The organism is Variovorax robiniae (genome assembly GCF_037889955.1).
Taxonomy (GTDB): Bacteria; Pseudomonadota; Gammaproteobacteria; order Burkholderiales; family Burkholderiaceae_C; genus Variovorax; species Variovorax robiniae.
Genome location: NZ_JBBKZS010000001.1, coordinates 856,827 through 912,441 on the forward strand (window position 1 = coordinate 856,827; position 55,615 = coordinate 912,441).

The 55,615-nt window shown below is 66.6% G+C and carries 57 protein-coding genes (2 of these 57 only partly in view); 29 read left to right on the top strand and 28 right to left on the bottom strand.

The features are described 5' to 3' along the window. On the top strand, nt 1-187 hold the 3' portion of the coding sequence (locus WKW79_RS03720) for a YkvA family protein (RefSeq protein ID WP_340333739.1). It extends 206 nt beyond the left edge of the window; 187 of the gene's 393 nt are visible here — the last part of the coding sequence; the start codon falls outside the window, past its left edge; the stop codon is at nt 185-187. Nucleotides 188-221: 34 nt separating this feature from the next. On the opposite strand, the gene WKW79_RS03725 is transcribed toward WKW79_RS03720, so the two are convergent. Then, a complete protein-coding gene (locus WKW79_RS03725; RefSeq protein ID WP_340333740.1) occupies nt 222-611 on the bottom strand; it encodes a 4a-hydroxytetrahydrobiopterin dehydratase in 390 nt (129 codons plus the stop codon). Between the two features lie 109 nt (nt 612-720). On the opposite strand from WKW79_RS03725, the gene WKW79_RS03730 reads away from it, so the two are divergent. Then, nucleotides 721-1,524, top strand: a complete 804-nt coding sequence (locus WKW79_RS03730; protein ID WP_340333741.1) for a pentapeptide repeat-containing protein — start codon at nt 721-723, stop codon at nt 1,522-1,524. A gap of 2 nt (nt 1,525-1,526) precedes the next feature. On the opposite strand, the gene WKW79_RS03735 is transcribed toward WKW79_RS03730, so the two are convergent. The 4 genes from WKW79_RS03735 to WKW79_RS03750 all read right to left on the bottom strand — a co-directional run bounded on the left by WKW79_RS03735 (nt 1,527) and on the right by WKW79_RS03750 (nt 4,112). Continuing rightward, entirely contained in the window at nt 1,527-1,955 is a 429-nt protein-coding gene (locus tag WKW79_RS03735) for a c-type cytochrome (protein WP_340333742.1), read from the bottom strand. Between the two features lie 60 nt (nt 1,956-2,015). After that, complete coding sequence (locus WKW79_RS03740; protein WP_340333743.1) at nt 2,016-2,453, bottom strand: hypothetical protein; 438 nt, start codon at nt 2,451-2,453, stop codon at nt 2,016-2,018. A 151-nt stretch (nt 2,454-2,604) separates the two neighbouring features. Then, nucleotides 2,605-3,240 (bottom strand): response regulator, encoded by a 636-nt coding sequence (locus WKW79_RS03745; RefSeq protein WP_340333744.1) that lies wholly within the window; start codon nt 3,238-3,240, stop codon nt 2,605-2,607. Then, nucleotides 3,237-4,112 carry a sensor histidine kinase gene (locus tag WKW79_RS03750; protein WP_340333745.1) on the bottom strand — a complete coding sequence of 292 codons (876 nt, stop codon included), beginning with the start codon at nt 4,110-4,112 and terminating at the stop codon, nt 3,237-3,239. The genes WKW79_RS03745 and WKW79_RS03750 overlap by 4 nt, the downstream gene beginning before the upstream one ends. 246 nt (nt 4,113-4,358) lie before the next feature. On the opposite strand from WKW79_RS03750, the gene WKW79_RS03755 reads away from it, so the two are divergent. Beyond that, entirely contained in the window at nt 4,359-6,335 is a 1,977-nt protein-coding gene (locus WKW79_RS03755) for a S9 family peptidase (RefSeq protein WP_340333746.1), read from the top strand. On the opposite strand, the gene WKW79_RS03760 is transcribed toward WKW79_RS03755, so the two are convergent. Genes WKW79_RS03760 through WKW79_RS03810 form a run of 11 tightly spaced genes read right to left on the bottom strand, consistent with a single transcriptional unit; the run spans nt 6,269 to nt 16,513 of the window. After that, nucleotides 6,269-7,285, bottom strand: a complete 1,017-nt coding sequence (locus tag WKW79_RS03760; protein WP_340333747.1) for a vWA domain-containing protein — start codon at nt 7,283-7,285, stop codon at nt 6,269-6,271. The two genes, WKW79_RS03755 and WKW79_RS03760, sit on opposite strands and share 67 nt — an antisense overlap. Further along, on the bottom strand, nt 7,282-7,830 hold the full coding sequence (locus WKW79_RS03765) for a hypothetical protein (protein ID WP_340333748.1): 549 nt from the start codon (nt 7,828-7,830) through the stop codon (nt 7,282-7,284). The genes WKW79_RS03760 and WKW79_RS03765 overlap by 4 nt, the downstream gene beginning before the upstream one ends. Next, nucleotides 7,821-8,852 (bottom strand): vWA domain-containing protein, encoded by a 1,032-nt coding sequence (locus WKW79_RS03770; protein ID WP_340333749.1) that lies wholly within the window; start codon nt 8,850-8,852, stop codon nt 7,821-7,823. The genes WKW79_RS03765 and WKW79_RS03770 overlap by 10 nt, the downstream gene beginning before the upstream one ends. A gap of 37 nt (nt 8,853-8,889) precedes the next feature. Continuing rightward, nucleotides 8,890-9,828 carry a hypothetical protein gene (locus WKW79_RS03775; protein ID WP_340333750.1) on the bottom strand — a complete coding sequence of 313 codons (939 nt, stop codon included), beginning with the start codon at nt 9,826-9,828 and terminating at the stop codon, nt 8,890-8,892. Nucleotides 9,829-9,836: 8 nt separating this feature from the next. Continuing rightward, complete coding sequence (locus WKW79_RS03780) at nt 9,837-10,694, bottom strand: DUF58 domain-containing protein (RefSeq protein WP_340333751.1); 858 nt, start codon at nt 10,692-10,694, stop codon at nt 9,837-9,839. Between the two features lie 12 nt (nt 10,695-10,706). Next, nucleotides 10,707-11,729, bottom strand: coding sequence for an AAA family ATPase (locus tag WKW79_RS03785; RefSeq protein ID WP_340333752.1), 1,023 nt, complete (start codon nt 11,727-11,729; stop codon nt 10,707-10,709). 27 nt (nt 11,730-11,756) lie between these two features. Next, nucleotides 11,757-12,749, bottom strand: coding sequence for a Bug family tripartite tricarboxylate transporter substrate binding protein (locus WKW79_RS03790; RefSeq protein ID WP_340333753.1), 993 nt, complete (start codon nt 12,747-12,749; stop codon nt 11,757-11,759). Next, the gene (locus tag WKW79_RS03795; RefSeq protein ID WP_340333754.1) at nt 12,746-13,609 is read right to left on the bottom strand and encodes an ABC transporter permease; all 864 of its coding nucleotides are present in this window, start codon (nt 13,607-13,609) and stop codon (nt 12,746-12,748) included. The genes WKW79_RS03790 and WKW79_RS03795 overlap by 4 nt, the downstream gene beginning before the upstream one ends. Beyond that, nucleotides 13,606-14,781, bottom strand: coding sequence for a type 1 periplasmic-binding domain-containing protein (locus WKW79_RS03800; RefSeq protein WP_340333755.1), 1,176 nt, complete (start codon nt 14,779-14,781; stop codon nt 13,606-13,608). The genes WKW79_RS03795 and WKW79_RS03800 overlap by 4 nt, the downstream gene beginning before the upstream one ends. Nucleotides 14,782-14,786: 5 nt before the next feature. After that, nucleotides 14,787-15,776, bottom strand: a complete 990-nt coding sequence (locus tag WKW79_RS03805; RefSeq protein ID WP_422823795.1) for a PQQ-dependent catabolism-associated beta-propeller protein — start codon at nt 15,774-15,776, stop codon at nt 14,787-14,789. After that, on the bottom strand, nt 15,773-16,513 hold the full coding sequence (locus tag WKW79_RS03810; protein ID WP_340333756.1) for an ABC transporter ATP-binding protein: 741 nt from the start codon (nt 16,511-16,513) through the stop codon (nt 15,773-15,775). Before WKW79_RS03810 ends, WKW79_RS03805 begins: the two co-directional genes overlap by 4 nt. Nucleotides 16,514-17,106: 593 nt before the next feature. On the opposite strand from WKW79_RS03810, the gene xoxF reads away from it, so the two are divergent. From xoxF to WKW79_RS03855, 9 genes are all read left to right on the top strand, one after another. Then, a complete protein-coding gene (xoxF, locus tag WKW79_RS03815; RefSeq protein ID WP_340333757.1) occupies nt 17,107-18,927 on the top strand; it encodes a PQQ-dependent ethylene glycol dehydrogenase XoxF in 1,821 nt (606 codons plus the stop codon). Between the two features lie 172 nt (nt 18,928-19,099). Then, complete coding sequence (locus WKW79_RS03820) at nt 19,100-19,462, top strand: c-type cytochrome (RefSeq protein WP_340333852.1); 363 nt, start codon at nt 19,100-19,102, stop codon at nt 19,460-19,462. Then, on the top strand, nt 19,459-20,313 hold the full coding sequence (locus WKW79_RS03825) for a substrate-binding domain-containing protein (RefSeq protein WP_340333758.1): 855 nt from the start codon (nt 19,459-19,461) through the stop codon (nt 20,311-20,313). The genes WKW79_RS03820 and WKW79_RS03825 overlap by 4 nt, the downstream gene beginning before the upstream one ends. An 18-nt stretch (nt 20,314-20,331) precedes the next feature. Further along, entirely contained in the window at nt 20,332-21,015 is a 684-nt protein-coding gene (locus tag WKW79_RS03830; protein ID WP_340333759.1) for a hypothetical protein, read from the top strand. A gap of 18 nt (nt 21,016-21,033) precedes the next feature. Beyond that, on the top strand, nt 21,034-21,414 hold the full coding sequence (locus tag WKW79_RS03835) for a hypothetical protein (RefSeq protein WP_340333760.1): 381 nt from the start codon (nt 21,034-21,036) through the stop codon (nt 21,412-21,414). Between the two features lie 34 nt (nt 21,415-21,448). Then, nucleotides 21,449-22,438, top strand: a complete 990-nt coding sequence (locus WKW79_RS03840) for a quinoprotein relay system zinc metallohydrolase 2 (protein WP_340333761.1) — start codon at nt 21,449-21,451, stop codon at nt 22,436-22,438. Continuing rightward, on the top strand, nt 22,435-23,301 hold the full coding sequence (locus WKW79_RS03845) for a quinoprotein dehydrogenase-associated SoxYZ-like carrier (protein ID WP_340333762.1): 867 nt from the start codon (nt 22,435-22,437) through the stop codon (nt 23,299-23,301). The genes WKW79_RS03840 and WKW79_RS03845 overlap by 4 nt, the downstream gene beginning before the upstream one ends. Nucleotides 23,302-23,470: 169 nt before the next feature. Beyond that, a complete protein-coding gene (locus WKW79_RS03850; RefSeq protein ID WP_340333763.1) occupies nt 23,471-24,346 on the top strand; it encodes an MBL fold metallo-hydrolase in 876 nt (291 codons plus the stop codon). A 36-nt stretch (nt 24,347-24,382) separates the two neighbouring features. Next, entirely contained in the window at nt 24,383-24,805 is a 423-nt protein-coding gene (locus WKW79_RS03855) for a hypothetical protein (protein ID WP_340333764.1), read from the top strand. Nucleotides 24,806-24,847: 42 nt separating this feature from the next. Here the strand turns inward: WKW79_RS03855 and WKW79_RS03860 are convergent, their stop codons facing one another. Then, nucleotides 24,848-25,309, bottom strand: coding sequence for a hypothetical protein (locus tag WKW79_RS03860; RefSeq protein ID WP_340333765.1), 462 nt, complete (start codon nt 25,307-25,309; stop codon nt 24,848-24,850). Between the two features lie 316 nt (nt 25,310-25,625). Between WKW79_RS03860 and WKW79_RS03865 the strand changes: the two genes are divergently transcribed. Continuing rightward, a complete protein-coding gene (locus WKW79_RS03865; protein ID WP_340333766.1) occupies nt 25,626-27,212 on the top strand; it encodes an NHL repeat-containing protein in 1,587 nt (528 codons plus the stop codon). A gap of 61 nt (nt 27,213-27,273) precedes the next feature. On the opposite strand, the gene WKW79_RS03870 is transcribed toward WKW79_RS03865, so the two are convergent. The 6 genes from WKW79_RS03870 to pqqA all read right to left on the bottom strand — a co-directional run bounded on the left by WKW79_RS03870 (nt 27,274) and on the right by pqqA (nt 31,115). After that, nucleotides 27,274-27,786 (bottom strand): DUF3016 domain-containing protein, encoded by a 513-nt coding sequence (locus WKW79_RS03870; RefSeq protein ID WP_340333767.1) that lies wholly within the window; start codon nt 27,784-27,786, stop codon nt 27,274-27,276. 76 nt (nt 27,787-27,862) lie between these two features. After that, complete coding sequence (gene pqqE / locus WKW79_RS03875; RefSeq protein WP_340333768.1) at nt 27,863-28,993, bottom strand: pyrroloquinoline quinone biosynthesis protein PqqE; 1,131 nt, start codon at nt 28,991-28,993, stop codon at nt 27,863-27,865. Beyond that, entirely contained in the window at nt 28,984-29,259 is a 276-nt protein-coding gene (pqqD, locus tag WKW79_RS03880) for a pyrroloquinoline quinone biosynthesis peptide chaperone PqqD (RefSeq protein ID WP_340333769.1), read from the bottom strand. Before pqqD ends, pqqE begins: the two co-directional genes overlap by 10 nt. Further along, nucleotides 29,256-29,999, bottom strand: a complete 744-nt coding sequence (pqqC, locus tag WKW79_RS03885; protein ID WP_340333770.1) for a pyrroloquinoline-quinone synthase PqqC — start codon at nt 29,997-29,999, stop codon at nt 29,256-29,258. The genes pqqD and pqqC overlap by 4 nt, the downstream gene beginning before the upstream one ends. 42 nt (nt 30,000-30,041) lie before the next feature. Then, nucleotides 30,042-30,962 carry a pyrroloquinoline quinone biosynthesis protein PqqB gene (pqqB, locus tag WKW79_RS03890; protein WP_340333771.1) on the bottom strand — a complete coding sequence of 307 codons (921 nt, stop codon included), beginning with the start codon at nt 30,960-30,962 and terminating at the stop codon, nt 30,042-30,044. Between the two features lie 78 nt (nt 30,963-31,040). Beyond that, complete coding sequence (pqqA, locus tag WKW79_RS03895; protein ID WP_340333853.1) at nt 31,041-31,115, bottom strand: pyrroloquinoline quinone precursor peptide PqqA; 75 nt, start codon at nt 31,113-31,115, stop codon at nt 31,041-31,043. Nucleotides 31,116-31,502: 387 nt separating this feature from the next. Here pqqA and WKW79_RS03900 point away from each other — a divergent pair, with 387 nt between their 5' ends. Beyond that, nucleotides 31,503-32,861 (top strand): HAMP domain-containing protein, encoded by a 1,359-nt coding sequence (locus WKW79_RS03900; protein ID WP_340333772.1) that lies wholly within the window; start codon nt 31,503-31,505, stop codon nt 32,859-32,861. Further along, complete coding sequence (locus tag WKW79_RS03905) at nt 32,858-33,487, top strand: response regulator (protein ID WP_340333773.1); 630 nt, start codon at nt 32,858-32,860, stop codon at nt 33,485-33,487. The genes WKW79_RS03900 and WKW79_RS03905 overlap by 4 nt, the downstream gene beginning before the upstream one ends. On the opposite strand, the gene WKW79_RS03910 is transcribed toward WKW79_RS03905, so the two are convergent. Continuing rightward, the gene (locus WKW79_RS03910; RefSeq protein WP_340333774.1) at nt 33,484-34,470 is read right to left on the bottom strand and encodes a LysR substrate-binding domain-containing protein; all 987 of its coding nucleotides are present in this window, start codon (nt 34,468-34,470) and stop codon (nt 33,484-33,486) included. The genes WKW79_RS03905 and WKW79_RS03910 overlap by 4 nt on opposite strands. A gap of 100 nt (nt 34,471-34,570) precedes the next feature. Here WKW79_RS03910 and WKW79_RS03915 point away from each other — a divergent pair, with 100 nt between their 5' ends. The 4 genes from WKW79_RS03915 to yddG all read left to right on the top strand — a co-directional run bounded on the left by WKW79_RS03915 (nt 34,571) and on the right by yddG (nt 39,254). Then, nucleotides 34,571-35,890: an NAD(P)/FAD-dependent oxidoreductase gene (locus WKW79_RS03915; RefSeq protein WP_340333775.1), complete on the top strand. Its 1,320-nt coding sequence runs from the start codon at nt 34,571-34,573 to the stop codon at nt 35,888-35,890. Nucleotides 35,891-35,992: 102 nt separating this feature from the next. Continuing rightward, the gene (locus WKW79_RS03920; protein WP_340333776.1) at nt 35,993-37,321 is read left to right on the top strand and encodes an MFS transporter; all 1,329 of its coding nucleotides are present in this window, start codon (nt 35,993-35,995) and stop codon (nt 37,319-37,321) included. A 77-nt stretch (nt 37,322-37,398) separates the two neighbouring features. Beyond that, nucleotides 37,399-38,331, top strand: a complete 933-nt coding sequence (locus tag WKW79_RS03925; protein WP_340333777.1) for a dihydrodipicolinate synthase family protein — start codon at nt 37,399-37,401, stop codon at nt 38,329-38,331. Then, nucleotides 38,328-39,254, top strand: coding sequence for an aromatic amino acid DMT transporter YddG (gene yddG, locus WKW79_RS03930; protein WP_340333778.1), 927 nt, complete (start codon nt 38,328-38,330; stop codon nt 39,252-39,254). Before WKW79_RS03925 ends, yddG begins: the two co-directional genes overlap by 4 nt. On the opposite strand, the gene WKW79_RS03935 is transcribed toward yddG, so the two are convergent. Continuing rightward, nucleotides 39,223-40,005, bottom strand: coding sequence for an HAD family hydrolase (locus tag WKW79_RS03935; RefSeq protein ID WP_340333779.1), 783 nt, complete (start codon nt 40,003-40,005; stop codon nt 39,223-39,225). The two genes, yddG and WKW79_RS03935, sit on opposite strands and share 32 nt — an antisense overlap. After that, nucleotides 40,002-42,035 (bottom strand): sigma-54-dependent Fis family transcriptional regulator, encoded by a 2,034-nt coding sequence (locus WKW79_RS03940; protein ID WP_340333780.1) that lies wholly within the window; start codon nt 42,033-42,035, stop codon nt 40,002-40,004. The genes WKW79_RS03935 and WKW79_RS03940 overlap by 4 nt, the downstream gene beginning before the upstream one ends. Before the next feature lie 339 nt (nt 42,036-42,374). On the opposite strand from WKW79_RS03940, the gene WKW79_RS03945 reads away from it, so the two are divergent. The 7 genes from WKW79_RS03945 (at nt 42,375) to paoC (ending at nt 51,610) form a co-directional block, all read left to right on the top strand. After that, nucleotides 42,375-42,878: a dihydroneopterin aldolase gene (locus tag WKW79_RS03945; protein WP_340333781.1), complete on the top strand. Its 504-nt coding sequence runs from the start codon at nt 42,375-42,377 to the stop codon at nt 42,876-42,878. A gap of 206 nt (nt 42,879-43,084) precedes the next feature. Beyond that, the gene (locus WKW79_RS03950; RefSeq protein WP_340333782.1) at nt 43,085-44,107 is read left to right on the top strand and encodes an AraC family transcriptional regulator; all 1,023 of its coding nucleotides are present in this window, start codon (nt 43,085-43,087) and stop codon (nt 44,105-44,107) included. Between the two features lie 228 nt (nt 44,108-44,335). Then, the gene (locus tag WKW79_RS03955; protein ID WP_340333783.1) at nt 44,336-46,063 is read left to right on the top strand and encodes an arylsulfatase; all 1,728 of its coding nucleotides are present in this window, start codon (nt 44,336-44,338) and stop codon (nt 46,061-46,063) included. A 43-nt stretch (nt 46,064-46,106) separates the two neighbouring features. Further along, nucleotides 46,107-47,543, top strand: a complete 1,437-nt coding sequence (locus tag WKW79_RS03960; protein ID WP_340333784.1) for a coniferyl aldehyde dehydrogenase — start codon at nt 46,107-46,109, stop codon at nt 47,541-47,543. Nucleotides 47,544-47,816: 273 nt separating this feature from the next. Beyond that, complete coding sequence (gene paoA, locus WKW79_RS03965; protein ID WP_340333785.1) at nt 47,817-48,461, top strand: aldehyde dehydrogenase iron-sulfur subunit PaoA; 645 nt, start codon at nt 47,817-47,819, stop codon at nt 48,459-48,461. Then, nucleotides 48,458-49,408, top strand: coding sequence for an FAD binding domain-containing protein (locus tag WKW79_RS03970; protein WP_340333786.1), 951 nt, complete (start codon nt 48,458-48,460; stop codon nt 49,406-49,408). Before paoA ends, WKW79_RS03970 begins: the two co-directional genes overlap by 4 nt. 3 nt (nt 49,409-49,411) lie before the next feature. Beyond that, a complete protein-coding gene (paoC, locus tag WKW79_RS03975; RefSeq protein ID WP_340333787.1) occupies nt 49,412-51,610 on the top strand; it encodes an aldehyde oxidoreductase molybdenum-binding subunit PaoC in 2,199 nt (732 codons plus the stop codon). 2 nt (nt 51,611-51,612) lie between these two features. Here paoC and WKW79_RS03980 read toward each other — a convergent pair whose 3' ends face one another. Further along, nucleotides 51,613-52,485, bottom strand: a complete 873-nt coding sequence (locus tag WKW79_RS03980; protein WP_340333788.1) for an exostosin domain-containing protein — start codon at nt 52,483-52,485, stop codon at nt 51,613-51,615. Between the two features lie 154 nt (nt 52,486-52,639). Further along, nucleotides 52,640-53,344: a response regulator gene (locus WKW79_RS03985; RefSeq protein ID WP_422823799.1), complete on the bottom strand. Its 705-nt coding sequence runs from the start codon at nt 53,342-53,344 to the stop codon at nt 52,640-52,642. On the opposite strand from WKW79_RS03985, the gene WKW79_RS03990 reads away from it, so the two are divergent. The 3 genes in view from WKW79_RS03990 to WKW79_RS04000 are tightly spaced (each overlapping or abutting the next) and all read left to right on the top strand, a layout consistent with a single transcriptional unit that may run on beyond the window. Further along, nucleotides 53,315-54,358 (top strand): SAM-dependent methyltransferase, encoded by a 1,044-nt coding sequence (locus WKW79_RS03990; protein WP_422823800.1) that lies wholly within the window; start codon nt 53,315-53,317, stop codon nt 54,356-54,358. The genes WKW79_RS03985 and WKW79_RS03990 overlap by 30 nt on opposite strands. Next, entirely contained in the window at nt 54,355-54,954 is a 600-nt protein-coding gene (locus WKW79_RS03995; RefSeq protein ID WP_340333791.1) for a DUF2878 domain-containing protein, read from the top strand. The genes WKW79_RS03990 and WKW79_RS03995 overlap by 4 nt, the downstream gene beginning before the upstream one ends. After that, a protein-coding gene (locus tag WKW79_RS04000) for a DUF1295 domain-containing protein (protein WP_340333792.1) crosses the window boundary here: on the top strand, nt 54,947-55,615 show its 5' portion. Its footprint extends 129 nt past the window's final position; the window shows 669 of its 798 coding nt (coding positions 1-669); its start codon is at nt 54,947-54,949; its stop codon lies beyond the right edge, outside the window. The genes WKW79_RS03995 and WKW79_RS04000 overlap by 8 nt, the downstream gene beginning before the upstream one ends.

Here is a 55,615-nt window from a genome sequence, read left to right on the forward strand (position 1 = left end):
CGGCCTGATCTGGCTGGCGATCAAGCTCCTGCCGGCGGACGTCCTCGCGGAATGCCGCACGCAGGCGGACGACTGGATGGCCACGCGAGGCGCGAAGCCTCGCAGCTGGGTTGGTGCGGGTCTGGTCATCGCCGTGTGGCTGGGCCTGACCGCGGCGGCCTGGTTCTGGCTCACGGAGCGCCCGTAGCTGTTCCAGGTGTCACGCAAACGGTACGGCCGGATCAGTCGTACTTGATGTATTTGAACCGTGGGTCATCCGGCGTGCCTTCCAGCACCGCGTCTTGCACGGCTCCCGGCTGCCACATCACCACCTCCTCGATCTTCTTCGCCAGTTCGAAGTCCTTCTCGGTGATGCCCTTGGCCGCGTGGTTCATGAGCTTGACCGTCACGAAGGCGTAGGAGACGGTCAGGTCCGGATGGTGCCAGGCGGCTTCGGCCAGGTGGCCGACCGTGTTGACCACCATCAGTGTGCCCTTCCAGCCGCTGGTCTTGAACTTGCGTCGGATCCAGCCGTCCTCCAGATACCATTTCGGCAGTTCCTCGGCGAGCCTTGCGGTGATCTCCTCGGGCGTGAACACTTCGGATGCGGTTTTCTTGCGCCATTGGGTCATCTCGGTCTCCTTCTTCAAATTGCGAAGTGGTGATGGTCGATCCTATGGCGGCGCAGGGTCGCGGGGTGGATGCCTCGTGGATAGCCGCGACAACGAGAGGAGTAGCCGAATGATCCGTGCCCGATTCGTCGCGATCCCGAGCTTGGCTTCGATGGTCATCGCGCTGTTGCTCACCACCGCCGCCACGGGCGCCGCTTCCGCCGAGATGTCACTCGACCAGGTCAACGCCCTGCTCAAGGCCGCCTCGCCCGCCAAGCCGGCCGACCTGGCCGGCAAGGACCTGTCGGACCTGGACCTGAGCAAGCTGGACTTCCGCCAGGCCCACCTGCGCGGCACCAGCTTCTTCGGCAGCAAGCTGGTGCTGGCGGACTTTCGCGGCGCCAACCTGGAGGGCGCCAACCTCAACGGCGCCTGGCTGATGGGCACCGACTTCAGCGGCGCCAACCTCACGAAGGCCAGCCTGCTGTCGGTCGTGATCCTCGGTGGCGAGGTCAAGAAGATGCCGGTCTTCAAGGGCGCCAACATGACCGGCGTGAAGATGATCGCGGACCTGCCCGGCGCCGACCTTTCCGGCGCCAACCTCAGCAACGCGATGGTCGGCGTCAACATCAAGAACCAGGGCATGGGCCAGATGCGGACCGACCTGAACGGTGCGAACCTGGCGGGCGCGAACCTCGCGGGTTCGGACTTCAATCGCTCCGTGATGAACTTCAGCAACCTGCGCGGCGGCAACCTGCGCGGCGTCAGTTTCTACCTGGTAAGGCTGGCGGGCGCCGACCTCACCGGCGCGGATGTCACTGGCGCTGACTTCACCGAAGCGGACCTGGACGGGACGATCTTCAAGGACGCGAAGGGCTTCGACCAGGCCAAGGGCATCGACCGCGCCAGCAATCGCGACAAGCTTATCCGCTGAACTCAGCCTTGGGCTTGCGTGCCGCGGCCAGCAGGCCGGTCATTCGGGGCGATCGAGCCATTGGCCCGGGCCGCAAAGTAGCGATAGATGCCTTCGATGTTCGCGTCGACGAGCGGATTGCCGCGATAGGCGGGCATGCCGCGCGGGCCATTGCCATCCAGCACTGTGCGAACGAAGGACGCGTGGCCCTGCGTGCGGGCGAACTCGACGATGGAAGGCGCCGACAGGCCTTCGTAGCCCTGGCCATGGCAGCGTTCGCATTGCAGGGTGCGCAAGGCCTGCCATGCGCTGGCGATGACCGGGTCGTCAATCCCGGTGGGCGGCGCAGCCGCATGGCCGAGATTGTCCGGCGTGCCGAGTTCGCCCGACAGCGCCAGGAAGAGCGGCGCCGCATAACGGGCCATCTGACCCGCCCGCAAGCTCTTCGCCATTTGCACGCCGCGCCACATCGCATCGCTCCGGGTGCCCTGCCGTCATCACGCATGAAATCGCTAACGCCCGTCGTTGGCAATCTGCCCGACGAACTTCCAGCCCTGGTCGAAGTTGTACATGAAGGTGTAGCCGGTCGGGCCGTCGATGAACACCGTCAAGGGCCGCGCCGTCGCGGGTTGCTCCTCGGGCGGCACCGGGGGCGACTTCATGGCCGTCTTCATCATCTGGAGCATGCCGTCGCCTCGCGTGGTCTTCGCGACCGAAGCCCAGCCTCGATGGAGGCGCCAACCCGCATCGGCCGAGAACACGAGCGTCGAGGGATCGCCCGTCGGGCCGCGCAGCAGCAAGGTCAGCGGTGCTGCGCCTTGGGTAGAGCCCTGCGGCGGCGTGTAGCTGGATTGGGCCAGCGCCATGACGGCGGCGCCAGACAGCGCGAGTGCGGCGACGGCGGCGGCGGGCGCGCGCCAGAAAGAACGGGAAGAGAAAGAAGGCTTCATCATCGGCTCCTGCGATCGGTTGCAAGGGTCCGATGCGGCGATGGCTTCGAACCTGTGCAAATGGTAGGCAGCGAGACTTTCTTTCGATGTGGCCCTGTGCACACGAAAAATGTGCGGTAGTGTTTTCATCCCTCCAATGAGGGAGGCGCGTTCAGGCGTGCTCTGCGGGGATGAGTCCGTGCCGCAGCGCCAGGTGCGCCATCGCCGCCGTGGTGTGCACGCCCAGCTTGTCCTTCAGCAGGCTCTGCAGGTTGGACACCGTCTTCGGGCTCAGGTGAAGCGTGTTGGCGCAGTTGGCCACCGACTCGCCACGCGACAGCAGCCGGAACAGTTCGAATTCACGTTGCGTCAGCGAATCGAAGGCCTGCGATTCGCCCGCGCCGTTGCGCAGCCGCTCGGCCAGCGCCGGGCTCAGGTAGCGGCGCCCGTCGCGCACGCAGTGGACCGCTTCGATGAGGCATTCGGGCGGGCTGCTCTTGGAGACGAAGCCCAGCGCGCCGAGTTCCAGCGCGCGATGCACCAGCGTGTTGGTGTCGTGCATGCTGAAGACCAGCGTGCGTGCGCGGGGGTCGCGTTCGCGGAGTCGCCGGACCAGGTCGAGGCCGCTGCTGCCGGGCATCGACAGGTCGGTGATCGTGATCTCCGGCGCATGCAAGACGAACTGCGCACAGGCCTCGTCGACGCTGGCCGCCTGCGCCACCACCTGCATGTCGCCGTCCTGTTCCAGCAGGTGGCGGTAGCCGGCGCGCACCACCGGATGGTCGTCGACCAGCAGCAGCCGGATCACGCGGCCTCCCTGTGAAGTTCGGGGACCAGCGGCAGTTGCATGTGGATGCGGGTGCCGGCGCCCGGCGCGCTGTCGGCCACCAGCCGCCCGCCCAGCGCCGCGGCACGCTCGGTCGCGCCGAGCAGGCCGTAGCCGCTCTCCGGCGACGCGGCGGTGAAGCCGCGGCCATCGTCCTCCACGCACAGGCTCAGGCTGTCGGATGTGACCGCCAGCTCGATGTTCACGCGCGTGGCATGCGCATGCCGCACGACATTGGCCAGGGCTTCCTGCGTCACGCGATAGACCGTGGTGTCGACGGCCTCGCTGTGTTGGCACAGATTGCCCCGCGAATGGAACAGGCACGGCACGCCGCTGCGCGTGGTCCAGGCTTCGCACAGCGACTGCATCGCCGCGACCAGGCCCAACTGGTCCAGTTCCGCCGGCCTCAGGCGCCGCACCAGTCGCCGCACGCCTTCCTGCAGCGACTCGGCCGAGGCGGCAGCGCGCCGCGCGGCCTCGCCGATCTGTTCGAGGGAATGCGAGCGCTGGATGTAGGTGGCCTCGATGCGGATGGCGGTGCAGTGCTGGGCGAACTCGTCATGAAGCTCGCGCGCCAGCGCCAGCCGTTCGTTGTCCTGCAGCGCGATGAGCTTCTGCGTGAGTTCGCGGTTCTTGGCCAGCAGTCGCGATGCCTCGAGGCGCCGGCGTCGCGCATACCAGGCCAGGCCCAGCGACAAGGCCATCAGCGTGAATGGAATCTCGTCGACCTGCCATGCCTCGCCATGCGCCAGGAGTTCGGTCACGCGCTCGCGCAGTTCCAGCGCACTGGACACCACGAAGGTCAGCAAGGTCAGCAGCAGCACCCCGGCGAATTCGATTCGTTCGGGAGCCAAACGCACTTTCGGCAGTCGCCAATCCGTTCTCATCCGACATGTCTCCAATTGGAGCGCCGTGCCGCACTCTGTTCCGCAATGTAACGTCGTCCGGCACACGCAACCCCCGGGCTGACCCGAGTGCAGCCAGTGCCTGCAGCCCTGCGTCGCCAGCCTTCACATCCGCGCGGCAGGCGTTGATTCGTAGCATCATTCCCGCCTCCCTCACCCGCCGCGACGGCCCGTCGCAACCCAACCGCAAACTCCATGCCCAATCTGGTCGAGGCCCCGTTCGGAACCTGGTCGTCCCCCATCACGTCCGCGCTGGTGGCCGGCGAATCCATCACGCTCGTCGATGTGCTGCTGGATGGCCGCGACGTGTACTGGGTCGAATCCCGGCCACAGGAGGCCGGCCGGCATGTACTGGTCCGACGCGCCGAGGATGGGTCGAACGTGGATGTCACGCCGCCACCGTTTTCCGTGCGCACACGGGTGCATGAGTACGGCGGCGCGGCGGCGATCGTGGTGGATGGCACCGCCTGCTTCAGCGACTTCGCGGACCAGCGGCTGTACCGCCTGGACCAGGGCGGCAGCGCTGTGCCGCTCACGCCGGCGGCGGCCGACGGCGCGGCGCGTGCCGCGCTTCGGTATGCCGATGGGCGAGTCGACACGGAGCGCGGGCTGTGGATCGGCGTGCGCGAGGATCATCGTGACGCCACCCTGGAAGCCGTGAACACGATCGTGACCTTGGACCTGGGTTCCGAAGGCCCTGGCAACATGGTCGTGCAGGGCCATGACTTCTTCGCCTCGCCACGGCTCAGCCCGGATGGCCGTCGCCTGGCCTGGCTCGCATGGGACCACCCGCGCATGCCGTGGGAGGGAACCGAGCTCTGGGTCGCGGATTTCGACGGTGCCACGGTGCGCAACGCGACGCGGGTGGCCGGTGGTCCAGGCGAGTCGGTGTTCCAGCCCGAATGGGCGCCGGACGGGCTTCTGTACTTCATGTCGGACCGCTCGGGATGGTGGAATCTCCATCGCCGCGAGGCGGGCGGGCATGTCGTCAACGTGTGCCCGATGGCGGCCGAGTTCGGCCGGCCGCAATGGGGGCTGGGGATGTCGACCTATGCCTTCCTCTCGGCCAGCGAGGCGGTGTGCAGCTACATCGAGGGCGGCCTCGGCCGGCTCGCGCTGCTGGACCTCCACAGAGGCGGGCTGACACGCTTCGACCTGCCTTATGCCGACTTCTCGCTGGTTCGCGCGCACGGCGGACAGGTGTCCTTCAAGGCCGGCGCGCCAACCCTGCCGACCGCCATCGTCCTGCTGGACCCGCGCACGGGCGCAACCACCGTGCTCCGGCAGTCCGGCGCAGTCGCGGACGACCCCGCCATCCACTGCCACTTCTCCACGCCGAGACCCATCGAGTTCCCGACGCCACGCGGCGAGACGGCTTTTGCCCTGTTCTATCCACCCGCCAACGCGGACCATCGCGCACCCGACGGGGAACGGCCTCCGCTCCTGGTCCGATGCCACGGTGGCCCGACCTCCTCCGCATCCACCCTGCTCGACCTGCGCACGCAGTTCTGGACCAGCCGCGGCGTCGCCGTGGTCGACGTGGACTACGGCGGCAGTGCCGGCTACGGCCGCGCCTACCGCGAACGCCTGCAAGGCATGTGGGGCATCGTCGATGTCGAGGACTGCGCCGCCGCCGCGCGCCATCTGGTCGAGCAAGGCCTGGTCGACGGCCAGCGCATCATGATCACCGGCACCAGCGCGGGCGGCTTCACCGCGCTCGCCTGCCTGACCAGCGCCGACCCGGCGGTGCGCGAGATCTTCCAGGCCGGCGGCAGCCACTACGGCGTCAGCGACCTGGCGGCACTGGCGCGGGACACGCACAAGTTCGAATCGCGCTACCTGGACTGGCTGGTCGCGCCCTATGCGGAAGACAGCGAGGTCTACGCCCAGCGCTCCCCGGTCCGCAACGCCGACAGGCTGACCGCGCCGGTCGCCTTCTTCCAGGGCGCGGAAGACAGGATCGTGCCACCGAGCCAGACCGAATCGATGGTCAGCGCGCTGCGCGAGAAAGGCATCACCACGCAGTACCTGCTGTTCGCCGGCGAGCAGCACGGTTTCCGGCAGGGCATGAACATCGCGTGGGCGCTGGACGCCGAGTTCTATTTCTATGACACCCTGGTCTTCAAGCCGGTCCGCGAGGCGCGACGCCGGAACAGCAACGGCACCACATAGCGCGCCAGCAACAAGGCCCATGCCACAGCCGCCAGCGCGCCCGCCAGGCTGAAACGCGCCGCCTCCGGCCGAGCCAGCGCGGGCGAGGTCAAGGCTTGCGCCAGTCGCTCGGGCGATTGCAGGCGCACGAACTCCAGGCCCTGCTCCCCCGCCAGCAAGCGCAGGTAGGACTCGCGCAAAGCCGACAAGTGTTCGCTGCCCGGCGTGGCGCCAAGCGTGGGCGCATTGCCGCCGGCTGCGTCCTTGACCATCCCTTCCGAACGCACGCTGGCGTTGCGCCCCTGGCTGCGCAGGTCGGTCTGCGCCACCTCGTCGGCGCGCCAGAAGCCCAGCGGCCGGCCATCGGGGTCGGTCTTGGGAATGGGCGACGGTCGCAGATCGCCCACGCCGACGATCAGCCCGAGCACATCGCCCGGCTTGTCGTCGAAGGCCGGCCGGTAGTGCGGATTCAGCGGCGGCGCCTCCTGGCCATCCGTGACGAACACCAGCGAAGGCTTGTCCGGTAGCAGCTTGGCGATGCCGATGGCGCTGTGCAACCCCTTCGCGATCTCGCTGTTCCCCGACCAGGCCATGCGGGCGTCGATCTGCGCCAGCGTCGAGCGCAGCTCCTTCAGGTTGGCGCAGACCTCGATCGGCGACAGCAGCAGCAAGGCCCGGTATTCGGTGAACACCGCCCAGCCGACCTTCGAGCCGCAGGGCAGCCGCAGCAGCGACTGGCGCAGCGCATGCTTGGCAAAGGCCAGGCGCGACACCGGCTCGCCGTCGATGCGCTCGTCGGTCACGTTCATGCTCTGCGTCACATCGAGCACGACGATGTGGTCGACCAGCGGCCGCTGCGTCATCACGCCAGGCTCGAACAGACCGGCGACCAACGCGAGCGCCGCCAGAACCAGCAGCCAGCGCTCGGCCAGGTACCACCACGCGTGGCGTGGACCGTCGGCGCGCTTCATGGCAGGCCCGGCGAAAAGCCGCGCATCGTCGTGGCCGCGCGCTCGGCATTGCGCTTGAGGTCGGGCGGCTCGGGTTCGAGTTCATCGGGGTCGGGCAGCAGCCGCTGGGCGCGTTCGAGGTTGTAGCGCGCATCCCAGCGATCGGGCTCGACGCGCAGCACGTCGCGGTAGATCTCCTTGGCCAGTTCGATGAGCGGGATGGCCTTGCCGGGCTCGGCGCCGGCCTGCATCGCGACCGCCTGCCGGATCAGCAGGTTGGCGCTGTTGTAGCGGGCGGACTGGCCCAGCGGCGTTTCGTCTTCCAGGCTGCGATAGAGGTGCAGCGCGGCTTCTTCTTCGCCTGCCTCGGCCTGTGCATGGGCCTGTGCGAAGCGCAGCTCCGGCGGCGCTTCCTTGGTGTCGGCGGGCAAGGTGCCGGAAGCGATCACCTCGTTCCACCGGTGCTTGCGCCAGGCGAGCGCGCCATCGACCATCGCCGCCACCGCCAGCACGGCCAGCAGGCCCCACACCACGCGCGTGCGCCGCCGCAGCTTGTTCAGGCCCATCGCCGCAGCTCCACGAGGTTGGCCAACAACAGCAGCAGCACGCACGCGAGCGCGAAGCAGAGGACAGGCATGGTGAGGTCACGCTGCGGCACGGTGTCGAGGTAGGTGATCGGCAGGTTCTCCAGCCGGTTCACCGCCTCGATGGCCGTCTTCAGCGCGGCAGGGTCATGTGCCTCGTAGGCGCGGTACGGCGTACCGAGTTGCTCGAAGAAGCGATGCAGCGCGTACTCCGGCACGGCATCGACGTTCGACGGCGTCTCGCCCTTCTCCATCACCAGGCCGGGGCTGTTGTTCGAGCGCAGGTAGATCCAGTAGATCGCCACGCGCAGCTTGCGGGCCAGGTAGGCGATGCGCTCCTTGACTTCGGTATCGAGACGGTCGCCGCCGTCGGACACCAACATCACGATGCGCGAGCCGGTGTAGGGCTCGTCCTCGAAGTACGACAGCGCCGATTGCAGCGCCAGGCCGATGTTGGTCTCCGACAGCCCGCGCCCGATGTCACCCGCCGAGATCGCGGCCTGGATGGCCTCGTTCTTCGACGTGAAGTCCAGCACGCGGATCGGCAGGGTGCTGAAGACGATCATGCCGAAGCGGTCATCCGGCCGCTTGGCAGCGAACTCCGCCAGCAGCTGGCGCGCGACCTTGCCCTTGGGCTCGCCCAAGTTCCTCTGCCGCACGTAGTAGTCGATCGCCTCGGGCCCGGTGCCCTTGATGGCGCCGTTTCGCGCGCCGCCAAAGTTTTGGTCCATGCTGCGGCTGCGGTCCAGCACCAGCACGATCTCGGCGCCCTTGCCGACGCGCTCCACCTCGTACTCCGGCAGGTGCGGCCCGGCCATGCCAAGCAGCGATGCGACCAGCGCGATCGCACCGATGGCGCGTAGCGCCCAGCCCAGCAGGTCGGAGGCGCGATCGTGCGGCATCTGCGCGGCCCAGGTGTTGCTGAGCGCGCCGCCGGTGCGCGCGAGCAGCGGCAGCAGGGCCAGGGGCAGCAGCCAGAGGAGGTGCGGATGGTCGAAGGTCATCGAAGGACCTCCCCGCTGCGCGCTTCAAGGAAGGCGCTCATGCCGAACCCCGCTCTGCATCGCGGCAACGGCGGCAGAAATCGATCAGCCAGGTACGGTCCCCCTTGTCCGCTCCCCCCGCGCCGAAGAACTCGGTGCGCGACTGCGCGAAGAAGGTGGCCAGGTCGTCGCGCAGGTGCGCGAAGCGCGGCCGTGCGCCGACGAAGCGGTCGATGCCCTGCTCGAACACCACCTCGCCCATCGATTGGTTCAATGCTGCGTGAAGGCGCTGGTAGGCCTCGCGCCACTGCGCATCCGGGCTCGCCGGCGTCAGCCCGCGCAGCGTGCGCCAGGCCATCGTGAAGGGCCGGTGCGCGCGGCCCCACCACGGCAGCCCGATGTACACATGGGCCAGCCAGGCCAGCAGCAGCAGCGCCGCGCAGCCGTACGCGATGAGGCGATAGCGCCCGAAGCGGTTGTCGATCAGCGGCGGCGGGGCGTCCGGCCTCAGATCCCCGAGGCCGTGCCGCGACGACACATCCACCGGCACCAGCGGCGACACGGTCACCGGCCAGCTATCGATGCGAAGCTCCTGCGCACGCGGCTCGCCCTTGAAGCGCAGCGTGAAGCTCGGCATCTCCAGCGTGCGCGGCTCCGGCGGCGACAGGAACACCTGGTAGGCCAGCCTGATCTCCAGGCGACGCCCGCCGGACTGTCCGCTGCTGCTCCGCTCGACGCTGCGCAGTTCCAGCGCATTGCCGCGCGCGCCGGGGCGCGGCACGCTGGCCTCGTCGAGCACGAGCCCGTCCGGCTGGTCGACCGTGACGGTGCGTGACACCGTGTCACCCACCTGGTAGCCGAAGGCGCGGGGGTCGGAGGTGCTTGCTTCGAGTTGCATCGCTGCCGCGCCAAAGGCCGAGACGGCCAGCACCCATCCCAGCAGTGCGCGCCGCAACCGGCGCCGTGCCGGATCGGGGGTGCGTGCGCCGTTCGTCATGCGCCCGCTCAGGAATGGAAGTGCCGCGTGACGGCATCGGCATCGAAGTCGCCTTCGATGAAAAGCGGCTTGAGCCGGCTTGCCCGGAACACATGCAGCAGCGCCTCGCGACGCTGCGCCTGCGCCGCCAGCCAGCGATCACGCAACGCTGGACGCCACCACACCAGCCGCCGCCGGCCGCTCTCCGGATCGACCACGTTCGCCAGGCCACGCTGCGCCGTCAGGCTGAATTCGATCGGGTCCCAAAGCACGACCGGCACCAGCTCGTGATGCGCCATCGAGGCGATCAGCGCCTCGACCTCGGGCAGCGGCAGATGGAAGTCGGACAGCAGGAACACCAGCGCGCGCTGCCGCCCCAGGTAGCGGCTGGCCGACAGCAGCCCGCGCGCCGACTCGCCCTCCAGGTCCAGCCCGCGCAAGGCCTGCGCCAGCGTCGCGCCCACGCCGCGCATGCGCGTCGGCGGCAGCAGCACGTCCTCGCGCACCGCGCCATCGCAACCCACGAAGCCGAAGCTGTCCCCCGTGCGCCAGGCCGACCAGCCCAGGCTGTCGACGAAGTCGGCCAGCACGTCGAGCTTGCGCCGCGTGCCGGCAAAGCCCATCGACGCCGACAGGTCCGCCACCACCACGACCGGGATCGACTTGCGCTGGCTGTAGACCCGCACGACCCAGTTGCCGAAGGGATCGCGCAGGCTCGCATGCAGGTCGAGCCGGCGCGGGTCGGGCGCGTCCAGCAGGGAGGCATGGCCGCGGAACTCGAAGCCGCTCTCGCCGCGCGTGCTGCGGTGATGGCCAGGGAAATGACCCATGGCCGGTGTCGCAAACCGGTAGTGCACCTCGCGCGTGGTGGGCGCCTGCTGCGTCACCGCATCCGCCTTTCAGGGCGCCGCCACGCTGGCCAGAATGCTACTCATGAGCCGCCCCGAGATCTCCTGCCGCCGCATCTCGTACACCGGCTGGTAGCAGAGCCGATGCGCAATGGTCTCGACGAAGACGGCCTGCACGTCCTCCGGCGCGACGTAGCTGCGGCCATCCAGCCAGGCCGCCACGCGCGCGGCGCGCATCATGAGGCTCATGCCGCGCGGACTGGCGCCAGCCAGCATCAATTGCGCGGTGTCCAGGTCCGACAGCCGCACGCCGTATTCGGCCGGCACCGAGGTCGCGCGCCAGAGGTTCAGCGCATAGGCCTGCAACGCATCAGAGGCCTGCACCCCGCGCTGGATGAGATCCGACACCTGGTTGAGGTCCTCGTACGCAACCAGCCCGCTGGCCAGCGCGCCGACCAGCCGGTCGGTGTCATGGAAGCGCGGGTCGAACATCAACTGCCGGCGTTCGCCGTCGTCCGCCGGCGCATCGATGGTCACTTCCATCATGAAGCGATCCCGCGCCGCCGCCGAGATCTCGAAGGTCTCCTCTCGCTCCACGCGATTGCGGTCGGCGAACACCAGCAGGTGTGGAAAGCGGAACTCCCGGTTGAAGGCCGACACGCTGCGCTCCGCCATCACGCGCAGCAGCAGCGAATGCACCTGCGGCCGGGCCCGGTTGATCTCGTTGAAGAAGAAGATCGCCAGGTTCTCGCCATGCTTGATCAACGGACCGGGCTCGACCGCCGGCTTGCCCTCGGCGCTGATGTAGGTGTAGTAGATGAGGTCGTTGGGCATCAGGTCGATCGTGCCCTCGGTGCGCCCGAAGTCGCCACCCAGCACCTGCGCGAAGGCGCGCAGCAGCGTGGTCTTGCCGACGCCCACATCGCCTTGCAGCAGCACATGGCCGCGCGCGAACACGGCGGTGCTGATGCGCCGGATCGCCCTCGCCTGCCCGATCACCGCCTTGGCGACTTCGGCCTCCAGTGCCAGCGCCCGCTGCCGCCAATCGCTCATCACTGCATCGTTTCGATCCATCGAGCGTTCTCCGTTTGTTGCGGCTTGTCAGTTGACAGCACTTCGCGTGCCGCCCAGGCGCTCGGCCGCCGCGCGCTCCTTGGCGTACTCGGCGCGGCAGGCCTTGGCATAGTCCGCCGGCCCGAGGTAGGCGAGTTCCTGGTCGTACTTCGCCAGGTCCTCGATGAAGCGCGGGTCGAACATCGCCTTCTTGAAGGCATCGTGCAGCACGGTCACGATGGGGGCCGGCACCCCGCGCGGGCCGGCCAGCCCGTACGGCGACATGGCCACGATGTCGAAGCCCAGCTCCCGCAATGTCGGCACCTGCGGCCAGCGCTTCGAGCGCCGCGCCGAGAAGGTCGCCAGCAGGCGCATGCGGCCCGCATCGACCTCTGGCCCGAAGCCGCTGGAATTGACGCCCACCATCACCTGGCCGCCCTCGACCGCCAGCGTCAGCTCGGAGGTGCCCTTGTACGGCACATGGATGTAGCGCAGGCCGCGTTCGGTAAAGAGTTGTTCGAGCACGAGATGCGGCGTGGTGCCGACACCGTTGGTCGCGATGCTGAGTTCGCCCGGCCGCTCGCGCGCGAAGGCGAACAGGTCGTCGAGCGAGCGGAAGCGGCTCTCGCTGGCGACCAGCACACCGAAGGTCACGCCGGAGATCTGGATGATCGGCGTGGTGTCGCGCACCGGGTCCCACTGCACCTTGTGGATGAAGGGCGCGCGGAACACCGGCTGCGGCATCTGCGCGATGGTGTAGCCGTTGGGCTCGGCCTGGGTCAGCAGCCCCATCGCCATCGTCCCCCCTGCGCCGGGGCGGTTGACCACCACGACCGACTGGCCCAGCGCCGTCCCGGCGAGTTCGGCCAGCAGGCGCAGCGAGAGATCGGTGGCAGCGCCCGGCGCCCAGGGCACCCACAGCATCACCGGGCGGACGGGAAAGGGCTCGGGCTTTGGGGCGCCGGTCGCTCGCACGAACGGCAGGGCCGTCACCGCGCCTGCTGCCGCACGCACCAGCAACCGCCGGCGGCCGGTGTTCATGGAGGGCCTCCGCGCTTGGTGAGACCGCCAAAGCCCCGCTGCGGGTCATAACCCCAGCAGGCCACGAAGAAGAACACCAGCAAGCATCCCAGTACCACCCACGGCGCCGCGCCAGGGTCCTTGCCGTAGAGCGCGAAGCGGATCCATTCGACCGCATGCGTGAACGGGTTGAAGCGCGCCAGCTGGTAGACCCATTCCGCGCCCGACTCCTGCAACTTCCACAACGGATAGAGCGCGGTCGACATGAAGTACATCGGGAAGATCACGAAGTTCATCGTGCCGGCGAAGTTCTCCAACTGCTTGACGTAGACCGACAGCAGCAGGCCCAGCGCACCCAGCATCAGCGCGCCGCACACCAGCGCGAACAGTGCGTTCAAGCCCGACAGCGAGAACAGTGGCAGGTCGGTGCCGACCAGCATCGCCACCACGATGAAGGCCAGCGCCTGCAACACCGACAGCAGCGCGGTCGCGCACAGCTTGCAGAACAGCAGCCAGGCGCGCGGCAGCGGCGCGGTGAGCAACAGCCGCATCAGGCCCATCTCGCGGTCGTAGACCATCGCCAGCGAGGACTGCATGCCATTGAAGAGCAGCACCATGCCGACAAGGCCCGGCGCAATGTAGACGTCGTAGGGGATGTAGGTGTCGTAGGGCTCGACGATGGCCACGCCAAAGACGTTGCGGAAGCCGGCGGCGAAGACTGCCAGCCACAAGAGCGGCCGGACCAGTGCCGACACCAGACGGCCAGTTTGCTGGGTGAACTTGATGAGTTCGCGCAGGACGATCGCACGCATTGCCTGAAGCGCGTGCGCGATGCCGCGCCGCGGCGAGGCGTCCGCGACGACCTCTTGCACAGCGCTCATCGCGTCACCTTGCATTTCTTCTCCGGCGCATCCGCGCCCAGTGTGTCCAGCACGTTGGTGGGATGCAGCAGGCCATCGATCGGCGCCTGCGAAATCACGCCCTGGCCGTCGGTCAGCAGCATGGTCTGGCGCAACTGGCCGTCCCAGGGACGGAAGCTCAGGCTGGTGCCCTTGGAGCCGTCGATCGGCGTCTTGGCGATCGCCTGCGCCCACTTCGCCGCAGGCCCCTTGGGTGCGGCGATGGCCGCTGCCACCAGCGCCTTGCCCGCCATCCATGCCGACCAGTCATTGGCCGTCATCGGCCGGCCAGCGGCCTTGGCAAAGCGGCGCGACACCTGCGGTGCGCCGAAGCGCTCGAACTGCGCATGCCATGCCACCGCCACCAGCCCCGCATCGCCCACCACCGGACGCGGCAGCACGATGCGGTACGGCAGGGTGCGCGCGAATTCGCCGTCGCTGTCGACCACCCAGACCGCGTCATAGGTCGTGCCAGCGGTCAGCAGCAAGGGATTGGCCAGGTCGCGCTCGCGCGGATCGCCGGACAGCTTGAACGGCTTGGTCGCCACCACCTGCAAGCCGTAGCGCTTGATCGACGCCTGGACCGTGGCGGCGCGCAACTGGTCCTGCGCACTCTGCCCCACCAGCAGCAACAGCTTGTTCCATTTGCGTGACACAAGGGTTTGCGCCAGTGCATCGGCACGCATGCGCTCGCTGGGCAGGATGTGGAAGAGGCGCGCGCGGCAATCCTGCTCGCGCAGGCTGTCGGCGGGGTCGCCGATGTTGATGACCGGAATCTTCACCGCGTCGGCCACGGCCAGCGTCCAGTCGGTCGGCAGGTCGGTCAGCAGCACCGCCGCGCCGGCCTTTTCCGCGGCTTGCGCGGCCGTGCGCGCGGCTGCCAGTGAATCGGCCGTCTGGTCCGTCAGCGCGACGCCGGCATCGACCGCCTCGAGCTCGAATTCGCTTTCTTCCAGCGCGACTTGCAGTCCGTCGTTGGCCGGTCCGTCGGTGTGGCCCAGGAAATGTCGCTCGACCCGCGATCGCTCCAGGCGCGGGTCATCGGCTGGAACGATCAAGGTGGCCTTCAACGGCGTGACGGCGCCCGCCGCCGCGCCCGACACACTCACGCCCAGCACCGCCACCAGCAGCGCCGCGCCCGCGCGGAAGGCCACACCCTTCACTCGACCACCACCAGGCCGTAGGGCACGCGCCCGACCGGGATGCTCTTGAGCGCCTTGGCCCCGGCCACGTCCACCACCGTCACGTCGTCGCTCAGGCCGTTGACCACGAAGAGCCGCGCCTCGGCCTTGTCCAGCGCCACGTTCCACGCGCGCTTGCCGACCAGCACCAGGTTCGTGACCTTGCGTTGCGCCACGTCGACGAAGGCCACGTGGTTGGCCCGGCCCAGCGCCACGAAGGCGCGCTTGCCGTCGCGCGTCATCACGACGCCGACCGGCGAGATGTCCTCGGCGCGCGCGCCCTTCACCTCGAAGTTGATGGTGGCCGTCACCGCCTGGGTGGCCGTGTCGATGATGCTGACGCTGGCGTCGAGCTCGTTGGTGACCCACAGCTCCTTGCCGTCCGGCGTGAAGGCCATGCGGCGCGGCCGCTTGCCGACCTTGATGTTCTTCACCACCTTGGCGCTGGCGACGTCGATCGCGTGGACCAGGCTTGCCACCTCGGAGGTCACGTACAGCGTCTTGCCGTCGGCGCTGACCTTGACGCCCTCCGGCTCCTTGCCGACCTTGATCGACTTGATCACCTTGCCGTTGGCGGCATTGATGAAGCTGGTGGCGCCCTCGTCCTCGTTGGAGACGTAGATGGTCTTGCCGTCCGGCGAGATGTCGAAGGCCTCCGGCTCGTCGCCCAGCGGAATGCGCCGCACCGACTTGCCCGTGGCCGGGTTGATCACGTCGGCGGCGTTGGAGTCGGTGCAGGCGACCATGATCAGCTTGTCCGGCGTCATCTGGATGTGCCGGCCGCGCTTGCAGGTCGGGATGGTTCCCTTCACCGTGAGCGTGCCCAGGTCGATCATGGTGAGCGCCTGGTCCTTCTCACTCGACACGTAGGCCGTGCCCTGCGCCATCGCGACCCCGCCGAGGCAGAGGCCCAGCGCCACCGCGCCCGCACCGGCGATGCGCTTCACCCACACGCCAACATCACTCATGTCACGGTCTCCTTTGGTTTCGATTCGTTCGTGCGCGCGATGAAGCCCGCCTCCAGCGTCGCCCCGCCCAGCGCCTGCGTCACCTCGGCCGGCGTGCCATCGCACAGCAGTTCGCCCTTGTGCAGCACCAGCACGCGGTCCGCGCCTTCGGCCTCGCCGACCAGGTGGGTCGCCCACAGCACGCCCACGCCGCGCTCCTTCACGTCGGCGCGCAAGGCACGCATCAGGTCTTGGCGCGACTTCGGGTCCAGCCCCACCGTAGCCTCGTCCATCAGCAACACGGAAGGTCGATGCAGCAAGGCCCGCACAAGTTCCACCTTGCGCCGGTTGCCACCGGACAGTTCGCGCACCTTGCGATCGAGGTTGGGCTCGATGCCGAGCCGTGCGCAGTCGGCCTCGATCCGTTGCATCGCAACACGCCGTGGCAGGCCGTGCAGGTCCGCCTGGAACAGCAGGTTGCGCCGGATGCTGAGGTCCAGGTCCAGCGACATCTGCTGGAACACCACGCCGATGTGGCGCAGCGCCGCGGTGGCCGAGCGGCCGAGCGAATGGCCCGCCACCTCGACCTCGCCCTCGTCCGCCGCGAACAGCCCCGTGAGCACCTGGAACAGGGTCGACTTGCCGGCGCCGTTGGGCCCCAGCAACGCGACGAATTGCCCCGACGCCAGGCTCAGTGAAAGTCCCTTCAATGCAACGCGCGAGCCGTACCGCTTGGTAAGGCCGGTGGTCCGGAGCATGGTCGTCGAAAGCGTCTCTTGCATTGATCAGTCGTTGCGGTCGGTCGGGGCAATCCGAGTGGACTGCCTGAATCTTTTTGGCGAGTGAGGACCGGCCAAGTCGGGTGCGGAGACGCCATCAAAGCAATACCCGCGCCCATGGTTTTTCCGTCGGCTTCGCATGCCGCGCCTGCCTCCGGATGACACCCTTGCCGGTGAAACACTCTGTGTCGAAAGTGGTTGCCACATTTCTGATGCAGGGCCCACCGCGCGATGCTGCGGCCATTGGCCGGATCGCACTTCATGGTGAACCCTGAGAGCCTCGCGAATCGGGGCCAGGGCGGCTCGGCCGCGAGTGACGCGCGCCAGAGCGATTCCATCGCGCGCGAACCGCCCGTGACGGCATGGAAGAACTAGGGTTTCCCCTCGCCAATGCTGCAAGACGGCGCATCCCAACACGGCAACACACCGTTGCAACGCGCCACGATTGCGGCGCCCCGAAGCAGGCGCGCAACTTGCATTTAGTACGTCGGCCGGCTTCGTCGAGTTGCTCGGCAGGCGCCTGTCCGCGGTTGGTGCGACAGGCTCTGATGTTTTAAAACAAGGAGACTTCGATGCGATTTTCCGGGCACTTGATAGGGCGCACCTGGCGCCTGCTGGCGGCGGCGCTACTTGCGGTGCCGGCATTGGCGCATGCCAATGCCGATGTCGAGAAAAATATCGCCAATTCGAAGAACTGGGCGATGCAGGCTGGCGACATGTACAACCAGCGCTACAGCAAGCTCAAGCAGATCAACACCGGCAACGTCGGCAAGATGCAGGTCGCGTGGATGTTCTCCACCGGCGTGCTGCGCGGCCATGAAGGCTCGCCGCTGGTGATCGACGGGACGATGTACCTGCACTCGCCCTTCCCCAACAAGGTCTTCGCGATCAACCTCGACAACCAGAAGATCATCTGGAAGTACGAGCCCAAGCAGGACCCGGCGGTGATCCCGCAGATGTGCTGCGACACGGTGTACCGCGGCCTCGCCTACGCTGAAGGCAAGGTGCTCCTGCAACAGGCCGACAGCAACCTGGTCGCACTCGATGCCAAGACCGGCAAGGTGGTCTGGACCGTCAAGAACGGCGATCCGAAGCTCGGCGCGGTCAACACCAATGCGCCTCACGTCTTCAAGGACAAGGTCATCACCGGCATCAGCGGCGGCGAATGGGGCGTACGCGGCTTCATCGCGGCCTACAACCTGAGCGACGGCAAGCTGGCCTGGAAGGGCTACAGCGTCGGACCCGATGCCGAGATGCTGATCGACCCGCAGAAGACCATGACCTGGACCGACGGCAAGATGGCCCCGGTCGGCGCGGACTCTTCGCTCAAGACCTGGAAGGGCGACCAGTGGAAGATCGGCGGCGGCACCACCTGGGGCTGGTACAGCTACGACAAGGCGCTCAACCTGATGTACTACGGCACGGGCAATCCGTCGACGTGGAACCCCTCGCAGCGTCCGGGTGACAACAAGTGGTCGATGACGATCTTCGCGCGCGACGTGGACACCGGCATGGCCAAGTGGGTCTACCAGATGACACCCTTCGACGAGTGGGACTTCGACGGCGTGAACGAGATGATCCTGGCCGACATCGACGTCAAGGGCAAGCCGACCAAGGCGCTCGTGCACTTCGACCGCAACGGCTTCGCCTACACGATGGACCGCGTTACCGGTGCACTGCTGGTCGCTGAAAAGTACGACCCGAAGGTCAACTGGGCCACCAACGTCGACATGAAGACCGGCCGCCCGCAAGTGGTCGCCAAGTACTCGACGGCGCAGAACGGGCCGGACGTCAACAGCAAGGGCATCTGCCCGGCCGCCCTCGGCAGCAAGGACCAGCAACCGGCCTCCTTCGACCCTGAAACCAAGCTCTTCTACGTGCCGACCAACCATGTCTGCATGGACTACGAGCCCTTCAAGGTCGAGTACACCGCCGGCCAGCCGTACGTGGGCGCGACGCTCTCGATGTACCCGGCGCCGGGCAGCCATGGCGGCATGGGCAACTTCATCACGTACAACGCCGGCACCGGCAAGATCGTGCAGAGCCATTCCGAGAAGTTCTCGGTCTGGAGCGGCTCGCTCAACACCGCTGGCGGCCTGTCGTGCTACGGCACGCTGGAGGGCTACCTGAAGTGCGTGGACAAGAAGAACATCAACAAGGAACTCTTCAAGTTCAAGACCCCGTCCGGGATCATCGGCAACGTGTTCACCTATGAGCACAAGGGCAAGCAGTACATCGGCGTGTTCTCGGGCATTGGCGGCTGGGCCGGCATCGGCATGGCAGCGGGCCTGGAGAAGGACCAGGACGGCCTGGGCGCAGTGGGCGGTTACCGTGAGTTGAACCAGTACACGGAACTGGGCGGTTCGCTGACAGTCTTCGCGCTGCCGAACTGATGGGATGCGACGACAGGGTAAGTACCGGGGAACCACGAGGCCCCGGGCCCTGTCCACACACTGGAGAGGGGCAGCTGGCACCTACTGGCTGCCCCTCTTTTCAATGGCAAGGAAACAGGGCTGAATACAAATGATGAGACTGAAACTGGTGTTGGTCGGCGCATGCGCGCTGATGTGCATGGGTGGTGCCGTTGCGGCTCACGCGGAAGACAAGAAGCTGTACACGGTGGTGGATGGCTACAAGGTGGACGGCGAAACCATGAAGGGCTTCCGGGCCTGGCGTGCCGCGGCCTGCGATCGCTGCCATGGCGCCAACCAGGAGGGCCTGGTCGGACCGTCGCTGGTCACCAGCCTGAAGACGCTGAGCAAGGACGACTTCGTCAAGACCGTGACCAACGGCCGGCTGGACAAGGGCATGCAGAGCTTCGGCAACAGCCCGGTGGTCATGGACAACATCAATCAGCTCTACGCGTATCTCAAGGGCAGGTCCGATGGCGCCATCACCCGCGCCAAGGTCGAAGAACTTCCCAAATGAACGGCCTCCGCGCGCTGGCCATCGTCGCCCTCCCCCTGAGCTTGCTGGTCAACGGCGCAGCCGCGCAGGATCCGCCCGCGCCGCGCAAGGAGCTTCGCGTCTGCCAGGACCCGAACAACCTCCCCTTCTCCAACACCAAGGGTGAAGGCATCGAGAACAAGATCGCCGAGGTGTTCGGCAAGTCGATGGGGCTGCCGGTCGTCTACTACTCCTTCCCGCAGCGCCTGGCCTTCATCCGCAATACGCTGCGCTACAAGTTGCCCGGCCAAGACTATCCCTGCGACATCGTCATGGGCGTGCCGGCGGGCTATGACCAGGTGTCGGTCACCAAGCCCTACTACCGCTCGACCTATGCGCTGGTCTTTCCCAAGGGCAAGGGCCTGGACCAGGTCGCGTCGACCGAGGACTTCCTCAAGCTCGACCCGGCCACGCTGTCCAAGCTGCGCATCGGCATCTACGACCGCTCACCCGCGTCGGCATGGCTGACCAAGCACAAGCTCACCGAGCAGGGCGTGCCCTACAAGATCATGAACGCGGACCCGGATCAATATCCGGGCGAGATCATCGAGAAGGACCTCGCCGCGGGCAAGATCGACGTGGCCATCGTCTGGGGCCCGATCGGCGGCTACTACGCCACGCGCGTGAAGACGCCCGCGCTGGCGGTGGTGCCGATGAAGTCCGAGCCCGGCGTGCAGTTCGACTACCAGATCGCGATGGGTGTGCGCTACGGCGAGCGTGAATGGAAGCAGCAAGTCGAGGGCCTGATCGAATCGAACAAGCCGCAGATCATGGCCATCCTGAAGGAGTACGGCGTGCCGGTGGTCGATGCGTCGTACGAGGCGCCGAAGTAAGCCCCGGAGGTGCTGCCGATGAAAGCACTTCCCCTCCTCGCCCTGGTATTCGCCACGGGCTTTTCGGCGTCGCTGCCGGTCCGTGCCGCAACCGATTTCTCGGCCGCCGAGCAGTCCGTTTTCATGGAAGACCACCTGGCCGGCCTGCGTCCGCCGCTCACCTTGCACTACGTCTTCCGCAAGACCGGCACGATGGAAGAGGCCTTCGACGACAAGGTCGATGTCGCACTGACGGCGCAGCCCGACGGCAGCTGCTGCGCCGCGAGTCCGCAGTTCTTCAGCGGCAAGCGCGCCATCACGCTGCCGCCCGTGGAAGGCGCCAAGGGCAATCCGGCGATCCTGTACTTCCTGGAGCGCGACATCAAGGAGATGCAGCGCCTGACCAAGGGCCAGCCGAACTACTTCCGCAAGCGCATCCGCATGGCGGTGTACCAGGGCGCGACAGTGCGCGACGTGAACTTGCCGTACAAGGGCAAGCCGGTGGCGGTGAAGGAGTTCAGCATCTCGCCCTACCTCGACGACCCGAACCACGCGCGCTTCGAGAAGTTGATCAACAAGTCCTATGTGTTCATGATGTCGAGCGCCGTCCCCGGCGGGCTCTACGGCATCCGCACCCGGATCAGCGGCGCGTCGGCCGGCGACGCGCCGCTGATGGTCGAGGAGATGCTGATCGACGGCGCCGGGACCCCGTCCAAACCCTGAACGCCTGCGTCGAACACCATGTCCAAGCTCAACCCATTGCCTTCCGCGCTGACTGCCTGCGCGCTCCTGCTGGCTGGCGCTGCGAATGCCGCCGGCCCCGTCAACGACTTCCCGACGGTGGACCGGGTGCTGTACGTGCAGGAGTGCATACGCGCGCATCCGGGCTCCAACTTCGAGATGACGAACAAGTGCTCCTGCGCGCTCGACGCGCTCGCCAGCTCCGTCAAGTACAAGGACTACGTGACGATGAGCACCATCGTCAAGGCCATGTCGATTGGCGGCGAACGTGGCGGCGCGATCCGCGACGTGCCCTCGTACGAGCCCGAGGTCAAGCGCTACAAGGCCCTGGTGGCGAAGGCTGAACAAGGTTGCTTCCTCGGCGCTGCGGACCCGAAGTAGTCCGGGCCATGTGATGGCAGGGAGCAGGTGTGCGATGCCGACGCAAGGTTGGGCTCGCAGCCTCTGCCTCGCGATGCTGCTGTGTGCTGCGAACGCGGTCGCGCAAGCCGCCGATGCGGTGGCACCCCTGGCGGTCGTCGAGGTGAAGCCCGGCGTTTTCGTCCACACGGGCGCGTTGGAAGACTGGGCGCCCGCCAACGGCGGCGACGTGGCCAACCTAGGGTTCGTGGTCGGCAACCGTTGCGTCGCCGTCATCGACACGGGCGGCACGCCGGCCATCGGCCAGGCCTTGAAAGCCGCGATCGCGCGCGCGACGCCGCTGCCGGTCTGCTACGTCATCAACACGCATGCCCACCCTGACCATGTGCTGGGCAACGTGGCCTTCGTCGATGGCGACAAGCCTGCGCCGCGCTTCGTCGCCAGCGCCCGATTCAGCCCGGCGCTGACGGCGCGCGAACCGTATTGGTTGAACTCGTTGAAGCGCGATTTCGGCATCACCCTGCCGAGCTCCTCCGTCGTGTTCCCCGGCCTCAGTGTCGACAAGTCGCTGGACCTGGACCTCGGCGACCGGGTGCTCACCCTGCAGGCCTGGCCCACCGCGCACACAGACAACGACCTCACCGTGTACGACCAACGCACCCGCACGCTGTTCTCGGGCGACCTGCTCTTCGTGCGGCACCTGCCGGCGCTCGATGGCAACCTGCGCGGCTGGCTGTCTGTGATGGCAGACCTGAGGCGCCTGCCTGTCGACACCGTCGTGCCGGGACACGGGCCGGTCAGCGCTGACTGGCCGGGCGTGATGGACGCGCAGGCCAATTACCTTGGCGCACTGCTGCGTGAAACCCGTGAAGCCCTCCGCAAGCACCTGACGATCCAGCAGGCCGTCGACAGCATTGTCGTCACGCCCGGTACGTCCTGGCTGTTGACGGATCGCTTCCACAAGCGCAACGTCACGGCAGCGTACGCGGAACTGGAATGGGAAGACCCCGACCCCGCCGAGGCGCCCAAGGCGACGAAGCCATGACCGACATGACGACACCCACGCTCTCGAAACGCCCCCTGACGCGGCGCACCGTGACCTGCGGCGCTCTGCTTGCCGCCGCGCTGCCCTTCCAGCACGCGGCAGCGCAGATCAAGAGCGCCGACAACCCGGAGGCCAATCCGGTCTGGAAGAAGGTGCGCGCCAGCCTGTTCCAGTCGCGCCCGATCGCCACGGCCAGCGATGACGTGCTATCGCTCGTGGTGCCGGTGCGCGCCGAGGACGCGGCCATCGTTCCGATCGCCATCCATTCGCGCCTGCGGCAGACGCCGGAGCGCTACATCGACAAGGTCTGGCTGATCATCGACAACAACCCGTCGCCGATCTCGGCTGTCTTCCACTTCACGCCGCTGAGCGGACGGGCCGACATCGAGACCCGCGTGCGCGTCGATGAGTACACCCACATCCGCGCCATCGCCGAGACCAACGACGGCAAGCTGCAGATGGCAACGGCTTTCGTCAAGGCGTCGGGCGGCTGTTCCGCGCCACCGGGCAAGGACGCGGAAGCCGCGTTGAAGACGCTGGGCCGGATGAAGCTGAGCCTGCAAGGCCCCGCCGACGGCGACCAGCCGCAACTCGCGCAACTGATGATCAGCCATCCCAACAACTCCGGCCTGGCACTCGACCAGGTGACGCGCCTCTACACGCCCGCGCACTTCGTGCGGCAGGTCAACATCACCTACGCGGGACAACCGGTGATGTCGGCCGACGTGGATTTCTCGATCAGCGAGAACCCGAACTTCCGCTTCTACTTCGCGCCGCGCGGCGAGGGGGAACTGAAGGCGGAGGTGGTGGATTCGCGTGACCTGCAATTCGAAAGCACGCTGAAGTACCGGCGGCCTGGATGACGCCGCACCACGCTCGCGCTGCCTTCGCTCGCGGCCTTCATTGGTGATGCGAATGCGCTGGGCGCGCTCTGCATCGTGGGGCGCTGCGGCGCTCGCCATCGCATGCGCGGTGCTCGCCACCGGTTGCGCCGCGCCCGGCGCATCGCGACCCGTCGCATCGATGCCCTCCATGCAAGCCTATGTCTCACCGAAGGCCGTCGAAGTCGGCCCCGGCGTCTTCATGGTGCAAGGCGAGCCCGGCGCGGTCGACATGCGCAACCTGGGCCGCACCGGCAATGCCGGCTTCATCGTCGGCGAGACCGGCGTGCTGGCCATCGACACCGGCACCTCGTACCGCAATGGCGAGGCCCTGCTGGCCACCATCCGCAGCGTGACCGACAAGCCGGTGCGACTCGCACTCGTCACCCATGCGCAGAAGGACTTCCTCTTCGGCGCCGCTGCCTTCCGCGAGCGCGGCATCCCGGTGCTCATGCACCGCAAGGCCGCCGACCTGATGGCCTCGCGCTGCGAGCGTTGCCTGCGGGTGCTCAAGGAAACGCTGGGTGAAGAGGAAATGAAGGGCACCGTGATGTTCACGCCCGACCAGCAGTTCGACGACTCGCAAACGCTGGACGTGATCGGCCGCCCGGTGCGCCTGTTCTACTTCGGCCACTCCAGCGGACCCGGCGACGTCGCGGTGCTGGACCCGCGCACCGGCGTGCTGTTCGCGGGCGGCCTGCTCGACCAGGCGCGCATTCCCGACGTGATGGATGGCGACATCGACGGCTGGCTTGTCGCGCTCGATGCCTTGCGCAAGCTGCCGACGCAGGTCATCGTGCCCGGCCACGGTCCGCGCACCAGTGCCGCGGCCATCGACGCGCAGGTGCGCTACCTCACCCAACTGCGCGCACGCGTCGCGCAACTCTTGCGAGCCGGCACCGCATTGAGCGATGTGCCCAAGGCCGCGGCGCTGCCGGAGTTCGCGGGCTGGGACCAGTACGAGACGCTGAACGCCAAGAACGCCTCCACCCTCTTCGTTCGCATGCAGCGGGACCAATTGAATTAACCTCCGCACCGCTTGAATCGCTCCCGGAGATTGCAGATGCCCCTCGCCATGTTCCCCGCCCTCTTTTTCACCGTGGCACTGCTGGTCACCACCGCCTATTTCCTGATGGGTTCCGTGCCGCTGCTGGTCCTCAAGCACGACACGCCGCTGGACTCGCGCTTCGTGCGCGGCTTCTTCAACACCTACTACCTGGCGGCGATGGTCACCGCGGGCGCGACCTCGGTGAGCTACGCCTTCGCCGGCCGGGCGGCATTCGCCATCGGGGCGGCTGGGCTCACTGTCCTCGCCGTGGTGTTCCGCCGGCTGGTGATTGGAAAGATGGACCAGCTTCGCGCGCAGATCCAGGCCGATGACCTGGGCGCGATCCCGGGCTTCCGCAGGACCCACCTGGCCGCGATCTTCATCAACCTCGTGCAGTTGGTGGTCGTGGTGTGGAGCCTTTCGACCTTGTCGTTGTAGCGCTCGCGGCATCGCGTCGCCCGACAAGGCCCAGCCGCGCAGTCAGGGATCCAGCGACGCGTCCCGGACCGGCGTCGGCGTGGAGCGCCGCGCGCGAGCGCGTTGCACCAGCAGCCCCACGAGCACGATCGCAGCCGCCGAGCCCGTCATGCTGCCCGAGCTCGAAAGCTGCTGCACCAGGCTGTCGACAGTCTCGATGCTGACCTGCTGCGCATGGTGCACCAGCGCCATCATGTCGGCCCCGCTGACGTTCTGCAGGTCGTCGACGCGCACGTTCAGCTCGTGCCCCGCGCTGCGAAACCGGATCTTCGCGAACACGCCATGCGCGATCGCCACCAGCGACAGCACGCCAAGCGGCCGCAGCAGCGTTTCGACAAGATGGCAACGCTCTTCCGCGGGCGCCGCTTCGTAGACCTGGGCCACCAACGCCGGAATCTCCGAGTCCGACGCGGACCCAGCGAGGATCGGCGCATGGCCGATGGAACTCGATGCGATGGATGTCATGTATCCGCCTCCTTTGCGCCGGGCTGCATGCGGCAGCGCCGACGATTGAGATCGGCGACAAGTGCATGCCACCGAAGAGCCTCATGGTGACCTGTTGTCTGACCTGTCGCTGAGCGGTTGGTAAAGCTGCCGTGAATTTACGAAACGAGCCGCGAGGGAAGCTTCGACCCGCCCGCCGTCAGCAGAAGGTTCACATGCAAGACCGCAACCAGCATCCAGACCGTTGCAAAGCCACACTCGATTGGGATAAGCACGTACGTTCTTCTCACACCCGCCCCGCAGAGAATCAATTGACCAACAACGGGAGGGGTGTCGAATGATCTGGAAACTTGGGCGCGGCAAGGCCGCGAATGTGAACGTGGCCGCGAGGCTGCTGGGAGTCGGGGCCTTGCTTCTGGCGAGTGCATGCGGAGGCGGCGGAGGCGGCGGAGGCGGCGGAGGCGGTGGCGCGTTCTTTCCCATCTCCACCGGCACCACGACGACGCCGCCGATCGACACCACACCCAAGCCGACCAACAGCGGCCTGCCCGCCACCTTCGACACGTCGGCACTCACCTTGGCTTACCAGACGGGTGGGGCCGCGCCCGCTGGCGCCGTCGTCAACGTGGTCGTCCAAGGTCCGGCGTCCACCAGCCTGTTCGTCGACGTGAGCACGCCGAGCGGGCAACCCGATCCCAACATCGAGAGCACACAGGTCACCGTCACCGGTCTCTCAGCGCGCATCGTCGTGACGCCCAAGGCCGGCTTGCCGCCTGGCACCTACAAGGGCACGCTGATCTTCCGCGCCTGCGCCGATGCGGCCTGCACCCTGCAACATGCCGGGTCGCCCTGGTCTGTCACCTACACGCTAACCGTAGGCATGAGCTATGCAACGCTGGACACCAGCGGCCTCGGCATCCCCCGCACCATGGTCTACGACCGCGTGCGCGGCGACATCTATGCCTCGTATCCCACCTTCTTCTCGGCCGGGCTGAGTGCCATCGTGCGATTCCGCGCCGGCGCATCGGGCTGGACGAGTTCGACGCTTTCCGTTCCGGGCTTGCGAGACATCGCCTTGACGCCCGACGCCAGCGTACTTGCGGCCACGGACAGCAGCAACAAGGTCAACCTGATCGACCTGAAGACCTTCAGCGTGAAGAGCAGCTACGTCAACGCCGCCGGCATTTCCAACCAGGGCACCCACACCGAGGTGGGCATCGCCTTCACCAGCGACGGCAGGCTGTGGATGCCGACGGGGTCGGGCGGAAGTTGGAACGGCTTGGGATTCTTCGACCTGCGCACCAACACCTTCGGCGACGCGTCTTCCTCCTGCCCCTCGTGCTACAGCGGCCCGTTCTTCGCCGTGTCGCCCGATGGTTCGCGCTTGATGATGACCCAATCCGCATCCATCTCACCGGCACCGCCGATGCTCTACATGGACGTGGCCGATGGCGTCTTCCGGACCAATCCCGTCGGGCTGGAATTCTTCTATTACCTGACCAGCCTGAGCGACAACGGCGATCGTTTCCTGTTCAGCGGCTACAAGGTCTACGACCGCGCATTCGGCACGGTGGGCGCCATCCCCCAACCGTCGACGGGAGTGCGAGCGGCCCAACTGTCCCCGGATGGACGGCGCGCATACATCCTGGACTACACCATCGAGTCCGGTGCGTCGTCGGCGCCGATGGTCCGGGTCTACGACAGCAGCGCTGCGGCTGGCACGCAACTCGAACTGCCGCTGGTCGGAAGCTTCCCGCTTGTGGACCGCCCGGGCTGCCAGAGCGCCGAGTACCCCGACTACGAGTGCTACCGCCCCCGGATGCGCGTCACGCCCGACGGCAACAACCTGGTGATCCTGGGCAGCGAGAAACTGGTCGTCACGCCGATTCCGGTGGAACTGAGCGGCACGGCGCCGACGCCATAGACGGGCATCCATCGAATGGCCGGGCCGACGTCAAGCGACGGGCTCGGGCCATTCGGGGACGCTACTGGCTTCCCGCGCCTTCGCGCCTCCTCACCACTCTCTCGAACCAGCCATCGAGCATCGGCTTCTCGTAGCGCAGGCGGTCGCTGCTCGGATAGATGTTGGGCCCCATCAGGTAGTTCATGTCCGCCAGGCGTTCCTCGCCGCTTGCCAGCACCTGGTCGCCGCGCTTCAGGACGTAGGCCAGCTTGATGCGCGGCCAGGTGATGTCGCGCAGGATGCGCACGTCATGGCCGCGCGCGTGCCAGGGCTCGAACCATCCCGCGAGGTCGATGTCGCGGATGTCGACGGTCAGCGTCTCGTCGGGCGGCAGGCTGCGATCGGCGAGGCGCTTCAAGTGTTGCGTGATGTCGCGCTGCACAACGGCACGGTCCTTGTCGTTGGCATACGCGTACGAGTACGCCGCGTCCGTGTAGTGCTCCGCATCGATGAAATTGACCGTCACATCGGCATGGGCTGCGGTCATCGCGATGGCCAGCAGGCCGCCCGGCAACAGGCTGAACGATGGATGCATGGCATGCCCCTTCGAAAAAGCGAGGCAGGTTCGACCTGCCGCAGACTTCGACAGTTCCCGAGGCTTGTTCGCCTGCTCAACCGACCGTGAGCTTGCGCGAATTGGCCGGATCGCGAAACACCAGTGGATGCTCCACGACCCGCGCTGGTGACAAGGTGCCCGCCCGATCCACGGCCTCTTCCACCAGGTGATGGTGCGGGCTCTTGAAGCAGGCTGGATCGGCGACAGCCGGATCGTTGGCCAGCAGATAAGCCTGGCAGCGGCAGCCGCCGAGGTCCTGTTCCTTGAATTCGCAGGATGAACACGGCTCCTTCATCCAGCCCGTGCCGCGGTAGCGGTTGAAGCCTTCGGAGTCGAACCAGATGTGGCGCAAGTCATGCTCGCGCACATTCGGGAAGCTCAGGCCCGGCAGCATCTTCGCGGTGTGGCATGGCAAGGCCGTGCCGTCGGGCGCGACCGTGAGGAACATGTTGCCCCAGCCGTTCACGCACTTCTTGGCCTTGCCCTCGTGGTAGTCGGGCGCGACGAAGAAGATGCGCATGCGCTCGCCCATCCTGGCGCGCCAGGCGTCGGTCTTGCGCTCGGCTTGCAACAGTTGCTCATGCGTCGGCAGCAACTGGTCGCGATTGAGGAAGGCCCAGGAGTAGTACTGCGTGTTGGCCAGTTCCAGGTACTCGGCGCCGAGGTCGGCCGCCATGCCGATGATGCGGTCGATGTGGTCGATGTTCATGCGGTGGATCACCACGTTCAGCACCATCGGCCAGCCGTTGTCCTTGATGAGTTTCGCCACGCGGCTCTTCAGGTCGAAGGTCTTGGTGTGCGAGAGGAAGTCGTTCATCTCCTTCGTCGAATCCTGGAAGGAGAGCTGCACATGGTCCAGCCCCGCCGCCTTGAGCGCGGCGGCACGCGTCGCGGTCAGCCCGACGCCAGAGGTCAGCAGGTTGGTGTAGTAACCGAGCCGATGCGCCTCGGCGACGATCTCCTCCAGGTCATCGCGCACCAGCGGCTCACCGCCCGAGAGACCCAGTTGCACCGCGCCCAGTTCGCGCCCCTGCCGCAGCACGCGCATCCAGTCCTCTGTCGTCAGCTCCTCTTCCTGCCGCGCGAAGTCGACCGGGTTGAAGCAGAACACGCAATGCAGCGGGCAGCGGTAGGTCAACTCGGCCAGCAGCCAGAGCGGCGGGCCGGGCGTCGCATTCAGTCCCATGCGAGCCACCGTTGCTTGCCGGCCATCTCGATGAAGGCGAGCACGTCCTTGTCCAGGCCCTGCATCGAGAAAGCAGTCTCGAGTTCGCTCACGATCGCGGCGATGGTGCGTTCCCCGTCGCAGCGCTTCATGATCTCGCCGCCACTCTGGTTGAGCTTGACCATGCCTTCCGGGTACAGCAGCACATGGGCGTTCTGCGCCGGCTCCCATTGCAGCCGGAAGCCCGGGCCGACGCGCGGCAACGAGTCGACGGTCGGCGAGTTCATGCGGTCACCCCGTACTTCAGCGCCATCGCATCGTTCATGGCCCAGAGGATGTCGAGCTTCAATTGCAGCACCTCCAGCGCGCGTTCCTGCATGGGCCGCGTCGTGAAGTGCGCGAGCGTGATGGACAAGCCCTGCTCCACGTCGCGTCGCGCCTGGCTGACCCGGTTGCGGAAATAGGCCATGCCCTCGGGCTCGATCCACGGATAGTGCTCGGGCCAGGTGGACAGGCGCTGCTTGTGGATTTCGGGCGCGAACAGTTCGGTCAACGACGAACAGACCGCCTCCTGCCAGGGCGCGCGCCGCGCGAAGTTCACATAAGCATCGACCGCGAAGCGCATCGCCGGTGCCACGTGGCGCAGGTCGAGCACCTCCTCGCGCGTCAGGCCCACAGCGGTGGCCAGGCGCAGCCAGGCTTCGACGCCGCCCTCGTCTCGGATGCCATTCAACTCGAAGCCGTCATGGTCGAGGATGCGCTGCACCCAGCCCCGGCGCATCTCCGGGTCGGGGCAGTTGGACAGCACCGCGGCATCCTTGATCGGGATCGAGATCTGGTAGTAGAAGCGGTTGGCCACCCAGCCGCGCACCTGCTCCGGCGTGGCACGGCCGGTGTTGAGCATCACGTTGAAGGGATGGTGGATGTGGTACGCCCGGCCGCGCTCGCGCAGCTTGGCTTCGAACTGCTCGCGCGTCCAGGCTTGCGATGAAGGGGTGGCATTGACGGTTGGAGGGGTCTGGCTCATGTCAGTGTGCTCGCATTGGGCGGATCTCGCGCGGTCGTTCCGTCAGACGCGGATCAGCATGTTGTCTTCGCAAACCTCGACGTCGGCGCGGGCAAGCGTGGCGCGCTCTTCCGAGTCTTCATCGAGGATCGGGTTCGTGTTGTTGATGTGGATCAGCATCCGTTGCGTCGCGGCCGGCAGCTTCGCCAGCCACTCCAGCATCCCACCCGGCCCGGACTGCGGCAGGTGGCCGATGTCGCGCGCAGTCTTCGTGCTCAGCCCCATGCGTGGCATCTCGTCGTCAGTCCAGAAGGTGCCGTCGACCATCACCGCATCGGCGCTGCTCATCGCATCGAACACGGCTGGCGTGATCTGCCCGAGGCCCGGCGCATAGAACACCGACTTGCCGCTGTGCCCGTCGGAAATCAGCATGCCGATGTTGTCGCCCTCGACCGGGTTGTCGCGGTGCGGCGAATACGGCGCCGCCTTGCTCGACAGGGGCAAGGCACGAAAGCTCAGATCCGCGATGCCCGGCACGCTGAAGGACGTGCCGTCGAGCGCGATGCGATGCCGATCCACGCCGCAGTAGTGCCCCAGCACGGCCAGCACCGGATTGCCGCTGCGCAGGTCTTCCTCGACCGGATCGGTGCACCACAGCGGCAGCGGCGAGGTGCGCTCGCGCAGCATGAACAGGCCGGTCGCATGGTCGATCTGCCCATCCATCAGCACCACGCCGGCAATGGCCGTGTCGCGCAGCGTGCGCGCGGGTTGCAGCGCCGGCTTGCTGCGGATCTGTTCCAGGATGTCGGGGGAAGCGTTGAACAGCACGCCATCGTCGCCGTCGTCGGGCTGCACGAAGATCGACGACTGCGTGCGCGCCTTGGCCTTCAAGGTGCCGGCGCGCAGGCCGGCGCAATTGCGGCAATTGCAGTTCCACTGCGGAAAGCCGCCACCGGCAGCCGAACCCAGGACGGTGATGCGCATATCAGTGCAAGTGAAAGCCCAAGAAGACAACAAGCCCCGCAGGCCAGGCCAGCGGGGCTTGAACTTGCGCAGCCCGGCTCAACGGGCAGCGACGTACATCGTGATTTCGAAGCCGAAGCGGAAGTCTTGAGCGGTAGGGGTTTCCCATGTCATAGGCGGTTCTCCTTTTGCGCAGTTGCACGGCCACCGACTGGCGGTCGCGGGGATTTCTCGAGTCCCGTGACGTATGGTCCCTCCTCATGCCGCGCCAGCACAGCCCCTGGATCATGATTCGCGCCTCATGATTTTCATGAATCGGACCGGGTCGGTACACAGCATGAAACAAGTCGCTACCATCGCCCGGGTGTCAGCTCACACATCAGCTACGAGCGCCGCGCCGGGCCGCCCCAAGCAAGCTCGCGCCCCCTCGGGGGGCAGCGAGGACACGCAGTGCCGAGCGTGGGGGCATATGCAGTCCGCGCCGGGCCGCCCCAAGCAAGCTCGCGCCCCCTCGGGGGGCAGCGAGGACACGCAGTGCCGAGCGTGGGGGCCACATCGCAGATGAGTCTCCGGCTCAAGATCAACCTGATCGTCGTCGCGCTGACCTTCGTCTTCGCGGCCGCCATCCTCACGCTGGAGCTGCGCAGCATGCGCGAGTCGGTGCACGAGGAGACGGCGGCGGCCAATCGCGTGGCGTCCTTGCTGCTCCAGGGCCAGGCCATGCGCTACGCGGCGCAGGGCACGCCCGCGATGATGGCCTTCCTCCAAAGCATCGGCCGGATCCGCTCCAACGACCTCACGCTCTACGACGCGCAAGGGCAAGAGCTCTACCGCTCGCCGCCGCCCACCTACAAGGCCGGCCGCGACGCGCCCGAGTGGTTCAGCGCGCTGGTCGGTCCGACTCCGTCGATGCAGTCCATCGCCTTTTCGGACGGCAAGCTGGTGGTACGGGCCAATCCCTCGCGAGCCGAAGTCGATGCCTGGGACTACATGCTGAACCTGGGCATCGCCGCCCTGGTGTTCCTGTTCGTGGTCAATGCGATGGTGTTCTGGCTGGTCGGCCGGGCGGTGCGGCCCTTCGGCCAGATCGTGCATGCGCTCAATCAACTGCAGGGTGGCCGCTTCGACGTCGAGCTGCCGCCACTCGCGGGCACCGAGGCCGGCGCCATCGGCGCGGCCTTCAACCGCATGGTGCACGACCTGCAGGGCCACATCGAGACCGAGCGCCGTGCCGTGCGCGCCGAGTCCCAGCTGTCCGACAGTCGCGAACTCTCGCGCTGGGTCGACAAGCACATCGAGGCCGAGCGCCGCCTGATCGCGCGCGAGCTGCATGACGAGCTCGGCCAGTCGGTGACCGCGATGCGCAGCATGGCCCTGTCGATCGCGGCGCGCATGCGTGCACTGGACCCGCAGTCCGAACAGGCCGCGCGCCTGATTGCCGACGAATCCTCGCGACTCTACGACGCGATGCACGGGATCATTCCGCGCCTGACACCGCTGGTGCTGGACAACTTCGGCCTGGCCGAGGCGCTGGCCGACCTGGTCGAGCGCACGCAACGCACCCATGCCGGCGTGCAGGTCGCGCAGCAGGTCGACCTGGCCGATGCGGTGTTGGGCGCGGACGCCTCGCTGGCTCTCTACCGCGCGGCCCAGGAAGGCATCACCAACGCGATGCGTCATGGCCAGGCCGCCCGGCTCGGGCTGACGCTGCAAGGCGGCCATGACGAGGTGCGGCTGGAACTCGTCGACGACGGCGCCGGCTTCGCCCCCGAGGACCTGCATCGCGGCGGCCACCACGGCCTGCGCTGGCTGGCCGAGCGCGTGCAGGCACTCGGCGGCAGCTTCGAGATCGACAACGTGGCGCCCCACGGCGCCCGCCTGCAAGTGCGCTTGCCCGTGAACAACAAGGAGACCGCGTGATCCGTGTGATGCTGGCCGACGACCATGCCCTGGTGCGCATGGGTTTTCGCATGCTGCTGTCCGACGCCGAATGCGAAGTGGTGGCCGAGGTCGACACCGGCGAGCAGGCCTGCATCGACTACGCGCGGGTCAAGCCCGACGTGGTGGTGATGGACCTCTCGATGCCCGGCATCGGCGGCCTGGAGGCCGTGCGGCGGCTGCTTGCGCAAGACCCGAAGGCGCGCGTGCTCGCCCTGTCCGCCTACGAGGACACGGTGCACCCGCGACGCGTGCTGCGCGCCGGCGCGCTGGGCTACCTGACCAAGCGCAGCGCGCCCGATGCACTGATCGCGGCCGTGACCGCCGTGGCCCGCGGCCAGCGCTATGTCGATCCCGCCACCGCACAGGCCATGGCGCTCGCGCAGCTCGAAGGCGATGCCAGCCCGGCCGACACGTTGAGCGAGCGCGAGTTCTCGGTCTTCATCCAGCTGGCGCGCGGCCAGAGCGTGGCGCAGATCGCCGAGACGCTGAACCTGTCCCCGAGCACCGTGGGCACGCACCTCTATCACGTGAAGCAGAAGTTGGGGGCAAGCAACCAGTCGGAGTTGACGCTGGTGGCGCTGCGCTGGGGGTTGATCCAGGCTTAGGCGTCGTCATTGAGGCTCGGCGCCATGCCGGCCTGTTCCATGAACCAGTCCAGGAAGCGTCCCACCGCGTCATCGCCCGCCTGCTCCTCGCGATACGCGATGAAGTGGTGCGTGCCTTCCAGCACCATCTCCTGCACCACCGGCCTCACAAGCCGTCCCTGCTCGACCAGGTGCCGCACCAGGTGGTCCCATCCCAAGGTGACGCCTTGCTCGCCGAGCGCCATCTGCACCAGCAGGTTGTAGTCGTTGGCATTGAAGTAGCGCGGCCCCTGGCGCAGCCGATCCTCGATGTCGAGTTGATGCATGGCGAACCACACGCCCCAGTCCACATGCTCGGCAATCTGTGATCGCCCATAGGGGCTCAGGTCCAGCAGGACGCCGTCCCGCAGTCCTTCCAGCGTCTTGATCTCTGGGTGGGCGGCCAGGTAACCCGGCGCGCACACCGGATAGACCCGGTCATGAAACAGCGGCTTGCTCAGGTAGCCGTCCATGACCCGCGAGAGCTTGGTGATGAAGATGTCCGGATTCGTCCCGGGCTCCATCGAGAGAAAGTTTTCCGTCGCGACCAGGTTGAGGTCGATGTCGGGATTCGCCTGGAAGAAGCTGGCGAGCCGGTGTGACATCCACAGCGCGGAGAAGGCCGGCGAACAGCACAGCGTCAGCGTCCGTCGCGCGGTGCTGCCGTAGTCCTTGCGGATGCGCGTCGCGGCCTGCGCGATGTTGATGAAGGACAACTGCGCGGCATCGAAGAAGACGATGCCGGCCGCCGTCAATTCCACTGAGCGCCCCACGCGCTTGAACAGCGGCGTGCCCAGATGGTCTTCCAACTCACGGATCTGCCGGCTGATGGCGGCCTGGGTGACGCACAGCGTCTCGGCGGCGCGCGTGAAACTTTGGAAGCGCGCCGCCGCGACGAAGCACTTCACGGCCCGCAACGAGGGCATCTTGAGCAGCGTCTGGTCGGGTGTGGCGTGCTTGCTCATAACGTGACGTTATCACTTCCACGCAAGAAAGGTCGATTGTGCCCAATTAACGGCCTCCCTAGACTTCGAATCACCCAATAAGCAATTCGGAGACAAGGAAATGACCAAGATCACTTCACTTCCAGCGGATGATTCAACCTGCGGCTGGTTTCATTTGAGCAAGCCACGAAAGGCCAAACCGGGCCATTCCGGAAATACCAAAGCCCGCTGGGTCGTGGTGGGCGCGGGATTTACCGGCCTCGCGGCGGCAAGGCAATTGGCCATTCATTTCCCGGACGAGGAAATTGTATTGATCGATGCGCAGGAGGTGGGATTTGGCACCTCCGGCCGGAATGCCGGCTTCGCGATCGATTTGCCGCACGATATCGGCGCCGATGACTATATCGGCGACATTGAAACCGCCAAGACGACGATGAAGCTGAATCTGAGCGGACAGACGATGCTGAAAAACCTCGTGGAAGAACACCAGATCGAATGCCATCTCCGCGCCTCCGGCAAATACCAGGCCGCCATTGAAGACCGTGGCATTGCGGTACTCGATGCCTACCGGCGCGGTCTGGACAAGCTCGGCCAGCCCTACGAAATGATCGACGGGAAGCACCTGCCCGACCATATCGGCACAAGCTTCTACCGCAAGGCCTTGTTCACCCCCGGCACGATGCTGGTCCAGCCCGCGGCGCTGGTGAAGGGCTTGGCCGACAGCCTTCCGTCGAACGTCACGCTGCATGAAAACACCGCGATCACCGACGTCGATTACGGTGAAAAGACCGTGCTCACGCACCGCAATGGCCGCATCACGGCGGACAACCTCGTCCTCACCAACAACGCCTTCGGCATGCGCTTCGGCTTCCTGCAGGGAACGATGCTGCCGGTCTTCACCTATGCGAGCCTGACGCGCGAATTGACGCCAGCGGAGCAGGCCCGCCTGGGGGGCAAGGACTTCTGGGGCGTGATTCCGGCCGATCCCTTCGGCACCACGCTGCGCCGCACCCACGACAACCGGATCCTCGTGAGGAACAGCTTCAGCTTCAATCCCGACGGGCGCAGCAAGCAGAAATACCTGGATCAATTCGTCAACAGGCATCGCGACTCATTCCAGCGCAGGTTCCCGATGCTGCCTGGCGTCGAATTCGACTACACATGGGGCGGATCGCTGGCCTTGTCTCGCAATCACGCAGGCTTTTTCGGTCAACTCGCACCCAATGTCTACGGTGCACTTTGCTGCAATGGACTTGGAGTGACCCGCGGAACTGCCACCGGAACGCTGCTGGCCGACTGGCTGGCCGGCGAGCGCAATGACCTGATCGATTTCCTGCGCAATTCGCCAGGTCCGGTCAGGAATCCGCCCCAGCCATTTCTTTCCATGGGCGTGAATCTCAGCCTCAAGTGGAACCAATACCGGGCCGGCCGGGAAGGCTGAAAGTCCGCCGGGCATTTCGCGGCCCTTTTTCAATTCCTCGCGTGAACGAGACCTGGCGCATTTGCCGGGCGGCACGCCTTTGCTTTCAACAACGGAGACATCATGACAACCCCTATTTCCATCGAAGACGTTCCATTGAACCGATTCCACCAGTGGCTGAGCGTGCGCTGCGGCGGCGGCTGGGTGCTGGACGGCTACGTCCTGAGCATCATCGGCGTGGCCATGGTCCCGCTGGCGGCCGCGCTCGACCTCAACGGCTTCTGGCAAGGCCTGATCGCGGCCTCGGCGCTGATCGGCATCTTCTTCGGCGGCTTCCTCGGCGGCGTGCTGACCGGGCGGCTCGGCCGCCAGAAGCTCTTCTTCGTCGGCCCGACGATCTTCGTCCTGTGCTCGGTCGCGCAGTTGTGGGCCGATTCGGGCATGGCGTTGTTCCTGCTGCGCTTCCTCATCGGGATCGGCGTGGGCTTTGAGTATCCGGTGGCTGGCTCGCTGCTGGTCGAGTTCATGCCCCGCAAGCACCGCGGCCCGCGCCTGGCGATGCTCACCATCCTCTGGTTCGCAGGCGCCGCGCTGGCCTATGTGGTCGGCAACCTCCTCCTTGGCAGCGGCGAGGCCGACGCCTGGCGGCTGGTGCTGGCGAGCCCGGCCTTCATCGGCGTGGCCCTGCTGCTGGTGCGCATCGGCACGCCCGAATCGCCGCGCTGGCTGCTGAGCAAGGGCCGCACGACGGAAGCTGAAGCCGTCATCCAGAAGGTCTACGGCCCCTCGTTCTCGCTGCGCAACCTGCCCGAGCAGCCGGCCGAGAAGAAGGTGTCGATCGCTGATCTCCTGCACTCCGGCTACGGCAGGCGCATGCTGTTCGTCGCGGTGTTCTGGAGCTGCTCCGTCATCCCGGTCTTTGCCGTGTATGCCTTCGCCCCGAAGGTGTTGCAGGCCTTGAACCTGAGTGGCGCCTGGGCTTCCTTCGGCTCCGTCGCCATCACCCTGCTGTTCGTGGTGGGCTGCGTCATCGCCACGAAGCTGATCAATGTCGTCGGCCGCCGCAGCATGCTGATCCACAGCTTCCTGTGGTCGGGCCTGGCGCTGCTGGGGCTGGGCTACTTCTCGGCTGGCGCAGAACTGCTGGTCCTGGTCCTGTTCGGTGCCTATGCGGTGTTCATCGGCGGGGCGCAGGTGCTGCAACTGGTGTACCCCAATGAGCTGTTCCCGACCGAGATCCGCTCGGCAGCCGTCGGCATGGGTGCCTCGCTGTCCCGCATCGGGGCGGCCGTGGGAACCTGGCTGGTGCCGCTCTCGCTGCAAGGCATCGGCATCGGCAACACCATGTTCGCCGCCGCGGCGGTCACGCTGCTCGGCCTGCTGGTCTCGCTGGCCCTGGCGCCGGAGACCCGTTCGATGAGCCTGCAGGAGGCCGCTTCACTGGCGCGCTAACAAGACATCCCTCCCGCCTGCAATGCGCAGGCGTCCCTTGATCGCAAACCCATCCCACAATCGACAGAAAGATCATCATGAAATTCGAAGGCATCTACACCCCCGCCATCACGCCCCTGACCTCCGACGGCCAGATCGACACTGCGGCATTCGCCGAAGTCCTGGAATACCTGATCGATGCCAAGGTGCACGGCATCATCATTGGCGGCTCCACCGGCGAGTACTACGCGCAGACGATGCAGGAACGCCTCGACCTCGCCGCCCTCGCCCGGCAGGTGATCGGCACACGGCTTCCGCTGATCGTCGGCACCGGTGCCGTGCGCACCGAGGATTCGGTCGAATACGCCAAGGCAGCCAGGGCGATCAAGGCCGATGCCATCCTGGTCGGCTCGCCGCCTTACGCGCTGCCGACCGAGCAGGAGAACGCCGCGCACGCGCTGGCCATCGACAAGGCCGCGGGCCTGCCGGTCATGCTCTACAACTACCCGGGCCGCATGGGCGTCTCGATGGGGCGCGAGTTCTTCGACATCGTGACCAGGGCTTCCAAGAATTTCGTGGCCATCAAGGAGAGTTCGGGTGAGACCGGCCAACTGCACATGCTGGCGCGCGAGTTTCCCAACATCGACATTTCCTGCGGCTGGGACGACCAGGCCATCGAGTTCTTCGCCTGGGGTGCGCGCAGCTGGACCTGCGCCGGCTCGAACTTCGTCCCCGCGGAGCACATTGCGCTCTACGAAGCCTGCGTGGTCCAAAAGGACTTCGACAAGGGCCGCCGCATCATGTCCGCGATGCTGCCGCTGATGGACTTCCTGGAAGGCGGCAAGTTCGTGCAATCCATCAAGCATGGCTGCGAACTGGCGGGCTTGCGTACCGGCGGCGTACGGGCACCCTTGCAAGTGCTCGACGCCAGTGAGAAGCAAGCGCTCAAGGGCATCGTTGACGAACTGAAGCGCGAAGTGGCCGCCATCGTGCACGCGCCCTCCAGCCAACGACTCAAGAAGGTCGCATGATCAGCAAGAACAAGGCGACCCTGATCGGCCTGATCGCGATCCTGCTGTGGAGCTCGATCGTCGGACTGATCCGCGGCGTCAGCGAGAGCCTCGGCGCCACGGGCGGCGCCGCGATGATCTACACGGTGGCCTCTGTTCTTCTGCTCTTCACGATCGGCTTCCCCAGGCTGCGAGCCTTTCCTCGCCGCTACCTGCTGTGGGGAAGCCTGCTCTTCGTGGCATACGAGCTGTGTCTTTCGCTTTCCATCGGCTACGCCAACAGTGGCCGGCAGGCCATCGAGGTGGGCATGGTCAACTACCTGTGGCCGAGCTTCACCATGCTGTTCGCGATTGCGTTCAATGGTCAGAAGTCGAACCTGCTGATCGTTCCGGGACTCGTCCTGTCCCTCTTCGGCATTTGCTGGGTGCTGGGCGGCGACCGGGGCCTGGACGTCCCAGGCATGGTGGACAACATCCTGACCAACCCGCTGAGCTATGGGCTGGCCTTCGCGGGCGCATTGATCTGGGCGGCCTATTGCACGGTGACGGCAAGAATGGCCGGCGGCAAGAACGGCATCACCCTGTTCTTCATGCTGACGGCCCTGACGCTCTGGGCCAAGTACCTGTCTGACGGCGGTGGCGCGATGCACTTCAGCTTCCACGCCGTCCTCCAGCTCGCGCTGGCCGCCTCGGCGATGGGCTTTGGCTATGCAGCCTGGAACACCGGCATCCTGCACGGCCATGTGACCGTGCTGGCAGGCGCGTCGTACTTCACGCCGGTCCTGTCCGCTGCGCTCGCCGCGCTGCTGCTGCACCAGTCGCTGTCCATTTCCTTCTGGCAAGGTGCAGCGATGGTCTGCGGGGGATCGATCCTGTGCTGGCTGGCGACACGCGGCGCACGTACACGACCGGCTATCGGGAGCCAGGCGAGGACGAGTGCGTGATGGCTTTCTCGGTGGGATTTGCGGGAGGCCAATACAGGATCGGCCAACCTGCCTGCAACGCATGCGCCCGCAAGCGCTCGTCGGGACATACAGCAACCGGGTCCGACACCGCTTCAAGCAGAGGCAAATCGCCGATCGAATCGGAATAGAACCACGAGCGACCGAAGTCGCCAATCCGAGTCCGCGCCCCCTGCGGCTGTGCCGCCAGCCATTCCGTCACCCGGCTCACCTTGTGGTGCCGGTAGCAGGGCTCACCGTCGATCTCTCCCGTGAACGCAGCGTCCGGCAAGCCGTCCACGGTGGCGGGCCGCGTCGCGATCAGCTCGTCGATGCCGAACAGGCGGGCAATCGGCCAGGCGATCAGTTCCGTGGTCGCCGTGACGATGGCGCACAAGTCGCCGTTCGCCCGATGCCGCTCGACCACTTCCAGGCTCGCAGGCGGAATGCGCGGCGCCAGGTCGGTCTCGAATTCACGTTGCCATTGCGCAAGCACCGGCCGCGGCACCGGCAGCAGCGGCTGCATGTTGGACCGATGCATCGCATGGATGTCGAGGGTGCCGGCCACGTAGAGCCGGCAGAAGTCCAGGTGGCGCTCCTCGGCGTCGGCCGGCAGGCGGCCATGACGCATCAGGAAGCGAATCCAGGCGGTGCCGCTGTCGAAGGGGATCAGCGTGTGGTCGAGGTCGAACAGCGCCACGTTGCCGGAAGGCGCCCTGCCCGCCACCCCTGCCCCGTCACGACGCCCGCTCACGCACCCTGCTCTGGATGCGAGACCTCGATCTGCAGCTTGTGGATCTTGCGGTAGAGGGTGTTGCGGCTGATGTCGAGCGCCTTGGCCACGTTGCTCACGTTCCAGCGGTGCTGCTCCAGCATCTGCAGCAGCAGTTGCCGCTCGTTGGCCTGGATCGGGTTGAGCCGGGACGAGGCGTGCGCGTCGTCATGCTGGGCGTTGTGCGGCGCGGCGGCCTGCAATTCGGCAGCATGCATCGGGGCCGCGCCCAAGCGCTCGCCGCCGACCTGGGGCACATGCTCCGCGTCATGCGGGCCATGCAGGTTGACGGCCAGCGCAGGCAGGTGCACACGCGTGATCGGCGAGCCATCCGCCAGTGCCGCCGCCGTGCGCAGCACGTGTCCGAGTTGGCGCACATTGCCGGGCCAGTGGTGCGCCATCAGCATGCGCTCGGCCTCCGCGCTCAGCACGGCGTCGCTGCCGCCTTCGGTGGCCAGCATGCCGCGGATCAGCGCGAGCTTGTCGCTGCGCTCGCGCAGCGGCGGCAGTTGCACTTCGATGCCGGCCAGCCGGTAATACAGGTCTTCGCGGAACCGGCCGTCGCGCACCAGCGTCGGCAGGTGACGATGGCTGGCGCTGATGAGCTGGAAGTCGACCGCATGGCTTTCCTCGGTGCCCAGCGGCGTGACGCGGCGCTCGTCCAGCACGCGCAGCAGGCGCGATTGCAGTTCCAGCGGCATGTCGGCGATTTCGTCGAGGAACAAGGTGCCGCCGTCGGCCTGCTGGATCTTGCCGCGCCGCCCCGCCTTCTGCGCTCCGGTGAACGCGCCGGCGCAGTAGCCGAAGAGTTCGGATTCGATCAACGCCTCGGGCAGGCTTGCGCAGTTGATCGCCACGAAGGCGCCTGATGCCTGCGGGCTGTCCTCGTGCAGCGAGCGCGCAAAGACTTCCTTGCCCGAGCCGGTTTCGCCGCACAGCAGCACCGGCGTGCCCCGCGAGATCACGCGCCGGGCGACCTCCAGTTGCGAGGCCAGGCGCGGATCCTCGAAGACGCAGGCCGCGCTCGGAATGCGCCGGGCCATCGGACGGACCTTGGCACGCGACAAGGCCAACGCGCCGCTACCCGACGCTGGCGTCGCGGTTGGCGCCGAGGACGTAACGCAGAACGCATCCGCTGACGAGGCCGGGCGCCGCGCGACGGCAAAGAAGCGCGATGCCGCATTGGTCCGGTAGGTCACGACTGGATGAAACGATGACGATGCGCTGCGCTGCAGCATGTCCGGCAGCGAGGTCTGGAACAGGTCCTCGATGCGCCGCGACCGGATCTCGTCCATCGACTGCAGGCCCAGCTGGAACAAGGCGCTGCGATTGGCGGCCAGCACGCGCCCGTCGTCGTCCACCGCGAGCTTGCCCTCATGCAGCGTGTAGACGAACTCGGGGCGGCTGTGGAAATGCAGCGGGTGGGCGTTTCGGAACTGGTGGTCGATCAGACGGTTCTCGATCATCCGCGCCGTCATCGTCAGCAACACCAGCAGGTGCTGCTGCATCAGGCTGGACCGGCTCGTGACGTCGAGCGCCGCGACGATGTTGCCGGCCGGGTCGCACACCGGCACGGCCGAGCAGGTCAGTTGCGTGAACTGCGTGTAGAAGTGGTCCTCGCGCCGCACGCAGACCGGGCTCGCCGCGGCCAGGCAGGTGCCCATGCCATTGGTACCGGCCTCGGTCTCGCTCCAGATGCCGCCCGCGCGCAGGCCCAGCGGGCCGACTTCGGCCGCGAACTCCGGCGAGGACACCATGTGCAGGATCACGCCGTCGGTGTCGGTCAACAGCACGGCCATCTCGGTATCGGCCAGTTGCTGGTAGAGCGTGGTCATCTCGTAGCGCGCGCATTCCAGCACCGCCGTGTGCCGCGCGCGCCGCTCCTCGAGCAGCACACGCCCCATCACGGCCGGGTCGCGCGGCTTGTCGGGCCGCAGGTTGTACTGGTTCAGGCAGCGGATCCAGGAGAGCGTCACGACGTCGTCGCTGCGCTCCGGGAGACTACCGCGCACCACTTCCAGAACCCGATTGGCGTGGGCATCCGCCGGATGTCCCGCCGGATGTCCCGCCGGATGTCCCGCCGGATGTCCCGCCGGATGTCCCGCCAAATGCCCCGCATTTTTACGCACCGTCAGCACCATCGATGTCTCCAGTCCGCCCGGCGTCGATTTGCGCCGGTTGACGATTCTGTAACGCAGTGACCACTGAACGCAACGGGGTGTGCACGAGGGCGCGCAAATTCCCACCGCGCGCCCGACGCGATGCGTGGCCCGGATTTTGCGGATCCGGGGTCCATTGCATAGGGAAATCTTCCCGGCGACGATCGCTCCCCAGAAGAAAGAAAGAGCCCCTTGGACACGAGCCATCCTTCCTTCATTTCACCCGCGCCCGCCTCGGCGCCGGCACCCGACCTGGCCGCGATGGACGTGATCTTCATCGAGGGGTTCACCGGCGACACCGTGATCGGCATCCACGAGACGGAGTTGCACCGCCCGCAACCCCTGGTCATCGACGTGCACATGGGCCTGCTGCGTGCGCGGGCCTGCGACACCGACCGCATCGCCGACACCATCGACTACGGCAAGGTCTGCGAGCGCCTGCGCGGCCTGATGGCGGAGCACAGGCTGCAGTTGCTGGAAGCCTTCGCCGAGGCCATCGCGGACATCGCCATCGGCGAATTTGGCGCGTGCTGGGTCCGGGTCAAGGTGGTGAAGCCGCGCAAGTTCAGCGACGTGGGCGCGGTAGGTGTGCAGATCGAGCGTCGGGCGCCGGCCTCCGAGGTGCCGCTGTCGCGCGCCGGCGCCGTGCTGCGCCTGATCGGCTCCGGCATGGTGCCCGACGACGCCCAGCGCTGATCCGGCATCGCATTCAAACGCGCGCCGGGGTCCATGTCCTGCCCCACGGGCATGACAGTGTGTACCGCTGCCCCGCCATGAACCCGGACAATGTGTGAGCCGCCTCAGGGCGTAGCCCGGACGCCCGCCTTTGCTTCGCGGCGTTCATTTCAGGGTATTTGCGGAGGCCGCGACGCGCGAAAATGCCACGGCCTCCATTTCCAGAAATGAACCCACTCATCCGCGCCGCGGCACTCGCCGGCTATGAACAACAGGCCACGGAAGCGGGCCTGTCACCGGCCGTTCAATTGCGACGCGCCGGCCTGTCGCTCGCGGCCCTTCGGGACCCCGACCGCCTGATCCCCTACCCCGACATGATCGCGCTGCTGGAGCATTCGGCGCAGGCATCGGAGCAGCCCGACTTCGGGCTGCGACTGTCGCAGCGCCAGGGGCTGGAGATTCTCGGGCCGGTGGCGGTGATCACCGAGAACGCAGCCGACATCGCGCAGGCTTTTGCGCTGACCGGCCGCTACATGTTCGTTCACAGCCCGGCCATTCGCGTGACCGTGGAACCCGTTGGCGGCGCCTCGGGACGCTGGGTCGACTTCTGCTTCGACATCGAGATCGAGCCGCGCCCACCTTGTGTCCAGGCCGTCGAACTGGCGCTGGGGGTGATGGTGCGCTGCGCGCACATGCTGGGCCAGGGCGAATTCAGGCCGCACGAAATCCTGCTGCCGCATGCCCGGGCCAAGGGCAGCGCACGACACGAACAACTGCTCGGCGCGCCTTGCCGCTTCAACCAGCCCCAGGCCGCGGTGCGGCTGAGCGCCCGCGACGTGCGGCGCCCGCTGCACGGCAGCAATCCGATGCTGCGCGAGATGGCGCAGCGCTACATCGACACGCAATTCATCGAGCCCAGCAAGCCTTTCTCCGACCGCGTGCGCCAGATCGTGCAGCGCCTGCTGGGCACGGAGCGAGCCTCGCACCAGTCGGTTTCGCAGATGCTCGCGATGCACCCCCGCACCATGCAGCGGCGGCTGGTGGAAGAAGGCACGAGTTTCGAGAAGATCAAGGACGAGGTTCGCCGCACCATGGTCGAAAGCATGATGCGCAGCGCCGATCCACCATCGCTGTCGGTGCTGATGGCCATGCTCGACTATGCCGACGCCTCGACCCTCACGCGGAGTTGCCGCCGCTGGTTCGGCGTGCCGCCGACGGCCCTGCGCACCGTCTTCGACCAGGCGAAGTGACCCCGCCTCCGGGGCGCCAGCGGCCCCCCTGGGCCATCGCACCGAAGCATCTGCGCCGCGCTGGCTCAAAGTCGCAGACCGGCATCCGGTCTTACCCCAAGCTGTCGCCAAAAGAAAAACTTTTGTCGCCATCGGCCAAGCCCGATGCCCATGGCACGGCGCGCATAATGCACCCCGGTTTCAAGTCCCGCGGCGGACACCACAACAACATTCAGAGGAGTGACATCGATGAACGACAGTTCAGCGGCAGCGTGCCGCAACGCCCAACAACCTGCCTTCCTGCGCCGCGGCACCGCTGCCGTGGCAGGCCTGATGATCGCGGCGGCCACCGCCGCATTCGCACCCCAGGCGCAAGCGCAAGCCGCCGCCACTCCCCCCAACATCCTGGTCATCATGGGCGATGACATCGGCATCTGGAACCTCTCCGCCTACAGCCGCGGCAGCATGGGCTACCGCACCCCCAACATCGACAGCATCGCGCGCGAAGGCGCGATCTTCACCGACCACTACGCGCAACCCTCTTGCACCGCCGGCCGCGCCGCATTCATCACCGGCCAGTTGCCGATCCGCACCGGCCTGACGGCCGTGGGCTTCGTCGGCGCCAAGCAAGGCATCCAGTCGACCGACGCCACGCTGGCCGAAGTGCTCAAGGCCAAGGGCTATGCCACCGGCCAGTTCGGCAAGAACCACCTGGGCGACCGCAACGAATACCTGCCGACCGTGCACGGTTTCGACGAGTTCTTCGGCAACCTCTATCACCTCAACACCGAGGAAGAACCGGAAGACGTCGACTACCCGACCGACCCCGCCTTCAAGAAGCGCCACGGCCCGCGCGGCGTGCTGCATTGCACCGCCCGCAAGGACGACAACCCGGCCACGCCGACCGATGCACGCTTTGGCCCGTGGGGTGCGCAGAACTGCGAAGACACCGGCCCGCTCACCAAGAAGCGAATGGAAACGGTGGACAGCGAATTCATCGGTGGCGCCGAGAAATTCATGGCCAAGGCCAAGGCCGACAAGAAGCCGTTCTTCGTGTGGCTCAACACCACGCGCATGCACGTGTTCACGCACGCACCGCAGGACTACTACAAGCGCTGCCGCGCCATCACCAGCGGCAACGACCCGCACTGCGCCGGCATGCTGCAACACGACGAGGAAGTCGGTGGCCTGCTGAACAGCCTCAAGAAGATGGGTCTGGACCAGAACACCATCGTGGTCTACACCACCGACAACGGGCCGGAGCACTCGACCTTCCCGGAAGGCGCCACCACGCCCTATCGCTCGGAGAAGATGACAACGTGGGAAGGCGGCGTGCGCGTGCCGGCCATGATCAAGTGGCCCGGCCGCATCCAGCCTGGCACCGAGCTCAACGGCATCCAGTCGCACGAAGACCTGTTCACCTCGCTGGCTGCTGCCGGCGGCGCCGCCGACATCAAGGAACGCCTGGCCAAGGGCGATGCGCTGGGCACCTCGGTGGTCAAGAAGGGATTCATCGACGGCGTGAACAACATCGACTACTGGAGCGGCAAGTCGCAGGAATCGGCGCGCAAGAACTTCTTCTACTACGAGGAATCGACGCTGCGCGCGATTCGCATGAACCAGTGGAAGGTGTCCTTCGGCAGCCGCGACGGCTACTACGGCGGGTCGACGACCTATCCGCTGCCCTTCGTGATCAACCTGCGCCAGGACCCGTTCGAGTCGTACACGCAAGCACCCGGACCGCGCGCGGATGTGACCCAGCACAAGACCTGGCTCTTCAACGGCGTGCTGGAGCAACTCATGCAGCACGTCGGTTCGCTCAAGGCTTTCCCGCCGAGCCAGAAGTCCGCGTCGCTGGACGTCAACAAGCTGATCGAGAGCATGGTCAACGCAGGGGCTGCCAGGCCACCGGCACCTGCCGCGGCACCCGCACCGGCACCTGGCGCAGCGCCGGCACCCGCTCCGGCACAGCAGTAAGCAATGGGGGCCTCGTGCCCCCTTTTTTCCGAGGAGTAACGATATGACCGACATGCGAGTTCCGTTCGCGAGCGAGGCGAGCACCCGTCAATTGACCGACGCGCTCGCGTTGCAGCGCAAGGCCTACTTCATGCACCCGGTGCCCACGTATGAGGAACGCCGCGCCGACCTGCGCCAGATCAAGCGCTTCATCCTGGACAACAAGGAAGCGCTGATCGACGCGGTCTGTCGCGACTACGGCAACCGCTCGCGCCACGAGACCCTGCTGGCCGAGATCTTCCCGTCCGTCGACAGCGTCGACCAGGTGCTCAAGCATCTGCGCGGCTGGATGAAGCCGCGCAAGCGCGCGGTCGACATCCGCAACTACTTCGGTGCGAAGAATCGCGTCATTCCCCAGCCCCTGGGTGTGGTCGGCGTCATCACGCCGTGGAACTTCCCGATCAACCTGACCATGATCCAGCTCACCTACATCTTCGCCGCGGGCAACCGCGCGATGGTGAAGATGAGCGAGAACTCGCGCCACCTGGCCAAGCTGCTGATGGACCGCATGCCGGCCTACTTCCCGCCGGAGAAGCTGCAGTTCTTCGACGAGACCGGCGGCGTGGGCATCGAGTTCTCCAAGTTGCCCTTCGACCACCTGCTGTTCACCGGCTCGGGCCAGACCGGCCGTTCCGTCATGGCAGCCGCCGCCAAGAACCTGTGCCCGGTCACGCTGGAACTGGGCGGCAAGGCGCCGGCCATCGTCTGCGACGACTACCCCCTGGAACTGGCCGCAGAGCGCATCCTGTTCGTCAAGTACCTCAACGGCGGCCAGATCTGCACGACCGTCGACTACACATGGATCCCCGAGCAGAAGCTGGGCGCCTTCGTCGAACTCGCGAAGAAGATCATGCCCAAGCGCTACCCCACGCTGGAGACCAAGGACTACACGTCCATCATCGACGAGCGTGCCTTCGATCGCCTGGTGGGCGCGCTGGAAGAAGCGCGCTCGCGCGGCGCCACGGTGGTGCAACTGGTGCCGGGCAAGGCCTATGACCGCAGCATCCGCAAGATCGCACCGCACATCGTGTTCAACGCGCCGGAAGACTGCGAGCTGATGACGCGCGAGATCTTCGGCCCGATCCTGCCGATCCGCACCTATGCGCGGCTGGACACGGCCATCGACACGATCAATGCCGGACCGCGTCCGCTGGCGGTCTATCCGTTCAGCTACGACAAGCGCGTGATCCAGACGGTGCTGGACCGGGTGATGTCGGGCGGCGTGTCGGTCAATGACGCGCTGTTCCACGTCGGCCAGCACGACCTGCCTTTCGGCGGCGTGGGCGAGTCGGGCATGGGGCACTACCACGGGCATGAAGGCTTCGAGACCTTCTCGAAGATGCGCCCGGTGTTCTACCAGGCGCGCTTCACCTCGATGAAGTTCATGATGCCCCCGTACGGCAAGTTCGCCGACCGGGTGTTCAAGTTCCTGATCAAGTAGCAACGCCTGCCCCCGGTCTATCGGCAAGACGCCGAGCCGACCGTGAAGACCAGGAATCGCCGCCGCCGAGCAATCGCCGGCGGCGATTCTTCGTGCACGGTGAGCGCGACGACGCTGCAGGCGCAAAAGTGCTTGCATGACATTCCGCCGGGAACTTGAACGCGACAGCGCAGACCTACACCGCTTTGCAAGGTCGACTGTCAGGCCGTTAGCCCGACTGCGCGACGCTGCACTCGGCGCAGTCTGCGCCATCAACGGACCAAGGAACACGTCATGACGCACCCCGATGAGTTCACGATCTCTCGACGCGGCTTGTTGAAAGCCGGTGCGGCGACCGCCGCGGTGCCCGCGATGGCGGGGGCGGTGGCCGCCGAGGCGGCACCGGCTCGCGCGACCGGCGAGCCGGCACCCATGGCCGTGACGCTGGTCGTCAACGGCAAGCCGCAGCGCCTGGTGCTCGACACACGCACCACTCTGCTCGACGCCCTGCGCGAGCACCTGCATCTCAGCGGCACCAAGAAGGGCTGCGACCACGGCCAGTGCGGCGCCTGCACGGTGATGGTCGACGGACGTCGCATCAATTCCTGCCTGACGCTCGCCTTGATGCACGAAGGCGCCCAGGTCACGACCATCGAAGGCCTGGGCCAGCCTGGCAACCTGCATCCGATGCAGGCGGCCTTCGTCAAACATGACGGCTTCCAGTGCGGCTATTGCACGCCAGGGCAGATCTGTTCTTCCGTGGCCATGCTCGCGGAGATGGCACAGGGCATCCCGAGCCATGTCACGGCCGACCTCAATGCCCCGCCACAGATGACGACCGTCGAGTTTCGCGAGCGCATGAGCGGCAACATCTGCCGCTGCGGCGCGTACAGCAACATCGCGGAAGCGATCAGCGAAGTGGCAGGAGTGAAAGCATGAGGGCCTTTTCTTACGAGCGCGTGAGCTCGCCCGCGCAAGCGGTGAATGCTGCTTCACGCACGCCGGATGCCCGCTTCATCGCCGGCGGCACCAACCTGCTGGACCTGATGAAGCTGGAGATCGAGACGCCCGCGCATCTCATCGACGTCAATGGCCTGGGCTTCGACAGGATCGAGCCCACGCGAGAAGGCGGATTGCGCATCGGCGCGCTGGTGCGCAACACCGACCTCGCCGCGGATGCCCGCGTGCGGCGCGACTACGGCGTGCTGTCGCGTGCCTTGCTGGCTGGCGCTTCCGCCCAGTTGCGCAACAAGGCGACCACGGCCGGCAACCTTCTGCAGCGCACGCGCTGCCCTTACTTCTACGACACGAACCAGGCCTGCAACAAGCGCAAGCCAGGCAGCGGCTGCGCGGCGATGGGCGGGATCAGCCGGCAACTGGCGGTGGTGGGCGCGAGCGACGCCTGCATCGCCACGCATCCCAGCGACATGGCCGTGGCGATGCGGGCGCTGGACGCGACCATCGAAACGATTCGCCCGGGTGGCGTGCGCCGCACGATTCCGATCGCGGATTTCCACAAGCTGCCCGGTGCGACCCCGCAGGTCGAGAATGCCCTCGCCCCCGGCGAACTCATCACCTCGGTCACGCTGCCACCCCCGGTCGGCGGCAAGCACATCTACCAGAAGGTGCACGACCGGGCCTCGTATGCCTTCGCACTCGTGTCGGTCGCGGCCATCGTGCAGCGTGACGGCACCGGCCGCGTGGCACTCGGCGGCGTCGCCCCCAAGCCTTGGCGGCTCGAGTCGGCCGATGCGCAGATGCCGCGCGGCGCCAGTGCCGTCGCCGCCGCCCTGTTCGCCGGCGCCAGGCCCACCGGGCAGAACGAATTCAAGCTGACGCTGGCCGAACGCACGCTCGACGCGGTGCTGACCGAGGCGAGGAGCTGAGCCATGAAATTCGACACCCCCGCCACCACCAACCCGATCGACCAGCTCAAGGTCGTCGGCAAGGCGACCAACCGCATCGACGGCCCGCTCAAGACCACCGGCACCGCACCCTATGCCTACGAGCGCCATGACGTGGCGCCGAATGCCGCCTACGGCTGCATCGTCGGCTCGGCGGTCGCCAAGGGGCGCATCAACGCCATCGACCAGGCCAGGGCCAAGGCCGCGCCGGGCGTGATCGCCATCGTCACCTGGGAGAACGCCGGCAAGCTGGGAAAGGGCAGCCTGAATACCGCGAAGCTCCTCGGCGGACCCAATGTCGAGCACTACCACCAGGCCATCGCGCTGGTCGTGGCAGAGACCTTCGAGCAGGCGCGCGCGGCTGCCGCCCTGGTCAAGGTCGACTACGCGCCAGGCGACGGCGCCTTCGACCTGGCCAAGGCGAAGGAGTCGACGGACCGCAAGACCGACGACCGCAACAGCACCGTCGGCGACTTCTCCACCGCCTTTGCCAATGCCGAGGTAAAGCTCGACGAAACCTACACCACCCCCGACCAGTCGCATTCGATGATGGAGCCCTTCGCGACCACCGCTGCGTGGGACGACGGCAAGCTCACCATCTGGACCTCGAACCAGATGATCGCGTGGAACACCCGCGACCTGGCCGCGACGCTGGACATGCCCAAGGAGAAAGTCCACGTGATGTCGCCGTACATCGGAGGCGGCTTCGGCGCCAAGCTCTTCCTGCGCGCCGACGCGGTGCTCGCCGCCCTCGGCGCACGCATGGCCCGGCGCCCGGTCAAGGTCGCGATGCAGCGTCCGATGATGGCCAACAACGCCACCCACCGTCCCGCGACCATCCAGCGCATCCGCCTGGGCGCGACGAAGCAGGGCAAGCTCACGGCCATCGCGCATGAGAGCTGGTCCGGGAACCTCGTCGGCGGCAAGCCCGAGAACGCCGTGCAGCAGACGCAGTTGCTCTACGCCGGCGAGAACCGCCTCACCGGCACGCGGCTCGCGATGCTCGACCTGCCTGAAGGCAATGCCATGCGCGCACCCGGCGAGGCACCCGGCCTGATGGCGCTGGAGATCGCCATCGACGAGCTGGCCGAGAAGCTCGGCATGGACCCGATCGCATTGCGCGTGCTCAACGACACGCAGGTCGACCCCGCGAAGCCCGAGCGCAAGTTCTCGCAGCGACGCCTGATCGATTGCATGCGCATCGGCGCGGAGAAGTTCGGCTGGTCGCAGCGCAGCGCCAAGCCTGCCAATCGACGCGAAGGCCGTTGGTGGATCGGCACCGGCATGGCCGCGGCCTTCCGCAACAACATCGTGATCAAGTCGGGTGCGCGCGTGCGCCTCGATGGCCAGGGCCGCATCACGGTGGAGACCGACATGACCGACATCGGCACCGGCAGCTACACCATCATTGCGCAGACCGCCGCCGAGATGATGGGCGTGCCGCTGGAGCGCGTGTCGGTGAAGCTGGGCGATTCGGCGTTCCCGGTGTCCTCGGGTTCGGGCGGGCAGTTCGGCGGCAACAGCTCGACCGCGGGCGTGTATGCGGCCTGCGTCAAGCTGCGCGAAGCCATCGCGCAGCGCGCCGGCCTGGATGCCGCGAGCGCCAGCTTTTCCGACGGTATGGTGCAGGCCGGTGGACGCAGCGTGCCGCTGTCTCAGGTCGCGGCCAACGCGCCCATCGAGGCGGAGGATTTCATCGAGTTCGGCGAGTTGAGCAAGACGTATCAGCAGTCCACCTTCGGCGCGCACTTCATCGAGGTGGCCGTCGATGCCTGGACGGCCGAAGTGCGCGTGCGCCGCATGCTGGCGGTGTGCGCGTCGGGCCGCATCCTGAATCCGCAGACGGCGCGCAGCCAGGTCATCGGCGGCATGACGATGGGCGTGGGCGCGGCGCTGATGGAAAAACTGGTCGTGGACAAGCGCCTCGGCTATTTCGTCAACCATGACCTGGCCGGCTACGAGGTGCCTGTGCATGCCGACATCCCGCACCAGGAGGTGATCTTCCTCGACGAGACGGACCCAGTGTCCTCGCCGATGAAGGCCAAGGGCGTGGGCGAACTGGGCATCTGCGGAGTCGGCGCGGCGGTGGCGAATGCGGTCTACAACGCCACTGGGGTGCGGGTCCGCGACTACCCTGTGACGCTGGACAAGCTGTTGCCGAAGATGCCTTCGCTGGCGATCTGAGGCTACTTGTTCAAGTCGTAGGGGAACTTGGCGCCCAGCATGCGAAAGCCCGCAAGCACGGTGTTTCGCGCGGCCATGCGCAACTCGCCCTTCAATTGGACCGAGGCCCGATAGAGCGGGTACACGGCTCGAATCAAGCGTTCGCGGCCGTCGTCGCGGCGGCCCAGGAGGTCACGCAGTTGACGCTCCATCGTGTCCCCGAACGCAGCGGGACCGAAATGCGTATCGAAAGTCTTCCTGGCTGCCTCGCCGCGTCCCTGCCATTCGCTGGCATGCGAGCGGACGATGGCATCGAGTTCACGGTACCGGGCCTCTTTCACGAAGATGCAAAAGCTCCAATCCACGCCGTCCACCGGTATCCAGCGGTCGGCCAGCACCACCGGCGCGCAGCCCAGTTCCATCGCCTCGAACATGCGGATGCTCGAAGCGCTCGCGCCGCGCGGGCAGAGGACGAACTTCGACGCCTTCATGGTCTCGATGTAGTGCCGCTGCTGTGCGCTGCGCTCGGGTGAGGACTCGTTCGACCAGTGCTTGTAGTGGTCGGTGCATTCCACCAGGGCATCCGGGATGGACAGCGACCGGTAGTACCTGAAGAGTCGCTTGCGCAGCATGCAGGTGCTGCCACCGAGGAAGCTGTAGAGGTAGCGTTTCTCCAACTGCGCATCCTTCAAGGGCGAGATCCAGGCGTTCCGCGATCCGAGGGGCGCCTCGGCCAGCGACAGGTAGGGGCCGGCGGTCAGCGCCCGCCCGCGCGAAAGAAAGGAGCGATGGTTGGACGCATACAACGACGGCAAGTAGTAGCTCAGGATGTCTCCGTCGGAGATCGCCACGCATTTTTCCTTGTGCGCCCTGAACACCGGGGAACTGGCGATCATTCGTGAATCCTTTTCCGGAATCAGGATGACTTCCGCTGCCGCCGGATCACCGGTGAGAGTGAGGTTGCCGAACTGCCCGAAGACGGAAGCCAGCCTTGCGCCGAATGTCGCATCCGGGCCAGTGCTTGGAATATGGACTTTCAACATGCGTTCCCTATAGGTTGAGGACGGGCACCGGCATGGCGTCCGGCAACGTGCCGCGCACCTCTTCGGCGCGCGACAGCGCTTCTTCGAGCTGTTCCGTCGTGTAGGGCTTGTTCAGCCAGATGTCGCCGTCCTCGCCATGGCGAGGACGGCCGACACCCGACGCAAAGATCACGGGCAGCCGCTCCCGACGGCCCAGCTTCTCGGCGAGATCCAGGCCCGAAAGGGCCGGGAGGTTGACGTCGAGCAGAAGGACATCGAACGCCCCTTCGGAGAAGCGGGCGACCGCGGCCTCGGCACTGCTCACGCCTGCCGACCAATGTCCCATCAGCACCAGCAACTCCTGCGTGAGATGGAGTGCGTCCGCATCGTCCTCGACGACGAGGACGCGCAGGTTCCGGGCGGCCTTGTGCGGCTGCGAATGTTCTTCGCGAATGGGGATGATCAGGTGGCGGCCTTCGTCCGGCCGATGGGCACTGGGGCTTTTCATGCAACGCAATAGGCTGACCGTTGCGCGACGACCGCCACGTAGGATCATTTCCCGTGTCAGGGTCAGGGTCCGATGCGCTGACAAACCGCTTTGCACATACATGCTCGGTCCGCCGCGGTCCAGTGATCCAGTCAGCGCTTCCATGCGTACAGCCTCGATCGGCACGCTTCCCGTGCCGCAACTCAAGGCAGACGCATGCCCGCAAATACCGCTGTCGCCATTCATTGGGTCGAGCAAGGCCTCGTCCCGGACCGGGTCGTTCGCATCGGCATTCGGCGCCTGCTCGAAGCGCGGCTTGTCGAGCTGCAAGGCGGTGATGCGGAACTGACGGCCGCGCGGACGCAGGATTTCGTGCGGGCCATGCACGGTGCGGAATTGGCGCCCCAGCCGGAGATGGCCAACCAGCAGCACTACGAATTGCCGGCCGCCTTCTTTGTCCATGTGCTGGGCGGCCACCGCAAGTACAGCTGCGCGCATTGGCCAGCCGACGTTCACACGCTGGACGATGCCGAGGCTGCCGCACTCACCATCACCTGCGAGCGAGCGGGCCTGGCGAACGGCCAGGACATCCTGGAACTGGGATGCGGCTGGGGATCGCTCACCCTGTGGATGGCCAGGCGCTATCCGGAAAGCCGGATCACCGCGCTGTCGAACTCCCATTCACAGCGCGAGTTCATCGAGGCGCAAGCCAACAACGCGGGGCTCGACAACGTGCGGGCGCTGACCTGTGACTTCAACACCTTCGATACCGCCGACCGCTTCGACCGCGTGGTGTCCGTCGAGATGTTCGAGCACCTGCGCAACTGGCCGCAGGCCTTTGCCAACGTGGCGCGCTGGCTGCGCCCGGAGGGCCGCTTCTTCATGCACGTCTTTGCGCACCGCGAGGCCCCCTACCCCTTCGTCGAACGCGATGCGAGCGACTGGATGAGCAAGTACTTCTTCAGCGGCGGCATGATGCCCAGCGACGATCTCGCCCTGCATTGCCAGGACGACTTGCGCCTGCTGCAGCGCTGGCGCTGGGACGGCAGGCACTACCAACGCACGGCGGAGGCCTGGCTGCGCAACATGGACGATCGGCACGAGCAGATCCTTCCTCTGTTCGATGACACCTACGGCCCTGACGCGGCGATCTGGTGGACGCGCTGGCGCTTGTTCTTCCTGTCGGTGTCGGAACTGTTCGGCTTCGACGCGGGACAGCGATGGTGGGTGAGCCACTACCTGTTCGAGAAGCGTGCATGACGATGCCCTGGCACGCCGACGCGGGACTTGTTCCGTACACGGGGCCGGTCTTGCGGCCGACGCGCGCCCGTCAGCTTGCCAACTTCGTCGTGTTCCAGTCGGCCTGGTTTGCGGCGGTGCTGGGTGCGGCGCACCAGGCGCCGTTGCTCGGCACCGCCTGCGTGATGGCTGCGATCGCATGGCACGTCGGCATATCCGAGCATCCGTGGGACGAGCTCAGGCTGGTCGCCCTGGCATGCGCCATCGGATTCGTGGTCGAGACCTTCGTCGTCTTGCAGGGCAACGTCAGCTATCCCTCGGGCCAGCCTGATCCTCGCTTGGCCCCTTACTGGATGGTGGCGATGTGGGGACTGTTGGCCATCGCATTGAACGTGACGCTGCGATGGCTGCGGGGCCGCTGGTGGCTCACAGCTGTCATCGCGGCGGTGGCGGGGCCGGCCTCTTTCGCCTCGGGCGTCCGGCTGGGTGGCGCGGCGTTCATCCACACGACGCCGGCACTGCTGACGCTGGCCTGCATCTGGGCTTTGGCCATGCCTGGGCTGATATGGCTGTCGATGCGCTTCGACGGTGTGGCGCCGGGAGTGCGCCGTGGATAAATCTTTCCTTGATGCCGCGCTGGTCGGGCTTGCGCCAATCGTCGGCTTGAGCCTTGTCACGTGGATCGTCAGCGTGGCGCAACGCGATGCGAGCCTGGTCGACCGCATGTGGGGCGCCTTCATTGCCAGCGCCGCCCTGGCCTGGTTTGCCTGGCTTCCCGATTCGGGCGAGCGCGGTGCGGCGATGCTGGTGCTCGTCATGGCGTGGGCCTTTCGCCTGGGCATCTACGTCACCGTGCGCAACTGGGGGCACGGGGAGGATCGCCGGTACCAGCAGATCCGGGCGCGCAACGAACCGGGCTTTGCGCTCAAGAGCCTCTACCTCGTCTTCGGCTTGCAGGCCGTGCTGGCGTGGGTGGTGGCCACACCCTTTCTTGCCGGCATGGGGGCGGCAAGTGAACTGAACGTCGTGGACTTCGTGGGCCTGGTCCTTGCCGGCTTCGGCATGGTCTACGAAGCGGTGGCCGATGCACAGATGGCACACTTCAAGAGGGACGCTTCCCATGCCGGCCGGGTGATGGACCGCGGCCTGTGGCGCTTCAGCCGCCATCCCAACTATTTTGGCGAGGCATGCATCTGGTGGGGTTTCTGGCTGGTGGCGCTGGCCGGGGCGGGTTGGGCCGGCGCATGGACCGTGGTATCGCCCATCCTGATGACGGTG

Bases quoted from the DNA above. Each gene is read 5' to 3' on its own strand.
- WKW79_RS03725 (WP_340333740.1), bottom strand. From the start codon at position 611: ATGACCCAATGGCGCAAGAAAACCGCATCCGAAGTGTTCACGCCCGAG.
- WKW79_RS03730 (WP_340333741.1), top strand. From the start codon at position 721: ATGATCCGTGCCCGATTCGTCGCGATCCCGAGCTTGGCTTCGATGGTC.
- WKW79_RS03735 (WP_340333742.1), bottom strand. From the start codon at position 1,955: ATGGCGAAGAGCTTGCGGGCGGGTCAGATGGCCCGTTATGCGGCGCCG.
- WKW79_RS03740 (WP_340333743.1), bottom strand. From the start codon at position 2,453: ATGAAGCCTTCTTTCTCTTCCCGTTCTTTCTGGCGCGCGCCCGCCGCC.
- WKW79_RS03755 (WP_340333746.1), top strand. From the start codon at position 4,359: ATGCCCAATCTGGTCGAGGCCCCGTTCGGAACCTGGTCGTCCCCCATC.
- WKW79_RS03760 (WP_340333747.1), bottom strand. From the start codon at position 7,285: ATGAAGCGCGCCGACGGTCCACGCCACGCGTGGTGGTACCTGGCCGAG.
- WKW79_RS03765 (WP_340333748.1), bottom strand. From the start codon at position 7,830: ATGGGCCTGAACAAGCTGCGGCGGCGCACGCGCGTGGTGTGGGGCCTG.
- WKW79_RS03770 (WP_340333749.1), bottom strand. From the start codon at position 8,852: ATGACCTTCGACCATCCGCACCTCCTCTGGCTGCTGCCCCTGGCCCTG.
- WKW79_RS03775 (WP_340333750.1), bottom strand. From the start codon at position 9,828: ATGACGAACGGCGCACGCACCCCCGATCCGGCACGGCGCCGGTTGCGG.
- WKW79_RS03785 (WP_340333752.1), bottom strand. From the start codon at position 11,729: ATGGATCGAAACGATGCAGTGATGAGCGATTGGCGGCAGCGGGCGCTG.
- WKW79_RS03790 (WP_340333753.1), bottom strand. From the start codon at position 12,749: ATGAACACCGGCCGCCGGCGGTTGCTGGTGCGTGCGGCAGCAGGCGCG.
- WKW79_RS03795 (WP_340333754.1), bottom strand. From the start codon at position 13,609: ATGAGCGCTGTGCAAGAGGTCGTCGCGGACGCCTCGCCGCGGCGCGGC.
- WKW79_RS03805 (WP_422823795.1), bottom strand. From the start codon at position 15,776: ATGAGTGATGTTGGCGTGTGGGTGAAGCGCATCGCCGGTGCGGGCGCG.
- WKW79_RS03810 (WP_340333756.1), bottom strand. From the start codon at position 16,513: ATGCTCCGGACCACCGGCCTTACCAAGCGGTACGGCTCGCGCGTTGCA.
- xoxF (WP_340333757.1), top strand. From the start codon at position 17,107: ATGCGATTTTCCGGGCACTTGATAGGGCGCACCTGGCGCCTGCTGGCG.
- WKW79_RS03820 (WP_340333852.1), top strand. From the start codon at position 19,100: ATGTGCATGGGTGGTGCCGTTGCGGCTCACGCGGAAGACAAGAAGCTG.
- WKW79_RS03825 (WP_340333758.1), top strand. From the start codon at position 19,459: ATGAACGGCCTCCGCGCGCTGGCCATCGTCGCCCTCCCCCTGAGCTTG.
- WKW79_RS03830 (WP_340333759.1), top strand. From the start codon at position 20,332: ATGAAAGCACTTCCCCTCCTCGCCCTGGTATTCGCCACGGGCTTTTCG.
- WKW79_RS03835 (WP_340333760.1), top strand. From the start codon at position 21,034: ATGTCCAAGCTCAACCCATTGCCTTCCGCGCTGACTGCCTGCGCGCTC.
- WKW79_RS03840 (WP_340333761.1), top strand. From the start codon at position 21,449: ATGCCGACGCAAGGTTGGGCTCGCAGCCTCTGCCTCGCGATGCTGCTG.
- WKW79_RS03845 (WP_340333762.1), top strand. From the start codon at position 22,435: ATGACCGACATGACGACACCCACGCTCTCGAAACGCCCCCTGACGCGG.
- WKW79_RS03850 (WP_340333763.1), top strand. From the start codon at position 23,471: ATGCAAGCCTATGTCTCACCGAAGGCCGTCGAAGTCGGCCCCGGCGTC.
- WKW79_RS03855 (WP_340333764.1), top strand. From the start codon at position 24,383: ATGCCCCTCGCCATGTTCCCCGCCCTCTTTTTCACCGTGGCACTGCTG.
- WKW79_RS03860 (WP_340333765.1), bottom strand. From the start codon at position 25,309: ATGACATCCATCGCATCGAGTTCCATCGGCCATGCGCCGATCCTCGCT.
- WKW79_RS03865 (WP_340333766.1), top strand. From the start codon at position 25,626: ATGATCTGGAAACTTGGGCGCGGCAAGGCCGCGAATGTGAACGTGGCC.
- WKW79_RS03870 (WP_340333767.1), bottom strand. From the start codon at position 27,786: ATGCATCCATCGTTCAGCCTGTTGCCGGGCGGCCTGCTGGCCATCGCG.
- pqqE (WP_340333768.1), bottom strand. From the start codon at position 28,993: ATGGGACTGAATGCGACGCCCGGCCCGCCGCTCTGGCTGCTGGCCGAG.
- pqqD (WP_340333769.1), bottom strand. From the start codon at position 29,259: ATGAACTCGCCGACCGTCGACTCGTTGCCGCGCGTCGGCCCGGGCTTC.
- pqqC (WP_340333770.1), bottom strand. From the start codon at position 29,999: ATGAGCCAGACCCCTCCAACCGTCAATGCCACCCCTTCATCGCAAGCC.
- pqqB (WP_340333771.1), bottom strand. From the start codon at position 30,962: ATGCGCATCACCGTCCTGGGTTCGGCTGCCGGTGGCGGCTTTCCGCAG.
- WKW79_RS03900 (WP_340333772.1), top strand. From the start codon at position 31,503: ATGAGTCTCCGGCTCAAGATCAACCTGATCGTCGTCGCGCTGACCTTC.
- WKW79_RS03910 (WP_340333774.1), bottom strand. From the start codon at position 34,470: ATGAGCAAGCACGCCACACCCGACCAGACGCTGCTCAAGATGCCCTCG.
- WKW79_RS03915 (WP_340333775.1), top strand. From the start codon at position 34,571: ATGACCAAGATCACTTCACTTCCAGCGGATGATTCAACCTGCGGCTGG.
- WKW79_RS03920 (WP_340333776.1), top strand. From the start codon at position 35,993: ATGACAACCCCTATTTCCATCGAAGACGTTCCATTGAACCGATTCCAC.
- WKW79_RS03925 (WP_340333777.1), top strand. From the start codon at position 37,399: ATGAAATTCGAAGGCATCTACACCCCCGCCATCACGCCCCTGACCTCC.
- yddG (WP_340333778.1), top strand. From the start codon at position 38,328: ATGATCAGCAAGAACAAGGCGACCCTGATCGGCCTGATCGCGATCCTG.
- WKW79_RS03950 (WP_340333782.1), top strand. From the start codon at position 43,085: ATGAACCCACTCATCCGCGCCGCGGCACTCGCCGGCTATGAACAACAG.
- WKW79_RS03955 (WP_340333783.1), top strand. From the start codon at position 44,336: ATGAACGACAGTTCAGCGGCAGCGTGCCGCAACGCCCAACAACCTGCC.
- WKW79_RS03960 (WP_340333784.1), top strand. From the start codon at position 46,107: ATGACCGACATGCGAGTTCCGTTCGCGAGCGAGGCGAGCACCCGTCAA.
- paoA (WP_340333785.1), top strand. From the start codon at position 47,817: ATGACGCACCCCGATGAGTTCACGATCTCTCGACGCGGCTTGTTGAAA.
- WKW79_RS03970 (WP_340333786.1), top strand. From the start codon at position 48,458: ATGAGGGCCTTTTCTTACGAGCGCGTGAGCTCGCCCGCGCAAGCGGTG.
- paoC (WP_340333787.1), top strand. From the start codon at position 49,412: ATGAAATTCGACACCCCCGCCACCACCAACCCGATCGACCAGCTCAAG.
- WKW79_RS03980 (WP_340333788.1), bottom strand. From the start codon at position 52,485: ATGATCGCCAGTTCCCCGGTGTTCAGGGCGCACAAGGAAAAATGCGTG.
- WKW79_RS03990 (WP_422823800.1), top strand. From the start codon at position 53,315: ATGCCCGCAAATACCGCTGTCGCCATTCATTGGGTCGAGCAAGGCCTC.
- WKW79_RS03985 (WP_422823799.1), bottom strand. From the start codon at position 53,344: ATGAATGGCGACAGCGGTATTTGCGGGCATGCGTCTGCCTTGAGTTGC.
- WKW79_RS03995 (WP_340333791.1), top strand. From the start codon at position 54,355: ATGACGATGCCCTGGCACGCCGACGCGGGACTTGTTCCGTACACGGGG.